Here is a 57,671-nt window from a genome sequence, read left to right as displayed (position 1 = left end):
GGCCCCGAAGCCGGACGGCGACCTCGACCCGCACGCGCTCTACGACGCCATCGAGGCCGCGAAGCTGGTGACCGACAAGCCGTCGTTCATCGCGATGCGCTCGATCATCGCCTGGCCGGCCCCGAACGCGCAGAACACCGAGGCCGCGCACGGCTCGGCGCTCGGCGACGACGAGGTCGCGGCCACGAAGCGTGTGCTGGGCTTCGACCCGGAGAAGGCTTTCGAGGTCTCCGACGAGGTCATCACCCACACGCGCGCGCTGGGCGAGCGCGGCCGTCAGGCCAAGGCGGAGTGGGAGAAGTCGTTCCAGGAGTGGCGCGACGGCAACGCCGAGCGTGCCGCCGAGTTCGACCGCATCGCCGCGACCGAGCTGCCCACCGGCTGGGAGGAGAAGCTCCCGGTCTTCGAGGCGGGCAAGGGCGTCGCCACGCGTGCGGCCTCCGGCAAGGTGCTCCAGGCGCTCGGCGCGGTCATCCCCGAGCTGTGGGGCGGCTCGGCCGACCTGGCGGGCTCGAACAACACGACGATCGACAAGACCTCGTCGTTCCTCCCGGCGGACAACCCGCTGCCGGAGGCGAACCCGTACGGGCGCACGATCCACTTCGGTATCCGCGAGCACTCCATGGCCGCGGAGATGAACGGCATCGCGCTGCACGGCAACACCCGTATCTACGGCGGCACCTTCCTGGTGTTCTCCGACTACATGCGCAACGCGGTCCGCCTGTCCGCGCTGATGCACCTGCCGGTGACGTACGTGTGGACCCACGACTCCATCGGTCTTGGAGAGGACGGCCCGACGCACCAGCCGGTCGAGCACCTCGCCTCGCTGCGCGCCATTCCGGGCCTCAACGTCGTCCGTCCGGCGGACGCCAACGAGACCGCGATCGCCTGGCGCGAGATCCTCAGGCGCTACACCAAGGTCTTCGGCAAGGGTGCCCCGCACGGCCTCGCGCTGACTCGTCAGGGCGTACCGACGTACGAGGCCAACGAGGACGCGGCGAAGGGTGGTTACGTGCTCTTCGAGGCGTCCACCGGGACCCCGGAGGTCGTTCTCATCGCGACCGGTTCCGAGGTGCACGTGGCCGTCGACGCACGTGAGCAGCTGGAGGCCGCGGGCACCCCGACCAGGGTCGTGTCCATGCCCTCCGTGGAGTGGTTCGAGGAGCAGGACCAGGGGTACCGGGACAGCGTCCTGCCGCCGAACGTGAGGGCACGGGTCGCGGTCGAGGCCGGTATCGGTCTCACCTGGCACAAGTACGTGGGGGACGCCGGCCGCATCGTTTCCCTGGAGCACTTCGGTGCTTCGGCCGACGGCAAGGTGCTCTTCCAGGAGTTCGGGTTCACTGCCGAGAACGTCGCGAACGTCGCCCGGGAATCGATCGCCGCAGCCCAGCGCTGACGCTGACATACGACACGTAGGAGATGCATTTTCCATGACAGACGCACTGAAGCGCCTCTCCGAGGAAGGCGTCGCGATCTGGCTGGACGACCTGTCGCGCAAGCGGATCACGTCCGGCAACCTCGCCGAACTGATCGACCAGCAGCACGTCGTGGGCGTCACCACCAACCCGTCGATCTTCCAGAAGGCGATCAGCAGCGGTGACGGTTACGAGCAGCAGCTCAGTGACCTCGCCGCCCGCAAGGTCACCGTCGAAGAGGCCATCCGCATGATCACGACGGCGGACGTCCGTGACGCCGCCGACATCCTGCGCCCGGTCTACGACTCCACGCAGGGCCAGGACGGCCGGGTCTCCATCGAGGTCGACCCGCGCCTGGCGCACAACACCCAGGCGACCGTCGCCGAGGCCAAGCAGCTGGCCTGGCTCGTCGACCGGCCGAACACGCTCATCAAGATCCCGGCGACCAAGGCGGGCCTGCCCGCGATCACCGAGACGATCGGCCGGGGCATCAGCGTCAACGTCACGCTGATCTTCTCGCTGGAGCGCTACCGCGAGGTCATGGACGCGTACCTCGCGGGCCTGGAGAAGGCCAAGGCCGCCGGGATCGACCTGGCCGGCATCCACTCGGTGGCGTCGTTCTTCGTGTCCCGTGTGGACACCGAGATCGACAAGCGGCTGGACGCCCTCGGCACCCCCGAGGCCAAGGCCGCCCGCGGCAAGGCGGGTCTCGCCAACGCGCGACTGGCCTACGAGGCGTACGAGGAGGTCTTCTCCTCGGACCGCTGGGCCGCCCTCGACAAGGCGCAGGCCAACAAGCAGCGTCCGCTGTGGGCCTCGACCGGCGTCAAGGACAAGGCCTACAAGGACACCCTGTACGTCGACGACCTGGTCGCGCCGAACACGGTGAACACCATGCCGGAGGCGACCCTGGTCGCCGCCGAGGACCACGGCAGGATCACCGGCAACACCATCGCCGGTACGTACGAGCAGTCCCGTGCCGAGCTCGACGCGGTCGAGAAGCTCGGGATCTCGTACGACGACGTGGTCCAGCTCCTGGAGGACGAGGGCGTCGAGAAGTTCGAGGCGTCCTGGAACGACCTGCTCAAGTCGACCGAGGCAGAGCTCGCGCGCCTCGCCCCCTCGGAGGGCTGAAATCTTGTCAAGCAGCAATCCGCTGCGTGACCCGGCGGACCGACGGCTCCCGCGTATCGCGGGGCCGTCGGGCCTCGTCATCTTCGGGGTCACGGGCGATTTGTCCCGTAAAAAGTTGATGCCTGCTGTTTATGACCTTGCCAACCGCGGTCTGCTGCCTCCGGGCTTCTCGCTCGTCGGCTTCGCCCGGCGTGAATGGCAGAACGAGGACTTCGCCCAGGAGGTCCACGACGCCGTCAAGGAGCACGCCCGTACGCCGTTCCGTGAGGAGGTCTGGCAGCAGCTCATCCAGGGGATGCGCTTCGTCCAGGGCACCTTCGACGACGACGACGCGTTCGAGCGGCTGCGCGAGACGATCGGCGAGCTGGACAAGGCGCAGGGGACGGGCGGCAACTTCGCCTTCTATCTCTCCGTACCGCCGGGCGCCTTCCCGGTGGTCATCCGGCAGCTGAAGAAGCACGGTCTGGCGGACCAGTCGAGCGGTTCCTGGCGGCGCGCGGTCATCGAGAAGCCCTTCGGCCACGACCTCAAGTCGGCCGAGGATCTCAACACGACCGTCGAGGAGGTCTTCGCCCCCGACCAGGTCTTCCGCATCGACCACTACCTGGGCAAGGAGACCGTCCAGAACATCCTGGCGCTGCGCTTCGCCAACCAGATGTTCGAGCCGATCTGGAACCGGTCCTTCGTGGACCACGTACAGATCACGATGGCCGAGGACATCGGCATCGGCGGCCGCGCCGGCTACTACGACGGCATCGGCGCCGCCCGTGACGTCATCCAGAACCACCTGCTCCAGCTGATGGCCCTCACGGCCATGGAGGAGCCCTCCTCCTTCGACGCGGACGCGCTCGCCGCCGAGAAGACCAAGGTCCTCGGCGCGGTGAAGCTGCCGCGGGACCTGGGCGAGAGCACGGTCCGCGGTCAGTACGCCGAGGGCTGGCAGGGCGGCGAGAAGGCCGTCGGCTACCTCCAGGAAGACGGTATCGACCCCAAGTCGAAGACCGACACCTACGCGGCGATCAAGGTGGAGGTGGACAACCGCCGCTGGGCGGGCGTCCCGTTCTACCTCCGTACGGGCAAGCGCCTGGGCCGCCGCGTCACCGAGATCGCGGTCGTGTTCCAGCGTGCGCCGCACTCCCCCTTCGACCACACGGCGACGGAGGAGCTGGGCCAGAACGCGATCGTCATCCGCGTCCAGCCCGACGAGGGCATCACGGTCCGCTTCGGCTCCAAGGTGCCCGGCACCTCCATGGAGATCCGGGACGTGTCGATGGACTTCGCGTACGGCGAGTCCTTCACGGAGTCGAGTCCGGAAGCGTACGAGCGCCTGATCCTGGACGTCCTCCTGGGCGACTCGAACCTCTTCCCGCGCACCGAGGAGGTCGAGCTGTCCTGGAAGATCCTCGACCCGATCGAGGAGTACTGGGACAAGCACGGCAAGCCCGCGCAGTACCCGTCCGGAACGTGGGGCCCCGTCGAGGCGGACGAAATGCTCAAGCGAGACGGACGGAGCTGGCGTCGCCCATGAAGATAGATCTCACGGACACCACTGCCAGCAAGATCAACAAGGCGCTCGTGAAGGGCCGCCGGGCCATCGGCACCCCCGCCGTCGGGATGGTCCTCACCCTCGTCATCGTCACCGACGAGGAGAACGCGTACGACGCCCTGCGCGCCGCCAACGACGCCTCGCGCGAGCATCCCTCGCGCACGCTCGTGGTGATCAAGCGCGTCTCGCGTTCGCCCCGCGACCGCACGAAGTCACGTCTGGACGCCGAGGTGCGGGTCGGCGCGGACGCGGGCACCGGCGAGACGGTCGTCCTGCGGCTGTACGGCGAGGTCTCCGACCACGCCCAGTCCGTCGTCCTGCCGCTGCTGCTGCCGGACGCGCCGGTGGTGGTCTGGTGGTCGGTGGACGCCCCGCGCGACCCTGCCAACGACCCGCTCGGCGCACTGGGCCAGCGCCGGGTCACCGACAGCTACGCGGCCGAGAAGCCCGTCGAGGAGCTGCGGTCCCGGGCCGAGAGCTACGAACCGGGCGACACCGATCTGGCCTGGGCCCGGATCACCCCGTGGCGCTCGATGCTGGCCGCCGCCCTCGACCAGATCGACTGCGAGGTCGTCTCCGTCGAGGTGGCGGGCGAGGAGTCCAACCCGAGCGTCGAACTGCTCGCCATGTGGCTCGCCGACCGCCTTCACGTGCACGTCCGGCGCGCGGTCTCCGCCGGTCCGGGCCTGACCCAGGTGCGGCTGGAGACGACCGGCGGCCCCATCACCCTGCACCGGTCGGACGGGGCGATGGCCACGCTGGCGCTGCCCGGCCAGCCGGACCGCGCGGTGGCTCTCAAGCGGCGTGAGACGTCGGAGTTGCTCGCGGAGGAGCTGCGCAGGCTCGATCCGGACGACACGTACGCGTCCGCGCTGCGTTTCGGGGTGGACCGGCTGGGCGGGATCCCGTCGGCCACGCAGCGGGCCGAGGCGTCCGTTCGCGGCCCGGAGTCGCTGCCGGTCCGGCAGAAGGTGCCGGACTCGGAGGCTGCGGCGGAGCCGGCGGCCCCGGCCCGGACGTCCGCACCGGCTCTGCCCGCCTCCCCGGTGGGCGACAGTGACACCGGCCGTCCGACTCCGGCCCAGATGCCCCCGGTCAAGAAGGCGGACTCGCCATGACTACTCCCCAGCTGGTGGTTCACCGGGACAAGGAACTGATGGCCCAGGCCGCCGCGGCCCGGCTCATCACGAAGGTCGTGGACGCGCAGGCCTCGCGCGGTTACGCCTCGGTCGTGCTGACCGGCGGCCGCAACGGCAACGGGCTCCTCGCGGCGCTCGCGACCGCGCCCGCCCGGGACGCCATCGACTGGGGCCGGCTCGAACTGTGGTGGGGCGACGAGCGGTTCCTGCCCGAGGGCGACCCCGAGCGCAATGTCACCCAGGCCCGTGAGGCGCTGCTCGACTCGGTGCCGCTTGATCCCAAGCGCGTGCATGCCATGCCCGCGTCGGACGGGCCCTTCGGCAAGGACGCGGACGCGGCGGCGGAGGCCTACGCGGCCGAACTCGCCGAGGCCGCCGGGCCGGAGAACCACGGTCCGGTGCCGTCCTTCGACGTGCTGATGCTCGGCGTCGGTCCGGACACGCATGTGGCGTCGCTCTTCCCCGAGCTGCCCGCGGTCCGCGAGACGGAGCGGACTGTGGTGGGGGTGCACGGTGCCCCCAAGCCGCCGCCGACCCGTGTCACCCTCACGCTGCCCGCGATCCGGGCGGCGCGGGAGGTGTGGCTGCTCGCGGCGGGTGAGGACAAGGCGCGGGCTGCGGCGATCGCCCTCTCGGGCGCCGGTGAGATCCAGGCCCCGGCGGCGGGTGCACGCGGCCGCCGCCGCACCCTGTGGCTTTTGGACGCCGCCGCCGCGTCCCAGCTGCCGCGCTCGCTGTATCCGCCGGCTTCACCCTGACGGGTGGTGGGGGCGGCGGGGGCGTTATTTCGCCCCCGCCGCCCTTACCCATTCCCGTCACTTACTCGGGGGCCAGCCCCCGAACCCCCGCTCCTCAAACGCCGGAGGGGCTCGTGACTCGGTACGCGATTGAGGTTGGGGCGTACGAGATGAGCGGCCAGTCGCTGGACCGACAGAACCCCTCGACAAGGTTCATCTCTCCCAGCCCAGAAGGCACTTACGTCTCCCTCCCCGCTTCAGGTCTCATCTCAATCGAAACGGCGAGATCAGTTGATGTTCACTCAGTAACAGCATCTACGGACTCCGGTCACAACTCTTGACGTGTGGTTCACGTGGATGAAGCATTCATCGGCGAGAGAGCGCTCCCAGAACCCCCCACCGTTCATTTCATGAACCAGGAGTGTCGCCCCCCATGAGCCTTTCCCCCACAGATTCCTCGTCCTCCGGCAGAACTCCCCTCGCCCGCCGGTCGGTTCTCGGCGCCGTGGCCGCGGCGGCAGCCGCGCCAGGGCTGCTCGCCCTGTCGTCGTCGGCATCCGCCGCTCCCGCCCGCGCCCGAGCCCTGCCGGGAGGTGGCGATCTCGGCCCGAACGTCATCGTCTTCGACCCGTCCACCTCCGGCATCCAGGCCAAGCTGGACCAGATATTCGCCCAGCAGGAGACGGCGCAGTTCGGCACGGGCCGCTATCAACTGCTGTTCAAGCCGGGCACGTACAGCGGGCTCAACGCCCAACTCGGCTTCTACACCTCCATCGCCGGGCTCGGCCTGTCTCCCGACGACACCTCGATCAACGGGGACGTCACCGTTGACGCGGGCTGGTTCAACGGCAACGCCACCCAGAACTTCTGGCGTTCGGCGGAGAACCTCGCCCTCACCCCGGTCAACGGCACCAACCGCTGGGCGGTCGCGCAGGCCGCCCCGTTCCGGCGCATGCACATCCGGGGCGGTCTCAACCTCTCCCCCGACGGCTACGGCTGGGCCAGCGGCGGCTACATCGCCGACAGCCGCATCGACGGCACGGTCGGTCCGTACTCGCAGCAGCAGTGGTACACCCGCGACAGCTTTGTGGGCGGCTGGCTCAACGCCGTCTGGAACATGGTGTTCTCGGGCGTCGAGGGCGCCCCGGCGCAGACCTTCCCGAACCCGCCGTACACCACGCTCAACACCACGCCGATCTCCCGCGAGAAGCCGTTCCTCTACCTCAACGGCACGGAGTACCGCGTCTTCCTGCCGGAGAAGCGCGTCAACGCGCGCGGCACCACCTGGGGAAACGGCACGCCTCGCGGTACGTCACTGGCGCTGACGCAGTTCTACGTGGCGAAGCCCGGCGTCACCGCCGCCACCCTCAACGAGGCACTCACGCAAGGCCTCCATCTGCTGCTGACGCCGGGGATCTACCACCTCGACCAGCCGATCCAGGTCAACCGTGCCAACACCGTGGTCCTCGGCCTCGGTTACGCCACTCTGATCCCGGACAACGGTGTCACCGCGCTCAAGGTGGCCGATGTCGGCGGCGTCCGCCTCGCGGGCTTCCTCATCGACGCCGGGCCCGTCAACTCCGCCACGCTCCTTGAGGTCGGCCCCACCGGCGCTTCGGCCGACCACTCCGTCAACCCGACCACGGTGCAGGACGTCTTCATCCGCATCGGCGGCGCGGGCGCCGGCAAGGCCACCACCAGCATGGTGATCAACAGCCGCCACACGATCATCGACCACACCTGGGTCTGGCGCGCCGACCACGGCGCCGGAGTCGGCTGGGAGACCAACCGGGCCGACTACGGCGTCCGCGTCAACGGCAACGACGTGCTGGCCACCGGGCTGTTCGTCGAGCACTTCAACAAGTACGACGTCCAGTGGTACGGCCAGGGCGGACGCACCATCTTCTTCCAGAACGAGAAGGCGTACGACGCCCCGAACCAGGCCGCCATCCAGAACGGCACGATGAAGGGGTACGCGGCCTACAAGGTCGCCGACTCCGTGACCACGCACGAGGCATGGGGCATGGGCAGCTACTGCTACTACAACGTCAATCCGGCGATCCTCCAGCACCACGGATTCGCGACGCCGGTCAATCCGAACGTGAAGTTCCACAACATCATGGTCATCTCACTGGGCGGTCAGGGTCAGTACGAGCGCGTCATCAACGACACGGGCTCGCCGACCTCGGGATCGAACACGGTGCCGTCCGTGGTGACCTCGTACCCGTGACCGGACCACCGTGAGGGACCGGCAGGGGGGCGGGGGCAGGAAATCCACCCCCACCCCCGCCTCCCGAGGGACCTCACTTCACCGACCCCGCCATAACCCCCTGCACAAAGTGCTTCTGGAAGGCGAAGAACACCACCACCGGCACCACGAGCGACAGAAACGCCCCAGGCGCGAGCACATCGATGTTGCTGCCGAACTGCCGGATCTGCGACTGGAGTTCAACCGTCAACGGCTGCGAGGAACTGTCGGCGAAGAGCAGCGCGACCAGCATGTCGTTCCAGACCCACAGGAACTGGAAGATGGCAAGGCTGGCGATGGCCGGACGCCCGACCGGCAGCACGAGCCGCGTGAAGATCCGCCACTCCCCACCCCCGTCCATCCGAGCCGCCTCCAGCATCTCCTTCGGCATCTCGGCGAAGTAGTTGCGCAGCAGGAAGATCGCGAACGGCAGCCCGTACGAGACGTGGAACAACACGACTCCGGGAATCGTGCCGAACAGCCCCAGCTCCCCGAAGAGTTTGGCCACCGGCAGCAGACCGATCTGCACGGGCACCACCAACAGCGCGACCACCAGGAGGAAAAGGGGGTCACGGCCGGGGAAGTCCAGCCAGGCGAAGGCGTACCCGGCGAGCGCGGCGATGACGACGACCAGGAGTGTGGTCGGCACCGAGATCAGCACCGTGTTCCAGAACGCCTGCGTCATCCCCGAATTGCCCAGCAGCGCCGAGTAGTTGTCGAAGGACAGCTGCCCGGGGGATGCCAGAGAGGTCCACCAGCCGCCCGTCGCGGTCTCCTGGGCGGACCGCAGCGAGGACAGGAACAGCCCGGCGAGCGGAGTGAGCCAGACCAGGCCGACCAGCACCAGGAACGCCTGCACGAGGCTGCTCGCGAGCCCCCGCCGTATCGCGTTCATCGCTGACTCCCTCGGAAACGGCGGACGTTGAAGACCATGGCGGGAATGACCAGAAGCAGGAGCAGCACTCCCAGCGCACTGCCCAGGCCCTGGTTGTTGCCGCCGCCGAAGGACACCAGCCACATCTGGGTGGCGAGCACGGTGGCGTCCTCCTGCACCGGGCCCGGCGCGATGATGTAGACGAGGTCGAAGACCTTCATCACGTTGATCACCAGGGTCACGAAGACCACGGTGAGGACGGGCCCGAGCAGCGGCACGGTGATCCGGCGGAAGATCTGCCACTCGTTGGCGCCGTCCATCCGGGCCGCCTCCAGCGCGTCGCGCGGCAGGGCGGCGAGCCCGGCCCCGATCAGCACCATGGCGAAGCCGGTCCAGATCCACAGGTACGCGCCGATGATGGCGGGCGTGACGAGGGCGGGGCCCAGCCAGGAGACGCCCTCGTACGGCGGGGCGAAGTTCGAGGCGGGCAGCCGCACGGTGTACGAGCCCGCATCGAGGCCCTGGAAGCGGAAGGAGCCGTCGGCCGCGGTGGTGGCGCTCGCGACCGCCGCGCCGTCGCGCACGGCCTCGACCCTCATCTCCGGCAGCCCGCTCTCGGTCCTGTCGACCTTGCCCTGCTCCCCTCCCCCGCCACGCGTGAAGTCCAGGTAGACGACCCCGCGCAGTTCGTCGGCCGACGCCTTCCCGGTCGCCGCCGGGTACGCGGGTCGCGCGCCGCCCGGCAGGTCCTCGGCGCGTACGCCCACCAGGCCGAGCCCGACGGTGTCGCCCGGGGACGCGGTGACCGTCGTACGGTACGAGCCGTCGGCGGCCCTGGTCAGGCCCTGGCCGTCGCGGGCCCGGGCGTTCGGGTACGACGACGCGTCCTTGAAGGCGTCGTGCACGGAGACGGCGGCGGCGTTCAGAACGCCCTTCTCGGGGTCCTCGTCGTACGCGAGGCGGAAGATGATGCCCGCGGCGAGGAAGGAGACGGCCATCGGCATGAACAGCAGGAGCTTGAACGCCGTCGCCCAGCGGATCTTCTCGACGAGGACGGCGAGGACGAGCCCGAGACCGGTGAGCAGCGTCGGCGCGACGACGACCCAGATGGCCGTGTTCCGGACGGCCTTGAGCGTGGCGGGGTCGCGGAACATCTCGGTGTAGTTGTCGCCGCCCACGAACCGGTCGCCGGAGGCGTCGAAGAAGCTGCGGCCCACGGAGAACAACACGGGGTAGACGACGAGCGCGCCGAGCAGGAGCAGGGCGGGGAGGACGAACGCGAGGGCGATGACCCGGGCCCGGCGCCGAGCACGCCGCTTGCGGTCGCGGTCGGCCGGGGCGACGGGCGGCGGGCTCGCCTCTTTCAGGAGTGTGGCGGTCACGGCGATCAGTCCTGGTACGCCTTGGCGGCGGCCTTCTCCAGCTCGGCCGCGGTCCCCTTCGGGTCGGACGGGTCGCGCAGGAAGTCCTGGAGGAGCTTCCACTCGCCGGCGCCCTTGGTGCCGCCGAACGCGGCCGGGGCCTGGTCCGACATGTCGAAGCGGACCGAATCCCCGGCGTCCACCAGGGACTTGGCGGTCTCGCGGGTGATGTCGTCGCCGTAGGAGGCGAGGTCGAGCTTCTTGTTCGGGGAGAGGAAGCCGCCGACCTCGGCCCACACGGCGGAGGCCTCGGGGGTCGCGAGGTACTCCAGGAACTCCATGGCGGCCTTCTGGCTCTTGCCGTCCTTGAGGACGACGGCCGCGTCGCCGCCGCTGACCACGGGCGCCTGGCCGTCGCCGACCGCCGGGAAGGGGAAGAAGTCCGCGTCCTCGCCGATCTTCCTGCCGAACTGGTCCTTGGCGACGCCGGCCACGAAGTCGCCCTCGTAGACCATGCCGGCCGTGGGCTCGGGCCCGAAGACCTTCTCGACGGAGCCGGGGAAGTCGGTGTTCAGCGCGCCCTTCTGGCCGCCGGCTATCAGCTCCTTGTCCTTGAAGAGCTTGCCGAGGGTGGTGAGGGCCTCGACCACGGTCGGGTCGGTCCACTTGATCCTGTGGGCGGCCAGGGCGTCGTACTTCTCGGGGCCTGCCTGCGAGAGGTAGACGTTCTCGAACCAGTCGGTGAGCGTCCAGCCGTCCTGTCCGGCGACGGAGAAGGCCGCGAGGCCCGACTCCGAGACGGTCTGCCCGGCCTTCAGCATCGCGTCGTACGTCGTCGGCGTCTTGACGCCCGCCTCGTCGAGGGCGTCGGGGCTGTACCAGACGGTCGACTTGTGGGCGGCCTTGAAGTAGAGGCCGTACAGCGTGCCGTCGACGCTGCCGTAGTTCTTCCACACGCTCGCGTAGTTGCTGCCGACGGACTTCTGGGCGGTCTTGGAGAGCGGCTTGAGCCAGCCCTCCTTCGCGAACTGCTGGAGCACGCCGACCTGCGGGACCATCACCACGTCGGGGGCGTTGCCGCCCTCGATCTTGCTGCCGACGACCGTCGAGACGTTGTCACCGGTGGAGGTGAACTGGGTCTTGGCGCCGGTCTTCTCGGTGAACGCGTCCAGGACCTTCTGGAAGTTCTTCTGCTCGCTGCCGGACCATACGCCGGCCACGTTGATCGTCTGGCCGCTGAGCGGCTTGTCGCCACCGCCCGCCGAGACGGGGCCGCCTCCGCAGGCCGTGGCACCGAGGGACAGGGCTATGCAGCCCGTGAGCAGGGTCGTACGTCGTCGCATCATCGTTGATGTCCTTCGAGGGCAGGGGAATTGACGGGCAGTCAGCCGAATTGGGTGATGCAGGAGTCGGCTGCTCAGGGGTTGGTGCAGTCGCTGATCCACCAGGCGGCCGTCGAGCCGGGCAGGACACCGGGCGCGCAGGGGCCGCTGGACAGCAGGGGGGTGCCGGAGACCGGCGCGGGTGTCGGCGCCGTACCGAAGTTGACGGCGCACACCAGGCCGTCGCCGCGGACGAAGGCGAGGACGCCGGGCTGGGTGTCCAGCCAGCGCAGCGCGCCCTCACCCAACTGGGGCAGTCCGGCCCGCAGTTGGAGTCCGTCCCGGTAGAGGTGCCAGAAGGAGTGGGTGTCGGCGAGGGCGCGGTCGGTGGCGTACTCGGCGAAGTAGGCGGGCTGCGGCAGCCACGGCTTGGCGCTCTCGGCGCCGGAGGTGAAGCCGAACGGCGAGGCGTGTCCCGACCACGGCAGCGGCACCCGGCAGCCGTCGCGGATCCGGGCGCGGCTGCCGGTCCGGCGGAAGATCGGGTCGGTGAGCACGTCGTCGGGCAGATCGACGACCTCGGGCAGCCCGAGTTCCTCGCCCTGGTAGATGTACGCGGCTCCGGGCAGGGCCAGCATCAGCAGGGCGGCGGCGCGGGCACGGGCGGCGCCCAGGCCGCTGCCCTCGGTGCCCAGTTCGCCGTAGCGGGTGACCGTGCGGACCTGGTCGTGGTTGTTGAGGACCCAGGTGACCGTCGAGCCGGTGCCCGCGATGTCCTGCATGGCGTCGGAGATGACCTTGCGGAAGGCGTCCGCGTTCCAGGGCGCGCTGAGCAGGTCGAAGAAGAAGGCCTGGTGCAGCTCGTCGTGGCGTACGTACAGGGCGTGTTCGCGGGCGGTCGGCACGGAGACCTCGCCGACGAGCAGCCGCTCCTGGCCGTCCCGGGCGGTGTACTCCTCGCACACCGACCGCCAGTGCCGCCAGACGTCGTGCACCTCGGGCTGGTTCCAGGCGAGCGGATTGACCGAGTCGCGGGTGCGGGCGTCGGCCTCCGGGTCGGGCGAGTCCGGCAGTTCGGGGTGCTTGTAGAGGCCGGCGGCGACGTCGATGCGGAAGCCGTCGACGCCCCGGTCGAGCCAGAAGCGCAGGGCGTGGTCGAAGTGGGCGCCGACCTCGGGGTTGCGCCAGTTCAGGTCGGGCTGCTCGGGCGTGAACATGTGCAGGTACCACTGGCCGGGGGCGCCGTCCTGCTCGGTGACCCGGCTCCAGGCGGGGCCGCCGAACATGGAGTGCCAGTTGTTGGGCGGCTGGGAGCCGTCCGTGCCCCGGCCGTCGGCGAAGTGGAAGCGGGCGCGGGCCTCGCTGCCCGGTGCCGCGACCATCGCCTCCCGGAACCACGGGTGCTCCTCCGAGCAGTGGTTCGGGACGATGTCCAGGAGCACCTTGATGCCGAGCCGCCGGGCGTCCGTCATCAGCAGGTCGAACTCGCCGAGGTCGCCGAAGACCGGGTCGACGTCGCAGTAGTCGGCCACGTCGTAGCCGTGGTCGTGCTGCGGCGAGGGGTAGAAGGGGCTCAGCCAGACGCCGTCGACGCCCAGCTTCTTCAGATACGGCAGTCCGGCCCTGACCCCGGCGAGATCGCCGATGCCGTCGCCGGTGCTGTCCAGAAAACTCCGGACGTAGACCTGGTAGATCACTGCGTCGCGCCACCAGCGGTGCATGTCGATCGTCACCCGTTGACCTGTCTGTGCGTGCCTCCGGTTATGCATGCATGTTAAGTAGCCGTGTCGCGCAGGTGTCAACGAGTCGGCGGAGAGTCCCGAGAAGTTGGGATTTTATATATGGATATTTCTATCCACTGAGGCCGAAGACGAGATGCGCGCGTTACCTAACAAGTAACTAGGATCCGTCGAGCAGTCGGAAGGAGGCTCAGCCCCGGCGGGAGATGTCCGCCAGCTCGCGCGCGAGGCGCCGCACCGCGGCCTCGGGCGTCTGGCGCCCGGTCATCGCGTCCTGCACCACGGCCTGCACGGCCAGGCTGACCTGGTCGTAGTGCGGGCTCTTGGGTCGCGGCGCCGCCGCCGCGACGCTCGCGCGGAGCGTCGGCAGATACGGGAACCGCCGGATCAGCTCCGGGTCCCGGTAGAGCGCGGCCCGCACGGGCGGCAGCGCGCCCTTGGTGAGGACCTGCCGCTGCACCCGTTCGCTCGTCAGGTACGTCAAGAGGCGCGCGGCGGAGTCGGGGTGGCGGGCGTGCGCGCTGACCGCGAGGTTGGAGCCGCCGAGCACACTCGCCCCCGGCCCGACGGGGCCGGGCAGCGGCACCGCCCCGATCTTCCCGGCGACCGCCGAGCCCTTGGCGGAGGCGCCGACATAGGCGTACGGCCAGTTGCGCAGGAAGAGGAGACGGCCGTCCTGGAAGGCCTGCTTGGACTCCTCCTCCTTGTAGGTCAGCGCCTTCCCGGGGATCCAGCCGTCACGCACGCCGCGGGCGAGGAAGCCGATGCCCTCACGGGCCGCGGCCGAGTCGACGGTGACGCGCTCGCCCTCGTCGCCGAGGATCGTGCCGCCCGCCGAGTAGACCGCCTCGGCGGCGTTCACCGTGAGGCCCTCGTAGGGCAGGAACTGGCCCGCGTAACCGTCGAGTCCGTACTTCGGCGCGATGGCCTTCGCCTGTTTCTCCAGCTCGGCCCAGGTGCGCGGAGGCGCCAGACCCTCCTTGTCGAGGATGTCCTTGCGGTAGAGGAGCAGTCCCGCGTTGGTGACGTACGGGACCGCGTACAGCCGTCCGTCGTACGTCGCCGTGTCCTCGACCTGCGGCAGGAAGCCGTCGAGCGGGAAGCGGTCCCGGGACAGCGGGGAGATCCAGCCGGCGGCGGCGAACTCCGAGGTCCAGGCGACGTCGATGTTGAGGACGTCGAAGCGGCTCGGGTCGCCGCCGCGCAGGTCGGTGGTCATCTGCGCATGGGTCTCGTCGGCGGAGTCCGGGAGCTCGACGAGGGTGACCTTCTCGCCGGGGTGGGTACGGTTCCAGCCGTCGAGCAGCGGACCCAGATAGCTGGTGAGATCCCCCGCGGTGGCCAGCGTGAGCGGACCCCGGCCGCCGCCGCGCGCTCCGTCGGCCTGCGCGCCCGAGGCGACGTAACCGGTCAGAACCACCGCCGCGACCAGGAGTCCCCTACCCGCGGCATGTATCCACCGCATAGGTTCCTCCTTGGTACTCCGGCTGCCGGGCACCTTCGCCCGGAGTCAGAGGCCATGTATACCTGTTAGGTATGGGCGATACTAGGGCCTGCGGCACATCGGCCCCTCAACACCGGCTGGAGCGCCCCGAAGGCGAACCGAGAGAAAAGGCGGAGGAGAGCACTGGTGCGGCTGCCCCTCCTGGCCCTGCTGGCGCGCGGCCCGGCCCACGGATACGAGCTCAAGCAGGACCTTGAGCAACTGCTGGGCTCCGCGTACCCTCAGCCGAACGTCGGCCAGATCTATGTGACGCTCGGCCGCCTCGAGAAGTCGGGACTGATCGAGGGCGAGGAAGTCGAGCAGTCGAGCCGGCCCAACAAGAAGATCTACCACCTCACCGAAGCCGGGCGTGAGGCGCTGCGCGCCTGGTACGAGGAGACGGCGGACGAGCCGCGCGTGCGGGACGAGTTCTTCATGAAGCTCGCGCTCGCGCCGCAGACCGGACTCGCCGACCAGATCACCCTGATCAACAAACAACGGCGCGAGTACCTGAACACCATGCGCAGTCTGTCGAAACTCGCCGCCACCGAGAGCCGGGACAACCGCATCTCCCAGCTGCTCATAGAGGGCGCCATGCTGCATCTGCAGGCCGACCTCGACTGGCTGGAACGCTGCCAGGAGGAATTGGAGGAGCTGGAGTGAGCCGCACCGCTCCTTCGTCGCGCGCCGAGGGCTCTCCCCTGCTGCGTGCCGAGGGCCTGGTCAAGACCCACTACGGCGAGGGCGCCCCCGCGCATGCCGTGCGAGGCGTGGACCTCGCCGTACGGCAGGGTGAGTTCGTCGCCGTCACGGGTCCCTCGGGCGCCGGGAAGTCGACGCTGCTGCATCTGCTCGGCGGGCTCCAGCGACCGGACTCCGGCAGCATCTGGCTGGACGGCGCGTGCACGGACGCGTACAGCGAGGCCCGCTGGGCGGTCGAGCGCCGGCGTCGCATCGGCATCGTCTTCCAGTTCTTCAACCTGGTCTCGAACCTTTCGGTCGCCGACAACGTCGAGCTGCCGGCCCTGCTCGCCGGCCTCTCCCCCAGGCAGGCCCGCGCCGAGCGCGAGCAGCTCCTCGCCGAGCTGGGCCTGGAGGGCAAGGAGCGCAGCATGCCGGGCGAGCTGTCCGGCGGCGAGCAGCAGCGTGTCGCGCTGGCCCGTGCCCTGGTCAACCACCCGCCCCTGCTGCTGGCCGACGAGCCCGCGGGCAGCCTCGACAGCAAGGGCACCCGCGAGGTGACCCGGCTGCTGTCCCGCTTCCACGAGCGCGGCCAGACCATCGTGCTGGTCACCCATGACGCACGGCTCGCGAGCGCCGCGGACCGGGTGATCAGCTTCTTCGACGGCCGCATCGCCGACGACGCGGAACTCGGCACCGCGCCCACGCGCGGCAAGGGGATATCCGGCGTGCTGGAACTGAGGGACTGAGCGCCGTGCGGGCCACCCTGCGCTGGGCGCACGCCGATCTGCGCACGCATCGCGGCGAGGCGCTGTTCATCGTGCTCGCCACCGCCGGGATCGTCGCCTCTCTCCTGCTGGCCGCGGCGCTCTTCGGGTACGCCACCAACCCCTGGCAGCGGGTCTTCACCCAGTCGCAGGGCGCGCACGTCTGGATCCACACCGGCCCGTCGGCCGACGCGCGCGAACTCGCCGAGGTGGACGGCGTCACGTCCGTCGCGGGCCCGTACCCCACCGCCGCGGCCACCGTCGAGTCGCGCGGCACCCGGGCCTCCGTCGAGCTGCGCGGCATCGTCGGCCGGCCCGCGACCGGCCGTCCGCTGCTCGCCTCCGGCCGCTGGCTCGACCCCGCCGCGCCGGACGGTGTGGTGCTGGAGAGCAGCCTCGCCCGGGCGCTGTGGGCCGAGCCCGGGGACACCCTCACCGTGCCCGGCACCGCGCGGACCCTGACCGTCCTCGGGGTCGCCGACAGCGCCGAACCCCGCTACAGCCCCGGGGAGCGGTCGGGCCTCGTGTGGGCCCTGCCCTCCGCCGTACGGCACACGGACGGGCGCGGCGGCCAGGTGACCGGCCTGCGGCTGACCGATGCCGACGACACGGAGTACGCCGTCCAGCGTGCCGTCACCCTGCTCGGTGCGGGAGCGGTCACCGACGTCTCGCACTGGCAGCAGGCACGGTCGGAGGCCCAGGGCGGCAACCGGCTGCTGGGCCAAGTTCTCGGCCTGTTCGGTCTTGGCGCCCTGGTCGCCGCCGCGCTCGCCGTGCACGGGGCGATCGGCACCCGTATCCGCGGCCATCTGCGGGACATCTCGGTCCTGAAGGCGATCGGCTTCACCCCGGGCCAGGTGGTGCGGATCTTCCTGCTGCAGCATGTGGCGTTCGCGCTCCTCGGCGCCGTGCTCGCCACCGTCCTCATCCAGGCCCTGGGCAGCCGGGTCCCGGGGCGTCTCGGCGATGCGGTCGGCGTGTGGCAGGGACTGCCGGGGCATACGGCGGCACTGCTCGCCGTGCCCGTGGCCGCGGTGCTGTTCATCGCCGCGACGACCGGGCTCGCTGCCTGGCGGGCCGGGCAGGTGCCTCCGGTTCCGGGGCTGCGGGCCGCGGCACCGCTCGGCGGCCGGCTGTCGGGCCCGGCGCGCGGGGCGCTCGGGCTGCGGCTGCCGTCCGCGCTGGTCCTGGGCTGGCACAAGGCGTTCTCGCGCCGGCCCCGCTCGCTGGCCACCCTCGCCCGGCTGGCGCTGCCGCTGCTGCTGATCGTCGTGGCCATGAGCGCCTGGACCACCATCGACCGCTTCCAGAGCAGGCCCGACGAGATCGGTCTCGCGGCCGCGCTCACCGTGCGGGCCGACGAGACCCTGACCGATCCGGACGTACGCGCCCTGCTGACCCGGAACCCGCAGGTCGAAGCCGTCCACCCGGGCGTCGAGGTGGCCGCCCTGGTCCCCGGCCAGACGGGCACGATCGCCCTGCGCGGGCTCGGCACGCACGAGGATCCGTACCCGTTCTCGCTGGCGGAGGGACGCCCCGCGCGCGGCCCCGACGAGGCGGTGGCCGGTCAGGGTCTGCTCGACCTGCTGGACGTGCGCGTCGGGGACTGGGTGCGGATGACGGTGGGCGCGCAGCCGCAGATCCTGCACATCGTCGGGCGCAGCATCGAGCCGGAGAACGGCGGCCGGGTCATCTCCACCTCGCTCGACACCCTCCGGGAGAACGACCCGGGGCTCGGTCCTGCCCTCTACCAGCTTCAGCTGCGCCCCGGCGCCGACCCGCAGCGGGTGGCCGCGGACCTGACCGAGGCCGCGCACGGAGACATCAGTGTGCACGCCGTGCCGAACCCGGCCGACGGGCTCTCGCCGCTGCGCGGAGTCGTCGTGGGGCTGATCGCCGTGCTGGCCCTGATCGGCCTCATCGAGCTGCTCACGGCGATCGGCGGCACGGTGCGCGAGGGCGAGCGGGACCTGCTGGCGCTCAAGGCGATCGGGCTGACCCCGCGGCAGATCACCGCGATCACGGTGACGGCCACGGGGTGCACGGCGCTCGGTGCGGTCCTCGTCGGTACGGCGCTGGGGGTGCCGCTCGCCCACTGGCTGATCGACGCACAGGGCAGGTCGAGCGGCATCGGCGCCGGGATCGCCCGGGGGCCCTCCCCCGGGCTCCTGCTGCTCCTCGGCACGGCGGCCGTGCTCGGTGCCGCCGCGCTCGCCGCCCTGCCCGCGGCCCGGTCGGCCCGCCGACGGCTCGCGGACACGCTGAGCGCGGTGGCCTGAGCCGCCGGGCAGATCGGGTCGGTCAGGACCGGTACGGCGGCTGCGGCTGCGGCTGCGGCGGTCCGTACGGGTTGCCCTGGACATAGGGCGGGCGCGGGACGCCGTTGCCCGGGGGATACGGCTGGCCCGGAGGCGCGTACGGCTGCCCCGGCGGCATGAACGGCTGACCGGGAGGCGCATACGGCTGGCCCGGCGGCGGGTACATGTTGCCCTGGGGCGGCACGAACCCGTTGTTCGGCGCGTACGGCCGCGGAGGCGGGAGCGTCGCCGGATGCGCGGTGAGCCGGATGCCGTGGTGGCGTCGCAGCCGGTGCAACTCCAGTGCGGCGATGCCCGTGACCGTCAGCGGGGCGCCCAGGATGAAGACGATCCCCAGCTTGAAGCTGAGCCCGTGCAGATCACCGGTGACCAGGTCCGGAAGGGCCATCAGCCAGGTCGTCACGGTGGCGAGCAGCGCCGGCAGGGCACGGTGCACGGCGGCGGAACCGAAGAAGTTCCCGGACAGCTGCACGGCCCCGTACATCAGCATGCCGGTGATCCACATCGCCGGCAGGCCGAGCACCACCGTCCAGATGGTCCCGAGCTGGATCGACAGCTGCCACAGCAGCACCGTCCCGACGACCATGACGATGAAGAGGAGCAGCAGCTTGAGCGAGTTGAACAGGGACCCGCGCAGCTCGCGGATCCTGCCGGTGCGCCGCCAGACGAAGAGCATCACGCCCACGGTCAGCGGGGTGATGAACAGCAGCACGAGGGCCGCCACCACGATGTTCTCGAGTACCTCGTTGAAGTCGAACTTGCCCTCCACGAACGTGTACACGCCGAACGCCGCCACGGCTCCGGCAATGACTCGTACACGCTTGAGGCGCTCCACCGACGGATCGACCGCCGGCGGGATCCACGCCGGGTGGAACACCGCCTGGGCCACGGCCTTGGGCTGCAGAATCGACGCCACCGACAGATTGCGGCTGAGCCATCTTCCGCGCGAACCAGCCATGTTCAGCTCCCCCGAGCCCTCGACGTCATGATCGCCCGAAATTCTAAGGGAGGCGGACGGCCGTTCTACCGTCCGCCTCCCGACCCACACGACTACTCCACGACTACTTCCGGCCCCGCAGTTCCCGGTACTTGGCGACGAGCGCAGTGGTGGACTCGTCGAGGCCAGGCACCTGAGCACCCTCCGTCAGCGCGGGCTCCACACGCTTGGCGAGGACCTTGCCGAGCTCGACGCCCCACTGGTCGAAGGAGTCGATGTTCCAGACCGCGCCCTGGACGAACACCTTGTGCTCGTAGAGGGCGATCAGCTGGCCGAGCACCGACGGGGTCAGCTCGCGCGCGAGGATGGTGGTCGTCGGGTGGTTGCCCTTGAACGTCTTGTGCGGCACCAGTTCCTCGGGCACGCCCTCCGCCCGCACCTCGTCCGGCGTCTTGCCGAAGGCCAGCGCCTGCGTCTGCGCGAAGAAGTTGGCCATCAGCAGGTCGTGCTGGGCGACAAGACCCGGCAGCAGATCGGCGACCGGCTCGGCGAAGCCGATGAAGTCCGCCGGGATCAGCTTCGTGCCCTGGTGGATGAGCTGGTAGTACGCGTGCTGTCCGTTGGTGCCCGGCGTGCCCCACACGACAGGGCCCGTCTCCCACTCCACGGGACGCCCGTCACGGTCCACGGACTTGCCGTTGGACTCCATGTCCAACTGCTGCAGGTACGCGGTGAACTTGGACAGGTAGTGCGAGTACGGCAGCACCGCGTGCGACTGCGCGTCGTGGAAGTTGCCGTACCAGACACCCAACAGGCCGAGAAGCAGCGGCACGTTGGACTCGGCGGGCGCGGTCCTGAAGTGTTCGTCGACGAGATGGAAGCCGTCGAGCATCTCCCGGAAGCGGTCCGGGCCGATCGCGATCATCAGCGACAGACCGATCGCCGAGTCGAACGAGTAGCGGCCGCCGACCCAGTCCCAGAACTCGAACATGTTGGCCGTGTCGATACCGAAGTCGGAGACCTTCTCGGCGTTCGTCGACAGCGCCACGAAGTGCTTGGCGACGGCTTCCTGACCGGCCTTCAGCTCCGTGAGCAGCCAGTTCCGGGCCGAGGTCGCGTTGGTGATCGTCTCGATGGTCGTGAAGGTCTTCGAGGCGATGACGAACAGCGTCTCGGCCGGGTCCAGATCGCGGACCGCCTCGTGCAGGTCGGCCCCGTCCACGTTCGACACGAAGCGGACCGTCAGGTCCCGGTCGGTGAAGGACCGCAGCACCTCGTACGCCATCGCCGGGCCGAGGTCGGAGCCGCCGATGCCGATGTTCACCACGTTCTTGATGCGCCGGCCGGTGTGCCCGGTCCACTCGCCCGAACGGACGCGCTCGGCGAAGCCGGCCATCTTGTCGAGGACGGCGTGCACGGCCGGTACGACGTTCTCGCCGTCGACCTCGATCACCGCGTCACGCGGGGCGCGCAGCGCGGTGTGCAGGACCGCGCGGTCCTCGGTCGTGTTGATCTTCTCGCCGCGGAACATGGCGTCCCGCAGTCCGAACACGTCCGTGGCGGCGGCCAGCGCGCGCAGCAGCCGCAGCGTCTCGTCGGTGACGAGGTGCTTGGAGTAGTCGACGTGCAGATCGCCGACCTGAAGCGTGTATCCGGTGCCGCGTCCGGGGTTCTGGGCGAACAGCTCACGGAGCTGCGCCTCGCCGAGTTCCTCCCGGTGCCCGGCCAGAGCGGTCCACTCGGGTGTCTGGTCGAGCCTGGTACGGCTGTCTGCGTTCATGTGGGACTTCCGCCTCTTTCCTGCCTGTGCCGCGTACCTTGCCCCGCTGCCGGTCCCAACCTAATTGATCAGGGCGGGACGTGAGCTGTCGTCCCGCCGTCGTCCGGCTCAACAACAGATACGTCCGGCTTGAGCAGGGGTATCAGCGCGGTGAAGAACAGAATGCGGAAGGCCGGCCGCCACGCCCGCGCAGGGCGGGGCCACCGGACCGGTGTCGTACTGCCCGGCACTCTTTCGGGGCACGGCCCCGTACGCGTCCCAAACGAGTCCGGCCGGACACCCGTGGGTGTCCGGCCGGACCTCGACTCCTAGATCTCGCCCCGCAGTTTGGCGAGCGCCTCGGCGAGGATGGCCTCGCCGTCCGCGTCGCTGCGCCGTTCCCGTACGTACGCGAGGTGCGTCTTGTACGGTTCGGTGCGCGGCGGGTCCGGCGGGTTGTCCCGGTCCTGTCCGGCGGGGAAGCCGCAGCGCGGACAGTCCCAGGTATCGGGGACCTGCGCGTCGCTGGCGAAGCTGGGCTGCGTCTCGTGCCCGTTCGAGCACCAGAAGGAGATGCGCAGCCGCGGCGCGGACTCGCCACGCTCGGCCTCGCCCATCGGCCCCGCCCCGACCCGGCTTCCTCGGATCGCGTTGCCACTTGCCACGGTCGTAACTCCCTGCGTAATGGTGCCGCAAAGCGAGTCGGCGTTTCGCTTCGCTGCGAGCGCCTCAGTCTACGTAAGGCCCAACGCGCGTCTAGTAGATGGAGTTACACCCCGCCCAAAGACGCAAGCCCCATGATAGGCCGCGCTTGCGGGCGCGTACCGTACATGGGGCCTTACGTGCGGAATGTGCTTGCGTAATGTGCGTTTGTGCTGCCGTTCCGATGCTCGGACGGTGGTCAGTTGTTGACCTTCATCAGAAGGCCCAGCACCACAATGGACGCGAACCACAGCAAACCGACCACCACGGTGATGCGGTCGAGGTTGCGCTCGGCGACGGAGGAGCCGCCGACGGAGGACTGCATGCCGCCACCGAACATGTCGGAGAGACCGCCGCCCTTCCCCTTGTGCATCAGCACCAGCATCATCAGCAACAGGCTGAAGACGATCAGGGCGATCGAGAACCCCATAACCACGGCTGGACCAACTTCCTGGGACTTGGACGGACGACGGGGGCCGGTGCTTCGGGTACGAAGCCGCCCGGCCCCCGCAAGGGTACGACGTAACGCCGCTACGGCCTACTCGCAGGTCGCCGGTTCGTTACGGAACGCGGCTCACTGGTCGCGGAAGCGGACGATCTTGACGAACTCCTCGGAGTCCAGGGAGGCACCACCGACCAGGGCACCGTCGATGTCCGGCTTCGCCATGATCTCGGCGACGTTGCCGGCCTTCACCGAGCCGCCGTACTGAATACGGACGGCGTCGGCCAGTTCCTGCGTGTACAGCTCGGCGAGCTTGCCGCGGATCGCCGCGCAGACCTCCTGGGCGTCGTCGGAGCCGCAGACCTTGCCGGTGCCGATGGCCCAGACGGGCTCGTACGCGATCACGATCGTCTCGGCCTGCTCGGCCGGGAGGTCCTTGAGACCGCCCTCGACCTGCGTGAGCGTGTGCGTGACGTGGTTGCCCGCCTCGCGGACGTCCAGCTCCTCGCCGACGCACAGGATCGGGGTGAGGCCGTGCTTGTAGGCGGCCTTGACCTTGGTGTTCACGACCTCGTCGGTCTCGTTGTGGTACTGGCGGCGCTCGGAGTGGCCGATCGCCACGTAGGTGCACTTGAGCTTGGCCAGCATCGAGCCGGAGATCTCGCCGGTGTAGGCACCGGAGTCGTGCGCCGAGATGTCCTGGGCGCCGTACTTGATCTTGAGCTTGTCCCCGTCGACCAGGGTCTGCACCGAGCGCAGGTCGGTGAAGGGCGGCAGGACCGCGACCTCACAGGCCTCGTAGTCCTTGTCGGCCAGGGCGAAGGCGAGCTTCTGGACATGGGCGATGGCCTCGAGGTGGTTGAGGTTCATCTTCCAGTTGCCCGCCATCAGCGGCGTACGAGTGGTCATACGGGGTCAGTCCTCCAGTGCGGCGAGGCCGGGGAGCGTCTTGCCCTCTAGGTATTCGAGGGAGGCGCCGCCGCCGGTCGAGATGTGGCCGAATGCCGTCTCGTCGAAGCCCAGGATGCGGACGGCCGCGGCGGAGTCGCCACCGCCGACGACCGTGAAGGCCTGGGAGTCGAGAAGGGCCTGGGCGACCGCCTTGGTGCCCTCGGCGTAGTCGGGGTGCTCGAAGACGCCCATCGGACCGTTCCAGAAGACCGTGGCGGCGTCGGTGAGCTTCGATGCGTACAGCTTGCGGGACTCCGGACCGATGTCCAGGCCCATCTGGTCGGCCGGGACGGCGTCCGCGGCGACGGTGGTGGGGTTGGCCGGAGCCTTGGTCTTCAGGTCCGGGAACTCGGGGCCGACCACGACGTCGACGGGGAGGACCAGCTCGACACCGTTCTTCTCGGCCCGCTCGATGTACTCCTGGACCGCCGGGATCTGGTCCTCCTGGAGGAGCGACTTGCCGATCTCGTAGCCCTTGGCCTTGAGGAAGGTGTACGCCATGCCGCCGCCGATCAGCAGCCGGTCGGCCTTGCCGAGCAGCTGGTCGATCACGGCGAGCTTGTCGGACACCTTGGCGCCGCCGAGCGCGACCACGTAGGGGCGCTCGACGTCCTCGGTGAGCTTCTTCAGGACACCGACCTCGGTGGCGATGAGGTAGCCCGCGTAGTGCGGCAGCCGCGCCGGAAGGTCGAAGACCGAGGCGTGCTTGCGGTGCACGGCACCGAAACCGTCGCCCACGTAGACATCGGCCAGCGCGGCGAGCCGGTCGGCGAACTCGCCGCGCTCGGTGTCGTCCTTGGACGTCTCGCCGGCGTTGAAGCGGAGGTTCTCGATGACCGCGACCTGGCCGGGCTCCAGCCCGTTCACGGCGTCGTGCGCGGCGGGCCCGACGGTGTCCTGGGCGAACGCCACGGGCGCGCCCAGCAGCTCGCCGAGGCGCTCGGCGGCGGCAAGGAGCGAGAAGGCGGGGTCCGGGGCGCCCTTGGGGCGGCCCAGGTGCGAGGCGACGACCACCTTGGCGCCCGCCTCGGCGAGGGCCTTGACGGTGGGCAGTACGGCGCGGATGCGGCCGTCGTCGGTGATGAGGCCTTCGGCCAGCGGCACGTTCAGGTCGGCGCGGACGAAGACCCGCTTACCGTCCACGCCTTCGGCGAGAAGTTCGTCGATCGTCTTCATGAGGGGGCTCCTAAAGAAGGCTCAAGTGATCCGAGAGGGCTGATCGATCAGCACGCGGCACAGGGCTCGGGCAGCGCGGCGGTGCGCTGCCCGAGCCCTGTGCTCACATCGAAGTGCCTGCTCTGGGACTTAGAGCTGGCCGCCGACGAAGACCGTGAGGTCCACGAGGCGGTTGGAGTAGCCCCACTCGTTGTCGTACCAGCCGAGGATCTTCACCGTGTTGCCCTCCTGGACCATGGTCAGGGAGGAGTCGAAGGTGCAGGAGGCCGGGTCGCCGACGATGTCCGAGGAGACGATCGGGTCCTCGGTGTAGGTCAGGAAGCCCTTGAGGTCGCCGTCGTCGGAGGCCTTCTTGAACGCGGCGTTGACCTCGTCCTTGGTGACCTCGCGCTGCAGCGTCACGACCAGGTCGGTGGCCGAGCCGGTCGGGACCGGGACGCGCATCGCGATGCCGTCCAGCTTGCCCTTGAGCTGCGGGAGGACCAGGGCGGTGGCCTTCGCGGCACCCGTGGTGGTCGGGATGATGTTCTCGGCGGCGGCGCGGGCGCGGCGCAGGTCCGAGTGCGGGAAGTCCAGGATGCGCTGGTCGTTCGTGTACGCGTGGACCGTCGTCATCAGACCCTTGACGATGCCGAAGTTCTCGTCGAGGACCTTGGCCATCGGCGCCACACAGTTGGTGGTGCAGGAGGCGTTGGAGATGACGTGGTGGTTGGCCGCGTCGTACTTGTCCTGGTTGACGCCCATCACGATGGTGATGTCCTCGTCCTTGGCCGGAGCCGAGATGAGGACCTTCTTCGCGCCACCGGTGATGTGCTTGGCGGCGTCGGCCTTCTTGGTGAAGATGCCGGTCGACTCGATGACGATGTCGACGCCCAGCTCGCCCCACGGGATGTCGGCGGGGTTGCGCTCGGAGAGCACCTTGATCGTCTTGCCGTCGACGGTGATCGTGTCGGCGGTGTGCGACACCTCGGCCTTGAGTCGGCCCAGGATGGTGTCGTACTTCAGCAGGTGAGCGGTGGTCGCGGTGTCACCCAGGTCGTTGACAGCCACGATCTCGATGTCTGCACCCTGCTCCAGCAGCGCGCGGAAGTAGTTACGACCGATGCGGCCAAAGCCGTTGATGCCTACGCGGATCGTCACGAACCGATCTCCTCGTTAGGAACGCCGGCTTTGGACGCCGGCGAGTTTGTATGGGATGTCCCCGACCGCCTACGACCCTACCTCCCTGACGCTCCCGGAGTGACATCGAGTGCCCCATACACGGCAGGGCGGCCCGTACCCACCAGTAGGGGTACGGACCGCCCGGGCTTGACGCCCTTGTTCGCCCTTGTCAGCTGCGCAGAGCCGCCAGGGCCTTGCCCAGCAGGGCCGTTCGGTCGGCGGCCGCGGTGACGTGTTCGAGGCCGAAGCCGAGCAGCACGGTGTCACGCGTGGTGACCGCTCCGTACGTCTTGAAGAGTTCCCCGGACAGGCCCCAGTCGTTCACGACCGCGGGGCTGCCCGCGGGCGGCCCGGGGACGTTCCAGGCGCCGAGCGACGTCTCGAAGCCGTCGGTCTGGCCGGCCGTGCCGCCGATGACGACGGAGGCGTTGTCGGCGAGTACACCGTGGCCGCCCGTGCCCGGGTCGGTGATGTAGCTCAGCGACACCTCCACCGTCTTTCCGGCGTACGCGGAGAGATCGAAGTCGACCTCCTGCCAGCCGTCGGAGGCCCCGGTGAAGCTGTTCCAGGAGCCGCTCGTGCCGGTTGCGGTGCAGCCGGCTGAGCCCGGGGTCAGATAGCGCTTGAGGGCGGGGTGCGCCTGGATGAAGTACCCGGCCTCGCACTCCGCGGGAACCGCGGTGCTGGTGGCGCCGCCCTTCTCGGGGAGGGTCGTCCAGTCGTCGGCCCCGGCCGTGTGCGCTTCGAGCGCCGCGTGGTCGTAGCCGGCCTCGGTGTCCCACAGGAGCTTCGTGCGCAGAGTGGGCGCGTCGGCCGCGCTGACCCCGGTGAGGTCGATGGTGCGGGTGAGACGGTTCCAGGCGTAGTCGGAGTGCGTGACGGCCGCCATGGAGGCGCCCTCGAAGGGACCGTAGGGATTGACGGTCCCCGGGTACGCCCCCGCTCCCGCGCTCGCGAACTGCGGGAACGTCTCGACGGGCAGCGTGTCCGAGGTGACGCTGTACGCGCCTGCCGCGTTCAGCGGGTTGCCGGGCGCGTCACCGAGCGGTCCGGTGGCTCCGGAGAGCTTGCCCGAGCCGGTGAAGGACGTGACGCCCGGCGTCGTCGTACGGGAGTAGGCGCCGAGGTAGTACTGGCTGAAGTCGTTCGTCAGGGCGCCCGGCAGTGCGACGTTGCCGCCCGCCTGCTCGCCCGCCTCGATCAGCTTGCCGCCTTCGTTGAGGTAGGCGCGCAGCTGCAGCTGGGTGGCGTAGCCGGGGCGGTCGGCGCCGGTGTAGTGGACGACCGTCTTGAAGTGACCGAGGACGCCGAGCGCGTCCGGCACGCCCTGGGTGGCGACGTCCCAGACGAGGGGCTTGCGGCCGTTGGCCTTCAGGGCGTCGACGTAGGTCCGTGCCTGCGTCGCGGCGGCGGCACCCTCTTCGGCGACCACCAGCGTGTCGGCGCGCGGCCGCTCGGCCACGGTGTAGGTGAAGCGCTGACTGGAGGTGGGCTTCCCGCTCTTCGTCTCGCCGGTGAACCAGACCTCGACCTTGTCGCCGGGGTCGCCGTCCGCCACGAAGGCGCGGTACTCGTCGAAGTAGAGGTTGTCCTCGCCTCCGAAGGTCTCGCCGCCCTTCCAGGGCTTGAGCGCCATGTCCTCCGTACGGCCGCCGTTGACGCGGTACCTCAGCTCCTTGTCGCGTACGGACTTACGGGCGACGACCGTGATCTCCTGGTCGGCGCCGCGGGAGTACGACGTGGTGAAGGGGGCCGGGGTGAAGTCGGGGGCGTCGATGCCGACCGAGGACTTCGGCTGGTCGGGCTTGGCGGCGCTCTCGGCGACGGAGAGCGCGAACGGGACGTTCTTGGCGAACTCCTGCTGGATCAGCTTCTCGTCGTCCGGGAAGGTGAAGATCGACTCGCAGTCCACCGCGTTCCAGGCGTCGTTGGGGTCGACGTTCGACGCGGTCTGGCAGGTCGACATCTCGGGGGTGAACATCGCCGTGCCGTTGACGTTGGACGCGTGTCCGTCGGCCTCGCCGTTGGTCGTGTACAGCTCGGAGGAGACCTGCGGGCGGTAGCCGGGGACCGCCGGGTTCTCGGGGGTTCCGGCGAGCGACTTGTAGAGCACGTCGTCCGGGCTCGGCGTCGCCACCTGCCAGCCGACCCCGTAGAGGATCAGTTCGGCGGCCGAGTGGTAGTTGATGCCGTACTCGAAGCCGATGCGCTTCTCGAAGGCGTCCAGCGCCTTGGTCTCGGGCTCGGAGCCGGGACTCGCGCCACGGTAGGTCTGGCTCGTCGGGAACGGGGACGAACCCTCGTCGTCGTAGCCCCACTTGTAGGAGAAGTTGCGGTTGAGGTCGACGCCGTCACCGGTGGTCCAGGCACCGTCGCCGTTGATGTCGCGCATGTTCTTGCGCCACTGGCGGTCGCCCTCGGCCTCGAACGTCCAGTCGTAGCCGTCCGGGTTGGCGGACAGGACGAACCACAGCTCGGTGGAGTTCACGAGCTTGGTGACCCGCTGGTCCTTGCCGTAGTTGTCGAGGTAGTAGTGCATCAGGCGCCGGGTCATCTCCGGCGTGATCCACTCACGGGCGTGCTGGTTGGACATGTACAGCATGGAGGGCTTGGCGCCGTCCTTGGTCTTCTTGGCGCCCTTGGTGAGCTTGAGGGCGAGGATGTCCTGCCCCTGGAGGGTCTTGCCGATGGAGACGACCTTCGTCAGGGACGGGTTCTGCTGCCCGGTCCTGAGGATCTCCTCCTGGAGGTTGCCCTTGCCGCTGTAGGGCCGGTAGACGCCGTCCCCCGCGGCGGCCACGCGCGCGCGTGCCTTGGCCGAGAGCTTGTGCTCGGCGAGGTCGACGCCCTTCTTCTCCAGCTGGTCGGCCTGCTTGTCGGTGAGGTAGACCTCGACCGTGGCCGTGCCCTTGTCCGGGACCTGTTCGCCCAGTTCGTGACTGTCCTGGCCCGCCGCGAGGAGCAGGGGTACCTGTTCCTTCGTGACGTCCGCGCGGAACACCTTGACCTCGTCCGCGCCCGGGGCGGTCGCGGCGCCGGGTTCTGCCTGTGCCATGGGTGCGATGGCCACTCCGCCGAGCAGGAGCGCGCCGGCAGCGAGGATCGATCTCGCTCTTCGTCTCATGAGCCCCCCTTGCAGTTGTCCGCCACAGCAGCGAACAGATGCCAGGCTCATGACACTTCATGGTCAAGTCAAGAGCGCATCGAGGACGGCAAAACGCCGGTGCGGTTACCCCAAACGGGCGCACGCACCGGCGTGTTGAGGATCGGAGCCGACTTCCCCGGCATCGGCGGAGAGCCACCGACGGGTCCCCGGACCGGCCCGGGAGCTGCGGCGCGCCACGGCCGCGGCGATTTCCGTGGCCCGGCCCGCGGCGATCCGCGTGGTTCAGCCCACGAGGTTGTCGGCCATCTCCTCGGTGAGCGTGGACTCCGTCCCCGGGATGCCGAGGTCCTGGGCCCGCTTGTCGGCCATGGCGAGCAGCCGGCGGATCCGGCCCGCGACGGCGTCCTTGGTCAGCGGCGGGTCGGCGAGCGCGCCCAGCTCCTCCAGGGAGGCCTGCTTGTGCTCCATCCGCAGCCGTCCGGCGGCCGCGAGGTGCTCCGGGACCTCCTCGCCGAGGATCTCCAGGGCGCGCCCGACGCGGGCCCCGGCGGCGACGGCCGCGCGGGCCGAGCGGCGCAGGTTGGCGTCGTCGAAGTTGGCGAGCCGGTTGGCGGTGGCGCGGACCTCGCGGCGCATCCGCCGCTCCTCCCAGGCCAGCACGGACTCGTGGGCGCCGAGGCGGGTGAGGAGGGCGCCGATGGCGTCCCCGTCCCGGACGACGACCCGGTCCACGCCCCGTACCTCGCGGGCCTTCGCGGCGATCGACAGGCGGCGGGCGGCGCCGACCAGCGCGAGCGCGGCCTCCGGGCCCGGGCAGGTCACCTCCAGGGAGGACGAGCGGCCGGGCTCGGTGAGCGAGCCGTGGGCCAGGAAGGCCCCGCGCCAGGCGGCCTCGGCGTCGCAGGTGGCCCCCGAGACCACCTGCGGCGGCAGACCCCGGATCGGGCGCCCACGGCCGTCCACGAGCCCCGTCTGGCGGGCCAGCTGGTCACCGCCCGCGACCACCCGTACGACGTAACGGGAGCCGCGGCGCAGACCGCCCGGAGCCATCACGATCAGCTCGGAGCTGTGGCCGAAGATCTCCAGGATGTCCCGCTTCAGCCGGCGCGCCGCCATCGCCGTGTCCAGCTCCGCCTCGATCACGATGCGGCCGCTCACCAGGTGAAGGCCGCCCGCGAACCGCAGCATGGCGGAGACCTCCGCCTTTCTGCAGCAGGTCCGGGTGACGGGAAGCCGGGAGATCTCGTCCTTCACCGCTGCCGTCATCGCCATGGGCCGATCCTTCCATGCATCCGAAAAATACGGTCGTACGCGGCGGCCAACAGCTCCGGATCATGCCTCGGAGACCCATCGGTCCGGGCCACGGGCGCCAGCTCGACCGCGGCGCCGAACCGCTTGGCGGCATCGGTCAGTAAATCGCGGTCGGGCACGGCGGCCTCGTCGGCCAGCACCACGTCCAGGGCGAGTTTAGGGGCGTGTCGTCCCAAAACCTCCAAATGACGCTGCGGTGAGAAGCCATCGGTTTCTCCGGGTTGCGGAGCGAGATTCAGGGAGAGGACCCGGCGGGCCTTCGTCTCGGTGAGCGCGTCGAGCAGCTCGGGCACGAGCAGGTGCGGGATCACCGAGGAGAACCAGGAGCCGGGACCGAGGACCACCCAGTCCGCGTCGAGGACCGCCGCGACGGCCTCGGGGACGGCGGGCGGGTCGTGCGGCACGACGTGCACGGACTGCACCTCACCGGGCGTGAGCGCCACGGTCGCCTGTCCGCGGACGGTGTCGACGTCCTCGGGCCGCTCCGGGTCGTGCCCCTTGACGAGCGCCTGGAGCTCCAGGGGCACCGCGGACATGGGCAGCACCCGGCCGTGCGCGCCCAGCAGCCTGCCGACCAGGTCGAGGGCCTGGACGTGGTCGCCGAGCTGCTCCCAGAGGGCGACGATCAGCAGATTGCCGACCGCGTGCTCGTGCAGCTCGCCCTTGGACTGGAAGCGGTGCTGGATGACGCGCGCCCAGGTCTGGCCCCAGTCGTCGTCACCGCACAGCGCGGCCAGGGCCTTGCGCAGGTCGCCGGGCGGGAGCACGCCCAGCTCGTCGCGCAGACGGCCGCTGGAGCCGCCGTCGTCGGCGACCGTGACGACCGCGGTGAGGTCGCCGGTGATGCGGCGCAGCGCGGCGAGCGAGGCGGACAGGCCCATGCCGCCGCCGAGCGCGACGACCTTGGGCTGGGCGCCGCGGCGGCGCGGCTTGGCGCCACGGCCCTCGACGGGCTTGCCCCCGCGCGCCTCGGGGGCCATCCGCCGCAGTCTGCTCAGCCGCGGACTACGTCCCGTCATTCGCGGCCCATGTCCCGGTGGACGACGACCGTCTCCACTCCCTCGGACACCAGACGGGCGGCGAGCTTCTCCGACATGGCGACGGAGCGGTGCTTGCCGCCGGTGCAGCCGACCGCGATGGTCACATAGCGCTTGCCCTCGCGGCGGTAGCCGGTCTGGATGAGGCGCAGCAGCTCGGCGTACCGGTCGAGGAACTCCTTGGCGCCGGGCTGGTTGAAGACGTACGCGGCCACCTCCTCGTTCAGGCCGGTGTACTGGCGCAGCTCCGGGACCCAGTGCGGGTTGGGCAGGAACCGCATGTCCACGACCAGGTCGGCGTCGACCGGCAGGCCGTACTTGAAGCCGAAGGACATGACGGTGGCCCGCAGCTCGGGCTCCTCCTCGCCCGCGAACTGGGCGTCCATCTTGGCGCGCAGCTCGTGCACGTTCAGGCTGGAGGTGTCGATCACCAGGTCGGCGTCGCCGCGCAGCTCGCGCAGCAGTTCCCGCTCGGCGGCGATGCCGTCGACGATGCGGCCGTCGCCCTGGAGGGGGTGGGGACGGCGCACTCCCTCGAAGCGGCGCACCAGGGCGTCGTCCGAGGACTCCAGGAAGACGATCCGCCGGGTGACGTGCTTGGTCTCCAGGTCCGCGAGGGACTCGCGCAGGTTGTCGAAGAATCGACGTCCGCGGACGTCGACGACGACCGCGATCCGCGCCACGTTCCCCTGCGAGCGGGCGCCGAGCTCCACCATGGTGGGGATCAGCGCGGGCGGCAGGTTGTCGACGACGAACCAGCCGAGGTCCTCCAGACACTTGGCGGCGGTGGACCGGCCGGCGCCCGACATCCCGGAGATGATCACCAGCTCCGGAATGGCCGCCTCGGGGACGCCTGCCGACTCGATGGTCGTGCCCGTGTTCACTTCCGCTCCGTCTTTCTGTGCCGCTTCGTCAGCTTCTTGGCCGGCTGTCCCGCCGGCCGCTTCTCGTTGCGTTCGATCCTCGCGCGCTTCGCTGTGCGATGCCTCTGTTTCAGCCGTGTGCGGTTCCCCGGTTCCGGCCGCATGCGCCTCTTCCGTTCCCGGCGTGCGCCCTGTCGAGGGTTCTTCCTGCTCGTGCTCGGTCATCTCTCCTGCCCCCGTCGTTCGTCCGAGGTGCCCGCGGACACGGGCTCCCCCGCGGAACCCGCCGTCGTTTCGGATTCCGCGTCTGTCGCGTATCCCTCTGTCGCGAATTCCTCGTCTTCCATGATCTCTCCAGTCGCGGTGTTCACGGCGGGTGCCGCCGGGGCCGCCTGGGCGAGGGCCACGGCGATCGACTCGGCCGTCTTGCGGCCTATGCCGGGAACTTCGCAGATCTGGTCGATCGTCGCGGACCGCAGCTTCTTCACCGAGCCGAAATGCTTGATCAACGCCTGTTTGCGAGTCTCACCGAGGCCCGGCACGTCGTCCAGCGGGCTCGCCCTGAAACGCCGGGCCCGCTTGGTGCGCTGGTAGGTGATCGCGAAGCGGTGCGCCTCGTCGCGCACACGCTGAAGAAGATAGAGCCCTTCACTGGTACGTGGCAGCACCACCGGGTCGTCCTCGCCGGGCACCCAGACCTCTTCGAGGCGCTTGGCCAGGCCGCACACGGCGATGTCGTCGATGCCGAGCTCGTCCAGCGCCCTCTGGGCCGCGGCGACCTGCGGCTGTCCGCCGTCGACGACGACCAGCTGCGGAGGATACGCGAACCGCTTGGGCCGCCCGTCCTCCTCGGTGAGCCCGGTCTCGCCGTCGGCCCACTCGCCGGTCTTCTCCTTCTCGGCGAGGTACCGCCTGAAACGGCGGGTGATCACCTCGTGCATGGACCGGACGTCGTCCTGGCCCTCGAAGCTCTTGATCTGGAAGCGCCGGTACTCGCTCTTGCGTGCCAGCCCGTCCTCGAAGACGACCATCGACGCCACGACGTCGTCGCCCTGGAGGTGCGAGATGTCGTAGCACTCGATCCGCAGGGGCGCGCTGTCCAGGTCGAGGGCCTCGGCGATCTCCTCCAGGGCCCGGGAGCGGGTGGTGAGGTCGGAGGCCCGCTTGGTCTTGTGCAGGCCGAGCGCTTGGAGCGCGTTGCGCTGGACCGTCTCCATGAGGGCCTTCTTGTCGCCGCGCTGCGGGATCCGCAGCGACACGTTCGACCCACGGCGCTCGGCGAGCCACTCCTGGACGGGCTCCACGAGCTCCGGCAGCGCCGGGACGAGCACCTCCTTCGGTACGGAGTCGCCGGTCTCCTCGCCGTAGAGCTGCTGGAGCGCGTGCTCGACGAGGTCACCCGTGGTGACGGCCTCGACCTTGTCGGTGACCCAGCCGCGCTGGCCGCGGACCCGGCCGCCACGGACGTGGAAGATCTGCACGGCCGCTTCCAGCTCGTCCTCGGCGAGCGCGATCAGGTCGGCGTCCGTCGCGTCGGCGAGCACGACGGCGCTCTTCTCCATGGCCTTCTTGAGGGCCTCGATGTCGTCGCGCAGGCGGGCGGCGCGCTCGTACTCCATCTCGTCCGCCGCGTCCGTCATCTTCCGCTCCTGGCGGCGGATGTACGTCCCCGTGCGGCCGGCCATGAAGTCGCAGAACTCCTCGGCGAGTTCGCGGTGCTCCTCGGGGGAGACCCGCTCGACGCAGGGGGCGGAGCACTTGCCGATGTAGCCGAGCAGACAGGGGCGGCCGGTGCGCGCGGCGTTCTTGAACACGCCCGCGGAGCACGTCCGTACGGGGAAGACGCGCAGGAGGAGGTCCACGGTGTCGCGGATCGCCCACGCGTGTCCGTAGGGACCGAAGTAGCGCACGCCCTTCTTCTTCTGGCCGCGCATCACCTGCACGCGCGGGAACTGTTCGTTCATGGTGACCGCGAGATACGGATAGCTCTTGTCGTCGCGGTACTTGACGTTGAACCGGGGGTCGAACTCCTTGATCCAGGAGTACTCCAGCTGCAGCGCCTCGACCTCCGTGGACACCACCGTCCACTCCACCGACGCGGCCGTGGTGACCATCGTGCGCGTACGCGGGTGGAGGCCGGAGAGGTCCTGGAAGTAACTCGCCAGGCGCTGGCGCAGGCTCTTCGCCTTCCCGACGTAGATCACCCGGCGGTGCTCGTCGCGGAATTTGTAGACCCCCGGCGAGTCGGGGATCTGTCCCGGCTTGGGGCGGTAGCTGGAGGGGTCGGCCATGTCTCACACCCTACTGGCGGGGTGTGACAGCGCGACGGCCCGTCGGCCCTCGCGGGCCACCGGCTAACGCGACTCCAGGAACGTGAGAACCGCCAGCACCCGCCGGTGATCGTCCGCGGCCTCCGGCAGACGGAGCTTGCCGAGGATGCTGCGGACGTGCTTCTCGACGGTGCCCTCGGTCACCCACAGACGCCGGCCGATGCCGGCGTTCGAGCGGCCCTCGGCCATGAGCTCCAGGACCTCCCGCTCCCGCGTGCTGAGGAAGGACAGCGGGTCGTCGCGGCGCTGGGCCGTGACCAGCTCCCGCACGAGAGAGGGGTCGACGACCGAGCCGCCCTTGCGGATACGGTCCAGCGCCTCGATGAACTCGTCCACGACCGTGACCCGGCTCTTCAGCAGATAACCGATCCGCCGCCCGCTCGCGAGCAGCTCCAGGGCGTCCTCGACCTCCACGAAGGCGGACAGGACGAGGATGCCGAGGTCGGGATACCGCTCCCGGATGCCGCGGGCCGCCTTCAGCCCCTCCGTGGAGTGGGTGGGCGGCATCCTGATGTCCACGATCACCAGGTCCGGCAGGTGCTCGGCGACCAGTTCCAGGAGCGCGTTCGCGTCGCCGGCCTGACCCGCCACCTCGTAGCCGAGCCGCTCGCAGAGGCTGGCCAGACCCTCTCTGAGCAGGACGTCGTCGTCGGCCAGGACGACCCTCCCGCGCGCGGGCCGCTGTGCTGCGTCCATGGTGCTCCCCGTCCGCTCGGCCGACCGGTGCGGTGCGCGTCTGCGGTACGCCTCCAACAGCCTGCCGGACATGGCCGGTTACGGCTAGCCGCAGGTGGGCAATGGTGGAGAACCGGAAGCCGTTTCGGGGGCTGCCCGTGACGACACGAAGACAGTTCGAGGGAATGCTCGTAGCAGTGCAGATGCAGGTGGGCCGCCGCCCCGGGCAAGGGGCAGCGGGCCGATGACCGAAAGGCTGCGGAAGATGCGACAGACACGGATCGAAAAGCGACGGCGGTCGGTCCGTGTGCGGCCGTACGAGGACGAGTTCTCCCCGTACGGGGACGAGGAGCGGTACGCCGACGGACTGCGCTCCGGCCTCGACCCCCGCGACCCCGACATCGTGCGCGCCAAGCGCCTGCGGCCTGCACCGAACGGCGGGACGCCCCGCCCCTGAGGCCGGACGGCCGCTCCACCGTCCGTGCAGACCGCCCGGAGCGTACGCGTGTCACCGAGTCCAGGACTCCCCCTCGTTGGACCTCCGACACTGCGTGCGTTCCGGGCAGTCACGTGTCCGGGGCCGGCCGCCGGTCGGTCCAGGAAGGACCCCTGATCAGTCCGGAGAGGACCGCGGCAGGGGCAGCCGTGCGATCAGTGTGGTCCCTCTGCCCGGCGGGCTTCTCACGGTCAGCCTGCCGCCGATCGCCTCTACCCGGTCGGTCAGCCCGATCAGCCCTGAGCCGCCGCCCGGTTCGGCTCCCCCGACCCCGTCGTCGCCGATGACGACCTCCAGGACGTCCTCGTACACCCTCGCCCGGACCTCGACCACCGTCGCGCGCGCGTGCTTGGCGGCGTTGGTGAGGCACTCGGAGGTCACGTAGTAGACGGCCACCTCGGTCTGTTCCGGGAGGCGGGTCCCCGGCAGCTCCAGATCCAGCTCCACGGGCACGGCGGAGCGCCTGGCCAGGGCGCGCAGGGCGGGGCCGAGGCCGCCCTTGGAGAGGATCGCCGGATGGATGCCCCGGGAGATCTGCAGCAGGTCCTCGAAGGCGTCGTCCAGGCCCTTGCCGATGTGCGCGAGCTGCTCGACGAGCTCGGCCGGCTGGTCCGCCGTCATGGACTCGGCCATGCGCAGGTCCAGCTGGAGAGAGACGAGGCGCTGCTGGACGCCGTCGTGCAGATCGCGTTCGATGCGCCGCCGGGACGCGTCGCCGGCGGCCACCACGCGCGCGCGTGAAGCGGCCAGCTGGGCGCGGCTGTCCGCGTTGGCGATGGCGGTGGCGATGAGTTCCGTGAAGTCGGCGAGGCGCGGCTCGGTTCCCCTGGGCAGCGGTTCGGAGTGCGGGGCGGACACGACGACGGCGCCCCACAGGCGGTCGTCGACGACGATCGGCGCCCCCACGGAACCGCCGACGCGGGCCGCGCGCCCGGTCGCGGCCACCGCCCGCGCCGCCTGCTGGCCCTCCGTCGCGGCCGTACGGGCGGCCGTACGGGCGGAGCCGAGGACGGTGGCGGCGCCGTCTGCCTCGTACCGCAGGACGGCGGCGGAACTCGTGCTCAGCAGCAGTCCCACCTCGTGCGCGACGGCCGTGAACACCTCGTGCGGCGGGACGCCGCGGGCCACCAGGGTGGCGACGCTGCGCAGCGCTGCCTGTTCGCGGGCGGCGCGGCGGCTCTCGGTCACGTCGCGCGCGGCGGCGTAGATGAGGCCCTCCTCTATGACGGAACGGCAGCTCCACTGGAGCCAGCACTCGGTGCCGTCGCCGCGTACGTAGCGGTTCTCGAACTCGACGACCTCGGCGCCGGTCGCCAGCCGGTCGAGGATGGCCTGGACACGGTCCCGGTCCTCCTCGTGCACGAAGTCGAGGTACGGCCGGGACAGCAGGGTGCTGCCGGGGTAGCCGAGTGTTCTCTCGAAGGCCGGGTTCACGCGCTTGAAGTAGCCGTCGACACCGCTGATGCACAGCAGGTCCAGGGAGAGGTTGAAGATGCTCTCCAGCTCCTGTTCGGCCTTGTCGCGCCGTCCGTGGGCGGCGGCGAACGACGCCATGGTGGCGTTCATGCCGCGCAGCAGCTGCGCCCAGGTCCCGCGGAAGGCCGCGACGTCGGCCCGGTGTCCGAGCCGGTTGTCGTCGATCGCCGTGTTCATGGTGCGGATCTCGGCGGCGAACCGCTCACTGGTCACGTGGAGTTCGCGGAAGGTGTCTGCCACGTCGCCGATCTCGTCGCGTCCCGCGTAGCGCATGTCGTACGACAGATCGCCGTCGGCGAGGGCCCTGGCGCCCTCGGACACCTCGGTGAGGGGGCGGTTGATCGAGCGGCGCAGGGCCAGCGCGAGGACGGTGACGGCGAGAAGGACCACTACGGAGAGGCCCAGTTCGCGTTCGCCGCGGTCCTTCACGGCCCGCAGGTCACGGTCTGCGGCGGTCGCCAGCTCGTCCTCGGCGGCGTCCGCGATCGTGCGCAGGGCGGTGAGGCGGCCGGTGGACGCGGCCAGCCAGCGGTCAAGGGAGGGCAGTTGCGCGGTGTCGCCGGCGGCGAGGGCCTCGCGCGTGGCCCGGACCGTGCGGCCCGCGGGCTGGAGCAGCACGCCCGACAGCCGCACCTTGAGCCGCCCCGAGACGTTCTGCCGGAAGGTGTCGAGCTGGGCGGCCTCCAGTGCCTGCCAGGGGTCGCCCGTGGCGCCGGGGGCGTCCCCGGCGCCCGTCGCGAACAGGGCGGCCAGGTCGGCGCGTTCGCGCTCGGCGGCCTCGATGGCCTCCAGTGCGGCGAGATAGCCGTCCGCGGCCCTGCCGGAGGCCCGTGAGGGGCGGCCCGAGTCGAGGTGGTGGACGGTGTTGAGCAGGTCGTTCGTGAGGCTCGCGTACCTCTGCTCGGTCTCCGTCGCGGTGAACGAGCCGCTGCCCGCCTCCAGTCTGGTCGCGAAGAGCTGCCGGCCCTTCGCGTCGAGCTGTCCGAGGACGTCCGGCTGTCCGGTGCCGTCCGCGGCGCCGGCGCGCGCGGCGGTCAGCGCGGCGGTCAGCGCCCGGTCCGTGGCGCGCCGGGCCGCGTCCCGTTCGGCCGTCACGCCCTGCCGGTCCGGGTCCGCCTCCACGAGGACCTCGGCGAGGCGCTCGCGGGCCAGGGCCTCGGTGAGCGCGGTCAGGGCGAAGGAGACGCGCGTGGCGGTCCTGAAGTCCCGCAGGGTGCGCGCCTCGCCCCAGTCGGTCACGGCCGAGAAGACGGTGAAGGCGAGGAGTCCGGAGACCGGCAGCAGCACCAGCAGCATGAGCTTGGTGCCGACGCGCAGCCGGGCGAGCAGCGGGGTCCCGGCGCGCGGGCGGCTGGTTCGTCCGGGCCGTCCGGACTGTCCAGGCCGTCCGGACTGTCCAGGCCGTCCGGGTCTCCGCAGGCGGAGAGGGCCGCCGCGTGCGCCGACCAATCTCCGTACGATGCCCGGCTGCCTTCGTTCGCCGTCCGCGGGCCCGCGTATACCGCCCGGGGTACGTCGTCTGCCGGGTCTCACGGCCCGGCCGACGGGTAACCCTGGTGGTCGGCCAGGTCCTTGTCGATCCGGCGGACCGCCTTGTCCAGGGCGGCCTTCACCGGGGCGCGGTCGAGCATGATCTCCGCGAAGGCCCGCGAGAAGGCACCGCTGACCGCCGGATAGGCCGGGGTCTGCGACCGCGGCCGCGCGACACCGCTCCTCAACTGCTCGATGAACAGTCGCTCGGCACCGCCCTCGGCGAACCTCGGCGAGAGCTCGACGGCGCTGTCCGTCGCCGGGATCGCCCCGTTGGCCCGGCTCATGCGCAGGACCTCCCGGGGCTTCAGGAGGTGCGCGAGGAACCGCCAGACCGCGTCCCCGTCGACGGCGCCCGCCGTGACGCCCCACTGCCAGGAGCCCATCCCGGTGACGGTTCCCCTGCCGAAGTCGGGCAGAGGAACGATCTTCACGTCGTCCGGGAACGCCTTGCTGAACTCGGGGTACGTCCAGTGCCCCACCCAGGAGATGGGGCTGCGCCCCCTGGTGAAGGCCTTGTCGTCCTTGTTCGGGTCGACCAGCCCCTCCTTGACCCACTTCTGGAGGGTGGTCATGGCCCGGACCGCCTCGGGCCCGTTGAGGAAACCCTCCGCCGTCCGCAGATCTCCGGGGTCGATGAGGTCGCCGCCGGCCGACCAGACGGCGGGCGCGAAACCGTACGTGTTCCACTCCTGGCCCGAGAGCGTGTAGTTGAGACGCAGGTCGAGGGGTTTTCCGTAGCCCTCCTTGCGCAGCTTCCGCAGGATGCCGGTCAGTTCGGTGGCCGTCCAGGCGTCGTCCGGACCGCTGGGGACGCGGATGCCGGCCTTCTTCAGGACGGAGGGGCGTACGTAGAGGCCCAGCCCGGAGTCGAACGTGCCGACGCCCCACAACCGGCCCTCATAGGTGCCCTGTTTGCGGATCGAGGGCAGGAGATCGGCCTTCAGCGCCTCGGGCACACAGGAGTCGATCGGCTTGAGCTTGCCCGACCACGCGTAGTTGTAGAGGTTCGGTCCGTCGAAGTCGAGCAGGTCGGGCAGTTCGCCGCTGGCGGCCGCGGAGACGACCAGTTCGTCGTACGGGCGCTCTTCGGGGAGCGTGATCAGCTCGACCCGTACGTCCTCCTGTGCGGCGTTGAAGTCCTTGGCCTGGCGGCGAAGTGTGTCGAGCTCTCCGCTCGGCCCCGCGTGGAACCACACGGTGATGTCGGTGGTGCCTTCGAGCCTGCCGTCGCACGTGGTGTCGCCGCGCTTCTCGGAGCGCTCGCCGTCGTCACCGCCCCCGCCGCAACCGGCGACGACCAGGGCTGCGGACAGCACCCCCGCGAGGACCACGCGGCGCGTTCGGTGCGTCCCGGCTCTCCTGTTGTGCTTCCTCATCGCGCACCCCCACCAGACCGACAGGACACGGTCACCCCAGGGCAGCGACATGCTACCGCGCGTCACCCGTCACTGCGCTCCGTGAGCTCGAACGAAGTTTTCCGGCATGGGACTTCAGCACTTTCCGGCTAGCCGGAAAGCCAACCCGGCAGCCGGTTGGGAAGCTGTCGACATGTCCATGCGCTGTCTCATCGTCGATGACAGCGCCCGGTTCCTGGAGGCCGCGCGCGCCCTGCTGGAGCGTGGCGGGGTCCGGGTCGTCGGCGTCGCCTCGACGGGCGCGGAGGCGCTCACGCGCGCGCGTGAACTCGCCCCGGACGTCGCCCTCGTCGATCTCGACCTGGACGGCGAGAGCGGCCTCGACGTGGCGGGCCTGCTCGCGGACGTCGTACCCGCGGTGATCCTCATCTCGACGCACTCCCTGGTGGACTTCCAGGAGTTGGTGGCGGACAGCCCCGCCCGCGGCTTCCTGCCCAAGTCGGCGCTGTCGGCACGGACGATCCGGGACCTGCTGGACCCATGAGGCGGACACCCTGACCGGGACGTCGGGAAACGCGTACGGACAGCGAGGTTGCGCACCAGGTGTTGTCCGGGCCTGATCAACACGCTTCAATGCGGGGTGACTTGGGGCGGGCACCACCACGCAGGGACGCGAACGTCCCCCGCACGCCGACCGTGTGGCCCCTCCGACCAGCGCTGACGGCCCGACCAGCCGTTGCGAGCACTCACAGAAAGGCCCCTGAATGCGGGACGGCACACAGCACGCGGATGCCGCCACGGCGGAGTTGGAGACGGTCCTGCGGGGCGGCCCCTTCCATGTCGCCCTGCGCGCCGCGATCGCCGCCCGTGGACTGCCTCTGCAGCGCGTACAGCACCATCTGACGCGGTACGGGGTCAAGGTCGGGGTGACGAGCCTGAGTTACTGGCAGCAGGGCGCCCGGCGCCCACAGCGTCCCGAGTCGCTGCGGGCCGTGCGTGCCCTGGAGGAGATACTCCAGCTGCCGGACGAGTCGCTGATCCGACTGCTCGCGAAGGCCGAGGAGCGCCCCGACGCGGAACGCGCCACGGCCCGCTCGTACCGCTCCCTGGTGGAGGCCTCCGGCGCCCTGGAGAAGCTGCTGGCCGAACTGGACTCACCGCTCGACGGCGGGCTGCTCACCATCGGCCACCACGAGCGCGTACGGATCGGCACCCGGCGCGAGCTGCTGGGGCGCGACTCCCAGCACATCGTGCGCGCCCACAAGGAGGGCATCGACCGCTTCGTCGCCATCCACCACGGTGACCCGGGATGCGCCCCGGAGGACATGGCGGTGCACGCCCTGGAGAACTGCCGCACGGGACGCGTCCTGTGGCACCACGACACCGGTGTCCTGGTCGCCGAGCTGCTCTTCGACACGCGGCTGCGCGCGGGCGACACCTTCCTGTTCCGCTACGGCGTCGAGGACGGCACGGCCGGCGCGTGCGGTGAGTACGTCCGCGGGTTCGGCTTCTCCGGCGGGCAGTACGCGCTCCAGGTGCGCTTCGCCGAGGACGCGCTGCCCGTGCGCTGCCACCGGTTCACCCAGCACTCGGCCGCGGCACCACGGAGCGGCCGCCAGGAGCTGGCACTGAGCGACCGGCACCGGTCGGTCCACGTGGTGGAGCAGCGGGTGCGGTCGGGGATCGTGGGGATCGGGTGGGACTGGGAGTGAGGGGCCGGGGCGGCCGCGGTGAAGGGCCGGCCGGGGCGGCCGTGGTGAAGGGATGGGGCGGGCCGCGGTGACGGCCTGCCTCCGGGTGCCCGAGACGTAAACGTTTACGCAAGCGTTTACGTCTGTCTCGGCATCGGGTACGGTCCGATCCGGGACGACGCCCGACGAGGGCCTCGGCGAGGGCGAGGGAGGGGCTCACCCATGGCGACCATGGTCGACGTGGCCCGGAGCGCGGGCGTGTCCGTCGCGACGGTCTCGCACGTACTCAACGACACCCGCCCGGTGCGGCCGGCCACCCGCCAGGCCGTGCTCGACGCCATCGACGAACTCGGCTACACGCCCAACACCCTGGCCAGATCGCTCGTCACCTCGCGCACCCGGTCGATCGGGCTCGCGGTGTCGGCGATCAGCAACCCGTACTTCACGGAGATCCTGCAGGGCGTGGAGGCCGGCGCCCTGGAGCGTGGCTACAGCCTGCTGATTGCGGATCCGCACGACGATCCGGTGCATGAGCGCAAGGTGGTCCAGCTGCTGCACGAGCGGCGCGTGGACGGCATGCTCGTCGCACCGTCCGCGCACCCGGAGGAACTGCTCGGCTATCTCGGGCGGCACGACGTACCGACGGTGTTCCTGGACCGGCTGGTCGACGACGGCCGGACGCCGCCAGGTTTCACCTTCGACCAGGTCTGCGCGGAGAACGCCGAGCCCGTCACGCTCCTGGTCAGGCATCTCGCCGAGCTGGGTCACAAGAGGATCGGCCTGGTCGCGGGCCTGCCGGGGCTCAGCACGACGAGTGAGCGGATCTCCGGCTACCGGCACGGCCTGGCGTACGCGGGACTCCCGTACGACGAGCGGCTCGTGGTCCCCGGCAACTCCGAGGCGGCGGGCGCCGAGCGCGCGACCGAGGCCCTGCTGTCCCTCCCGGCACCGCCCACGGCACTGGTCACCGCCAACAACGCGATGACCATCGGCGCCCTGCGGGCCGTGCGCGAGAGGGGCCTGTCCGTGCCCGGTGACCTGGCTCTGTGCTGCTTCGACGACTTCTCCTGGGCGGACCTCTTCTCGCCCCGGCTCACCGCGATCTCCCAGCCCAGCAAGGAGATCGGCGCCCGGGCCGTACAGCTGCTGCTCGACCGGCTGGACTCCCCCGGCCGCGAGGCCCGTACGGTCCGGCTGCCCTCCGCCTTCATGCACCGCACCTCGTGCGGCTGCCCCGAGAAAGGATCCGACTCGTGATCGTCGTCGCCGGTGAGGCCCTGATCGATCTGGTGCCGCGTGAGGCGGGCGCGCTCGCGGGGCTCGACCCGCGGCGCGGCGGCGGCCCGTACAACACGGCGGTGGCGCTGGGCCGTCTCGGCTCCCCCGCGGCCTTCTGCTCGCGGATCTCGCGGGACGCCTTCGGCGAGGCCCTGGTCGGCGGACTGCGCGAGGCGGGCGTCGACGTGTCGTCCGTGGAGCGGGGCGCCGAGCCGACGACCCTCGCGGTCGCGTCGATCGGCGCGGACGGTTCGGCCCGTTACTCCTTCTACGTCGAGGGCACCGCGGACCGGCTGTTCTCGGCGCCCTCCCAACTCCAGGACGGGACAAGGGCGGTGTCGTTCGGCACCTGTTCGCTCGTACTGGAGCCGGGCGCGACCGCGTACGAGGAACTGATGCGGATCGCGTCCGCGCAGGGTGTGTTCACCGCGCTCGACCCCAACATCCGCTCGGTGCTGATCCCGGACGCGGACGCCTACCGGGCCCGGTTCAAGAGCTGGCTGCCGTCGGTGTCGCTGCTCAAGCTGTCCGAGGAGGACGCGGAGTGGCTCGGCGGCACTCCGCGCGAGTGGCTGGCCTCGGGCCCATCGGCCGTGGTCGTCACGCGGGGCGGAGACGGGCTGACCGCCTTCACCCGTGACGGCGCGGAGTACTCCGTGCCGGGCGAACCCGTCGACGTGGTGGACACGATCGGTGCGGGCGACACGGTGAACGCCGCGCTGCTGCACGGCCTCGCAGCCCGCGACGCGCTCTCCGGGCCCGCGCTCGCGGGTCTGGGCGCCGACGGATGGGCCGAGTTGCTGGGGTTCGCCGCACGAGCCGCGGCGATCACCTGCTCACGGGCGGGCGCGGAACCGCCGTACGCGCATGAGTTGGGCGTTTTCTGACGGGCCCGAGTTGAGCAGCTGATTGTGCAACGCGCCGCGTCCCACGAGAACTTGAGTTCTCGTGGGACGCGGCGCGTTGTGCGTGGCGTATGTACGCGGCCGAACGAACCGCCTCAGGCCTTGCGGGCCCTCGTCGTCTTCTTCGCCGGGGCCGCCTTCTTCGTGACCGCGGCGGCCTTCTTGGTGGCCGTGTTGTTGGTGGCCTTTTCGGTGGCGGTCTTGGCCGTCGCCGTCTTCTTTGTCGTCGACCTGGCGGCCACCGCCTTCTTGGCGACCGTCCTGCGCGGGGCGTTCACCTGCGAGGCGTCGCTGACGCGCTCGGCTCCCAGGACCTCTCGGAGGAACTTGCCCGTGTGGCTGGCCGGAACCCCGGCGACCTCCTCGGGTGTGCCCTCCGCGATGACGAGGCCACCGCCGCCACCACCCTCGGGGCCCATGTCGACGACCCAGTCGGCGGTCTTGATGACGTCGAGGTTGTGCTCGATGACGATGACCGTGTTGCCCTTGTCGACCAGGCCGGACAGCACGGTGAGCAGCTTGCTGATGTCCTCGAAGTGCAGACCGGTGGTCGGCTCGTCGAGGACGTACACCGTGCGTCCGGTGGAACGCTTCTGGAGCTCGCTGGCGAGCTTCACCCGCTGGGCCTCACCGCCGGACAGGGTGGTCGCGGACTGGCCGAGGCGGACGTAGCCGAGGCCGACGTCGTTCAGCGTCTTGAGGTGGCGGGAGATCGCCGGAACCGCCTCGAAGAAGTGCATGCCTTCCTCGATCGGCATGTTCAGAATGTCGGCGATGGACTTGCCCTTGTAGTGGACGTCCAGGGTCTCCCGGTTGTAGCGGGCGCCGTGGCAGACCTCGCACGGGACGTACACGTCCGGGAGGAAGTTCATCTCGATCTTGATCGTGCCGTCGCCCGAGCAGTTCTCGCAGCGGCCGCCCTTGACGTTGAAGGAGAAGCGGCCGGGCATGTAGCCGCGGACCTTCGCCTCGGTCGTCTCGGCGAACAGCTTGCGGACGTGGTCGAAGACTCCGGTGTACGTCGCCGGGTTCGACCGGGGGGTGCGGCCGATCGGCGACTGGTCGACGTGCACGACCTTGTCGACCAGGTCGTCGCCGTCCACGCGCGTGTGCCGCCCGGGAACGCTTCTGGCGCCGTTCAGCTCGCGGGCCAGGTGCGTGTACAGGATGTCGTTGACCAGCGTGGACTTGCCGGATCCCGAGACTCCCGTGACGGCCGTGAGGACGCCCAGCGGGAACGACACGTCGATGTCCTGCAGGTTGTTCTCGCGGGCGCCGTGCACCGTGAGCTGCCGGGACGGGTCTTGGGGGCGCCGGATGTCGGGCAGCGGGATGGCCTTCTTGCCGGACAGGTACTGACCGGTCATCGACTCGTCGTTGGCGAGCAGCTCCTTCAGGGAGCCGCTGTGGACGACCTTGCCGCCGTGCTCGCCCGCGCCGGGGCCGATGTCGACGATCCAGTCGGCGACCTTGATGGTGTCCTCGTCGTGCTCGACGACGATGAGCGTGTTGCCCATGTCGCGCAGCCGGACCAGGGTCTCGATGAGCCGGTGGTTGTCGCGCTGGTGCAGGCCGATGGAAGGCTCGTCCAGCACGTACAGCACGCCCACGAGGCCCGAGCCGATCTGGGTCGCCAGGCGGATGCGCTGGGCCTCGCCGCCGGAGAGGGTGCCCGCGGCGCGGTTCAGCGAGAGGTAGTCGAGGCCTACGTCGACCAGGAACCGCAGTCGTTCGTTGACCTCCTTCAGGACGCGCTCGGCGATCTTCTTGTCGCGGGCGTCGAGCCTCAGCTCGCCCAGGAAGTCCGCGCAGTCGCTGATGGACATCGCGGAGACCTCGGCGATCGACTTCTCCATGACCGTGACCGCGAGGACGACCGGCTTGAGGCGCGTGCCCTGACAGGTGGGGCAGGGCACCTCGCGCATGTAGCCCTCGAAGCGCTCGCGGCTCGCGTCGCTCTCGGCCTCGCTGTGCCGCCGCTTCACGAAGGGGACAGCCCCTTCGAAGGGCGTGGTGTACACGCGCTCTCTGCCGTACCTGTTGCGGTAGCGGACCTCGATCTGCGTCTTGTGTCCGTGGATCAGCGCCTTCTTGGCGCGCTGCGGAAGACCGGCGAAGGGGATGTCGGTCCGGAATCCCAACGCGTCCGCGAGGGCTCCGACGAGACGCCCGAAGTAGTCCTTGGTGTGGCCGTGCGACCAGGGGTGGATGGCGCCCTCGTCGAGGGACTTGTCCTCGTCCGGGACGATCAGCTCGGGGTCGACCTCCATGCGCGTGCCGATGCCGGTGCAGTCCGGGCAGGCGCCGAAGGGCGAGTTGAAGGAGAACGAGCGGGGCTCCAGCTCCTCGAAGGACAGGTCGTCGTACGCGCAGTACAGGTGCTCCGAGTACATGCGCTCGCGCTCGGGGTCGTCGGCGGGGAGGTCGACGAAGTCGAGCACCACCATGCCGCCGGAGAGACCGAGGGCGGTCTCCACGGAGTCGGTCAGCCGGCGCTTGGCGCCCTCCTTGACCGTGAGGCGGTCGATGACCACCTCGATGGTGTGCTTCTCCTGCTTCTTCAGCGTGGGCGGCTCGGTGAGCTGGATCGTCTCGCCGTCGACCCGGGCTCGGCTGTACCCCTTGGTCTGGAGATCGGAGAAGAGGTCGACGAACTCGCCCTTGCGCTCGCGCACCAGCGGCGACAGGACCTGGAAGCGGCTCCCCTCCGGCAGCTCCAGGACCTTGTCGACGATGGCCTGCGGCGACTGGCGCGTGATGGGGCGGCCGCACTCGGGGCAGTGCGGCTTGCCGATGCGCGCGAAGAGCAGACGCAGATAGTCGTAGACCTCGGTGATGGTGCCGACCGTCGAGCGCGGGTTGCGCGAGGTCGACTTCTGGTCGATGGAGACCGCCGGGGAGAGGCCTTCGATGAAGTCGACGTCCGGCTTGTCCATCTGGCCGAGGAACTGCCGGGCGTACGAGGAGAGCGACTCCACATAGCGCCGCTGGCCCTCGGCGAAGATCGTGTCGAAGGCCAGCGAGGACTTGCCCGACCCCGACAGGCCCGTGAAGACGATGAGCGAGTCGCGCGGGAGGTCGAGCGAGACATTCTTGAGATTGTGCTCGCGCGCTCCACGGACGATGAGACGGTCGGCCACGCCGGTCCGCACCTTTCTTGAGAAGAAGTGACAGGGGCGAGGCCCCCGGCTTTTCAGACGACGGGGCCCCCGTCTTTTTCAGACTAGAGGGAGCCACTGACAGCGCCGGTCTGGTTTCCCTGCTTCACAACAATCCCGGGCCCTCCAGCATGCCCGACGCCGCACCCGACCATATAGCACGCGCATTCGATTTACGGTGGCCGCCCGCAACCTTCACCCAAACGTGTGGCGGGACTATCGTCGGGCCCATGAACGATCATGTGCGCGACCTGGCGTCTGTACGTGACGCGACCGAGCGGCTCCTCACCGCAGTCGGCAAACTGGACAACGCTTCCGTGGCCGAGCCGTCACCGCTGCCCGGCTGGAGCCGCGGCCACGTCCTGGCCCACCTGGCCCGCAACGCGGACGCCCTCGTGAACGTCCTCGAAGGCCGGCCCATGTACGTCTCCGGGGAGGCCCGGGACGCCGACATCGGGCGGGACGCCCCGCGCCCCCTGGAGACACAGCTCACCGACCTCCGCGAGAGCGCGGCCCGCTTCCAGGAGGCGGGGGCCGCGCCGGCGGACTGGTCCCGCACGGTGGAGCTGCGCAACGGCGTCACCGACTCGGCGTCCGGGGTGCCGTTCCGGCGGTGGATCGAGGTCGAGCTGCACCACGTCGATCTGGGGATCGGCTACGACCTGGAGGACCTCCCGGAGGAGTTCGTGGAGCGCGAGATCGTCTTCCTCACGGACCGCTTCGCCGGGCACCCCGAGGTGCCGCACACGCGCGTCACCGACGGCACGCGCGCGTGGAGCACGGGACGCGTCTCCGGAGACGGCGACACAGAGGGAGCCGAGGGCTCCGGGGGTGGTCCGGAGGTGACCGTGACCGGCCCCGCGCCCGCCCTCCTCGGCTGGCTCGCGGGCCGCCGCGACGGGTCGGCGCTGAGCGTCGACGGCGGTCCGCTGCCCGCACTCCCCCCGCTATAGGCTGAGCGTCATGACGTACAGCGGAGCGGTGACGGTCGGCGGCCCTGCGGATGTGCACGAGCTTCGGGATCTGATGATCTCCAAGGTCGCGGTCGGCCCGATGAACAACAACGCCTATCTGCTGCGCTGCCGGGCCACGGACGAGCAGTTGCTGATCGACGCGGCCAACGACGCCGGGACGCTGCTCACGCTGATCGGTGACGACGGCATCGCGTCCGTGGTCACCACGCATCAGCACGGCGACCACTGGCAGGCGCTCGCGGAGGTCGTGACGGCCACGGGCGCGCGCACGTACGCGGGGCGGGACGACGCCGACGGCATCCCCGTGCCCACGGACGTGCCCGTCCAGGACGGTGACACGATCCGGGTGGGGCACGTGGAACTGACCGCACGCCATCTGGTGGGGCACACGCCCGGCTCGATCGCCCTGGTCTACGACGACCCGCACGGGCACCCGCATGTGTTCACAGGTGACTGTCTCTTCCCGGGTGGTGTGGGCAACACACGTAAGGACGCGAAGGCGTTCGCCAGTCTGATCCACGACGTCGAGACGAAGATCTTCGATGCGTTGCCGGACGAGACCTGGGTCTACCCGGGGCACGGCGACGACACGACGCTGGGCGCCGAACGTCCGCATCTGCCGGAGTGGCACGCGCGGGGTTGGTGAACATCGCCGGGCGGGCGTCGGTGAGCCGCCCGGTCCCGACCCCGGGCTCGCGTTGGCCTACCGCCGCACACCGGACCGTCCCGGCGAACCGTCGGACACCGGGCGGGAGTTGGTGAGGCGTCCGATGTCGGGTGTGCTGTCCCCGGCCGTGCACGCCGGTGCGCGCCCCGTGTGAACGGAGCGCACACTCCGGTGCCCCGCACGCGCTCCCGGCGCACGGGGCGCGCGCGGTCCACTGGTAGTTGGTCCCGCACAGGATGACGGCTCCTGCGCGGACGGGTCGCCGGCCTGTCGATCCCCGCCCTCGGCCGGCGGCCCCGCCCTGGCAGCGGTGGCCGACGTCCGGCGGCCACCGCCCAGGACGGCGTGACGCCCTGGCGCCCCACGAGTTCACAGCATTGCAACACCGGTTCCCATCATGCGGACAGTTGCCCCTGTGACCTCGACAGACGGGCCTGCCCACTGCCACTCTCCCGCCATGTATCTTGCCCAACGCGCCTTGCGCCGTGCCGCGTCCACCGCCACCGTCGCTCTGCTCGCCGTCGCCGTCGGCTGCGCCCCGCAGCCCGAAGAGAAGGCCTCCGACAAGCCCTCCGGTTCCGGCGCCGAGTCGTGCGCCAAGGGCGAACTGGGCACCGAGGTCTCCGGGAAGCTGACCATCGCGACCGACGAACCCGCGTACGAGCCGTGGTTCAAGGACGACAAGCCGGCCAACGGCGAGGGCTTCGAGTCGGCCGTCGCGTACGCCGTGGCGAAGCAGCTCGGCTACGACAAGGGCGACGTCGTCTGGCAGAGCGTGCCCTTCAACAAGGCCTTCGCGCCCGGCGAGAAGACCTTCGACTTCGACATCAACCAGGTGTCGATCAGCGACGAGCGCAAGAAGGCCGTCGACTTCTCGTCCGGCTACTACGACGTGCGCCAGGCCGTCGTCGCGCTGAAGGACTCCAAGGCCGCGAAGGCGAAGAGCATCGCCGACCTCAAGGGCGTGAAGCTGGGCGCCCAGGTCGGTACCACCAGCCTGAACTACATCGACGACGTGGTGAAGCCGACCGAGGAGCCGGCCGCGTACGCGAAGAACGACCAGGCCAAGTCCGCCCTGAAGAACGGTCAGGTGGACGCCATCGTGGTCGACCTGCCGACCGCGTTCTACATCACCGCGGCCGAGGTGACGGACGCGAGGATCGTCGGGCAGTTCGAGAACCAGGGCGGTACGCCCGAGCAGTTCGGGCTCGTCCTGGACAAGGGCAGCGCGCTCACGTCGTGCGTGACGGACGCCGTGGACGCCCTGCGCGAGGACGGCACCCTCGCCGCCGTCGAGAAGCAGTGGCTGTCCGACGCCGTCGACGCACCGGTCCTCAAGTGACGGTCGTGAAGGAGGAGTCGGGCGGGGAACCGGAAGGAGACTCCGGCGAGGGAGACGCGCACGAGGCGTACGTCCCGTCGCGGCGGCGGATCGAGCGGGAGCGGTACAAGCGCTCCCGTGCCCGCCGCGCGACGGCGATCGCCGCGTTGTCCACCCTCGTGACCGGCATCGTCCTCTACCTGGTCGTCGTCAACGCGCCCGGCTGGCCGCGCACCAAGGAGACGTTCTTCAGCGCGCAGTACGCGCGCGAGGCGTTCCCCAAGGTCCTCGAAGGGCTGTGGCTGAACGTCCGGCTCCTGCTGGTGTGCGGGGCCGCGGTCCTCGTCCTCGGCATGCTGATCGCCGTCGCCCGCACCCTGCGCGGGCCGGTGTTCTTCCCGGTGAGGGCGCTGGCCGCCGCGTACACCGACTTCTTCCGCGGGCTGCCGCTGATCATCAACCTGATGATCGTGGTCCTGGGCGTGCCGGCGCTGCGGCTGCAGGGCATCACGGTCGACCCGGTGCTGCTCGGCGGGACGGCGCTCACCCTGACGTACTCGGCGTACGTCGCCGAGGTGTTCCGCGCCGGCATCGAGTCGGTCCACCCCTCGCAGCGCGCCGCGGCCCGCTCGCTGGGCCTGAGCAACCGTCAGGCTCTGCGGTACGTGGTGCTCCCCCAGGCCGTACGCCGTCAGGTGCCGCCGCTGCTCAACGACCTGGTGTCTCTGCAGAAGGACACCGGGCTCGTCTCGATCGGCGGCGCGGTCGACGCCGTACGCGCCGCGGACATCATCGTGGGCCGCAGCCTCAACTACACGCCGTACATCGTCGCGGGGCTGGTCTTCGTCGCGCTGACCATCCCGATGACCCGCTTCACCGACTGGGTCACGGCACGCATGGACCGGCGGCAGGCGCAGGGAGGGAGCATATGAGCGAGACGCCCAAGGAGTCCGGCGTGCCCGTGCTGCGGATGGAGGCCGTTCGCAAGACCTTCGGCGACTCGCTCGTCCTGCGGGACGTCGATCTGGAGGTCGCCCCGCACACGGTGACGGCTCTGATCGGGGCCTCCGGCTCGGGCAAGTCGACACTGCTGCGCTGCGCGAACCTCCTGGAGGAGATCGACGACGGCGCCATCTGGCTGGACGACGAGGAGATCACCGACCCCCGGGCCGACCAGGACGCGGTGCGCCGCCGGATCGGCGTGGTCTTCCAGGCGTACAACCTCTTTCCGCACATGACCGTCCTGGAGAACATCACGCTGGCCCCGCGCCGCGTGCACGGCGTGGACCGCGCGGAGGCGGAGGCGCACGCCCGTGAGCTGCTCGACCGGCTCGGGCTCGGCGCCAAGGCGGGCGAGTACCCGGACCGGCTGAGCGGCGGCCAGCAGCAGCGGGCCGCGATCGTCCGCGCCCTGGCCGTACGTCCCAGGCTGCTGCTCCTCGACGAGATCACCGCAGCCCTCGACCCGGAACTGGTGGGTGAAGTCCTCGCTGTCGTGCGGGACTTGAAGGGCGACGGCATGACCATGGTGCTGGCCACGCACGAGATGGGCTTCGCCCGGGACGTCGCGGACCAGGTCTGCTTCCTCGACGGCGGCGTCGTACTGGAACGCGGCACGGCCGAGGAGGTGTTCGGCGACCCGCGGGAGGAACGCACGAAGCAGTTTCTGCGACGGATCGTGGAGGCGGGACGGCTGTAGCCGACGGCCCGGCACCTCCCGTCAGGCCCTCCCGTCAGGCCCTTCCGTCAGGTGTCCGTCGTCCGCCCCGCTCCCGCCAGCGCCGCGACCCGCTCGACCCCGAACACGTACCCCTGCACTCCGCAGCCCGCGATCACGCCGTCGGCGCGCAGCGAGACGTACGAGTGGTGGCGGAACTCCTCGCGCTTGTGGATGTTGGAGATGTGGACCTCCAGCACGGGCAGCCCGTCGCAGGTGTTGAGGGCGTCCAGGATCGCGACGGAGGTGTGCGAGTAGGCGCCCGGGTTGATCACGATCCCGGAGTGATCGAGGCGTGCCTCGTGGATCCAGTCGACCAGCTCGCCCTCGTGGTTGGACTGGCGGAAGTCCACCGTGCCGCCGTGTGCGGCCGCCGCCTTGGCGCACATCGCCTCGACGTCGGCGAGGGTGTCGGAGCCGTAGATCTCCGGCTGGCGCTGCCCGAGGAGGTTCAGGTTGGGGCCGTTGAGAATCATGATCGGGGCGTTGGCGAGGGTGCGGGGCACGGTTCCTCCGGTCCGGTCGGGTGGCTCGGCCCGTTCGGGACCGCTGCTCAGACCCGGTTTATCACGGTGCGCCGACACCGGGACGGCCCCTACCCTCCCTCGCATGACGACTCCCGCGTACCCGCCCAAGCCCGTGCCCGGCGACCGGGTGGCCGTGCTCTCGCCGTCCGCCGCGCTGCCGGGGATCCTTCCGCTCCCGTACGAGTTGGGCCTGGAGCGGCTGCGCAAGGAGTACGGCCTCGAACCGGTCGAGTATTCGGCGACCCGGAGGATGGGTTCGACGCCCCAGGAGCGGGCCGACGACATCCACGCGGCGTTCGCCGACCCGGGCATCAAGGCGGTCATGGCGTCGATCGGCGGTGACGACCAGATCACCGTGCTGCCCCTGCTGGACCGGGAGTTGATCCGCGCCAACCCGAAGCCGTTCTTCGGGTACAGCGACAACACGAACCTGCTCGCCTACCTGTGGAACACGGGAATCGTCGGCTACCACGGCGCGAGCGTGATGTGTGAGCTGGGCCGGCCCGGTGCCATGGATCCGCTGACCGCCGAGTCCGTGCGGGCGGCGCTCCTCACCTCGGGCGAGTACGAACTGCGTCCGGCCGAGCGGTGGCGCGACGTCGACCGCGACTGGGCGGACCCGGCGACCTTCGCGTCGGAACCGGAGACCCGGCCCGGCACCGGGTGGACCTGGGTCAACGCCGACCGGGTGGTGGAGGGCCGCAGTTGGGGCGGCTGTGTGGAGATCCTGGCCTGGCTGCTGATGGCCGACCGGGAGATCCCGCGCGACCTCTCCGTCCACGACGGCGGCGTGCTCTTCCTGGAGACCACGGAGGAACTGCCGAGCGGTGAGGAGGTCTTCCGCGTCCTGCGGAGCATGGGCGAGCGCGGACTGCTCCGACGTTTCTCCGCACTCCTGATGGGCCGGGCGAAGACGTGGTCCTTCGAAAGCCCCAACAGCCCGGAGGAGGGCGCCCGTTACGCGGCGGAGCAGCGCGCGGCCGTGCTGCGCGCCATGGAGGCGTACGCCCCGGACACCACGATCGTCTTCGATGTGGACCTCGGGCACACCGACCCACAGATCGTCATCCCCTACGGGGGAGTGATTCGCGTGGACGGTCCCGCCCGGCGCATCACGGTGACCTACTGAGGCCCCTGGGCCCCCACGCGCCCCCGTAACCCATGGTGACCGTGGGTAGTTGACGCGGCATGCACCGTGCACGCACAGTAAAGCCCCCTTCCATGCCGCGGCTCGCGGCCGCCTCGCTCGCCGGGACGGCCATCGAGTTCTACGACTTCTTCGTCTACGGGACGGCTGCCGCGCTCGTCCTGGGCCCGCTGTTCTTCCCCACGTTCTCGCCGGTGGCGGGGACGCTGGCGGCCTTCGGAACGTTCGGGGTCGGCTTCGTGGCGCGGCCGTTGGGCTCGGTGCTGTTCGGGCACATCGGGGACCGGCACGGACGACGGCCCGTTCTCGTCATCTCTTTGTTGCTGACCGGCGCGGCGACCGTCGCGGTCGGTTGCGTACCGACGTACGAGTCCATCGGTACGGCCGCTCCCGTGCTGCTCCTCGTGTTGCGTTTTCTGCAGGGGCTGGGGCTCGGCGGGGAGTGGGGCGGGGCGGTGCTGCTGACCGCGGAGCACGCTCCGGCCGACCGGCGCGGGCTGTGGTCGAGCTTCCCGCAGATCGGGCCGGCGGTGGGGTTCGTCCTCGCCAACGGGGTGATGCTGGTGCTGTCGGCGACGCTCTCCGACGCACAGTTCGCGAGCTGGGGTTGGCGGGTGCCGTTCTGGGCGGCGGGCGTACTCGCGGCGGCGGGGCTGTGGCTGCGTTCCTCCCTGGCGGAGAGCCCTCAGTTCCTCGAACTGCGCGAGCACGCGCGCGTGCCGCTCGTCGAGGTCGTACGCGAACACTGGCGGCTCGTCCTGCTGACGGCGGGGGCGCTCGCGATCGGATACGCGGTGTTCTACGCGGTGACGACCTGGTCCCTCGCCTACGCGACCGAGCGGCTCGGGGTGAGCCGTACGGTCATGCTGGCCTGCATCATGGCGGCCGTCGTGGTGAAGGGTGCGCTGACTCCGGTGGTGGCGATTCTCGGCGACCGCTACGGACGGCGGCCGCTGTGCCTGGCGGGGTGTGCGGGTACCGCCCTGTGGATGTTCCCGATGATCGCGCTGCTGTCGACGGGCGAGCCGCTGCTGATGTTCCTCGGTTTCCTCGTCGCGCTGATCGCGTTCGTGACGATGTTCGGCGTGATCGCCGCGTATCTGCCGGAGCTGTACGAGCCGCGGGTGCGGTGCACGGGTGCGGCCGTGGGCTACAACCTGGGCGGCGTGCTCGGGGGCGCGCTCACGCCGATCGTGGCTACGGCGGTCGCCGAGCAGAGCGGGCGGGTTCCCTGGGGTGTGGCCGCCTATCTGACGGGCATCGCGCTGCTCAGTCTGGGGTGCTTCGCGTTGCTGCCGGAGACCCGGCCGGTGGCTGTCGTGGCGGCGGAGCCGGCCACGGGGTGAGGCGGGCTCGGGCCCGCGTAATCGCTGGCGTAAGCGTTTACGCGGCCCCGCGGAGCACGCTTGGCTCCACTGATACGCCCAAGAGCTCGCAGAACAGGTTCAAAGGCGACTGCGGACCGTCTGTGGCTGATCGCGCAGTTCCCCGCGCCCCCACGGGGCCCGGGCCCGGCCCTTACGGGTTGATCGCGAGTTCCAGGTACGCCGCGAACAGGACCAGGTGGACGCCGCCCTGGAGTGGCGTGGCCCGGCCGGGGACCACTGTGAGGGAGCTGACCACCACGGTCAGGGCGAGCAGGACCATGTGGGTGGCGCCGAGGCCGAGGACGAGCGGGCCGGATAGCCAGATGGACGCGACGGCCACGGCGGGGATGGTGAGGCCGATGCTGGCCATCGCCGAGCCCAGGGCGAGGTTCAGGCTGGTCTGCACCCGGTCGCGGCGGGCGGAGCGCAGTGCGGCGATCGTCTCGGGGAGCAGGACGAGCAGGGCGATGATCACGCCGACCACGGAGTGCGGCATCCCGGCCGCCTCCACCCCGGACTCGATGGTGGGCGACACGCCCTTCGCGAGACCGACCACGCCGACGAGGGCCAGGCCCAGGAGTCCCAGGCTGATGCCCGCGCTTCTGGAGGACGGGGCGTCGGCGTGATCGTCCGCGTCGATCACCTCGCCCTGCCGGGTGATGGGCAGGAAGTAGTCGCGGTGCCGCACGGTCTGGGTCGCCACGAACAGGCCGTAGAGGACGAGCGAGGAGAGAGCGGCGAAGGTGAGCTGGGCGGTGGAGAACTCGGGGCCCGGCTTGCTGGTGGTGAACGTCGGCAGCACCAGGCTGAGCGTGGCCAGTGTCGCGACGGTCGCGAGGGCGGCGCCGGTGCCCTCCGCGTTGAAGACGGCGAGCCCGTGCCGCAGTGAGGCGACGAGCAGGCTCAGGCCGACGATGCCGTTGCAGGTGATCATCACGGCCGCGAAGACGGTGTCGCGTGCGAGTGTGGAGCTCTTGTCGCCTCCGTCCGCCATCAGGGTGACGATCAGCGCGACCTCGATGATCGTGACGGCGACGGCGAGGACCAGTGAGCCGAAGGGTTCGCCGACCCGGTGCGCGACCACCTCGGCATGGTGGACGGCGGCCAGCACGGCCCCGGCCAGTACCAGCGTCACCACGGCGACGACGGCGCCGGGCAGATCGCGGCCCCAGGTGAAGGCCAGCAGGACGACCGCCAGCGCGGGCACGACGGCCGTCCACTGCGTCACTAGTGACCGGAGCCGAACGATCATGCAGCGATCGTCGCAGACGTGAACGGGGCCCGCACTCCGGTCGTGCGGGCCCCGTTCACGGGGCGCATGGGCTACTTGAGCGGGCCCATCTCCCGTACGTCGCAGTTGGTGTAGGTGCGCTCGCCGATGCACAGCGCGCCCAGTCGCTCCGCCAGCTCGGCCGTCTCGGGGGCGTCGCTGTTGCTCATGGCCTCCTCGTACGAATCGAATTCGATCAGGGCCAGATAGCGACGGGGGTTGTCGCGGTCCTGCAGGAGCATGCGGTGCGTGGGACCACCCGGCCTGCCGGCGTTGCGCTCCCCGGTTTCCTGGAGCAGCTGCTGCATCTCGTCCAGGCGCTCGGTCTCGAAGTCGATGATCTGCACGAACTTCATCGGTGTCTCCATCCGGCCACGGCGTCCCCGGGCCGGGAAACGCGCTCAGGAAACAAGCAAGCACCGGGAGCGGTGGTCGGCAATTCGCCGCGGGCCGCTCCCGGTACTGGTTGTTTCTACGTCCGACGTGGTCAGGCCTCGATGCTGTCCTTCGGAGCGCCTTCGTCGTCGCTCTGCGCCGCCTCGGCCGCCGCCTGCTTCTTGGAGGCCATCAGGCTGGTGATCGTGGTGACCACCAGGACCGCGCAGATCACGCCGAGGGAGACCGGGATCGAGATCTCCGGGACGTGGACGCCGGACTCGTGCAGCGCGTGCAGCACGAGCTTGACGCCGATGAAGCCGAGGATCACCGACAGGCCGTAGCTGAGGTGGACCAGCTTCCTGAGGAGTCCGCCGATCAGGAAGTACAGCTGCCGCAGACCCATCAGCGCGAACGCGTTGGCCGTGAAGACGATGTACGGGTCCTGCGTCAGGCCGAAGATCGCCGGGATCGAGTCGAGCGCGAAGAGCACGTCGGTGGTGCCGATCGCGAGCATGACGACCAGCATCGGCGTCATGACCCGCTTGCCGTTCTGCTGGATCCACAGCTTGGTGCCGTGGTAGCGGTCGGCGACACCGAAGCGCTTCTCGGCGGCCTTGAGGAGCTTGTTCTCCTCCCAGTCCTCGTCGGACTCGTCCGCCCGGGCCTCCTGGATCAGCTTCCAGGCGGTGTAGATGAGGAACGCGCCGAAGATGTAGAACACCCACGCGAAGCTCGCGAGGATCGCGGCGCCCGCGGCGATGAATATCGCGCGCAGGACGAGCGCTATGAGCACACCGACCAGCAGCACCCGCTGCTGGTACTGCGTGGGCACGGAGAACTTCGCCATGATCAGGACGAAGACGAAGAGGTTGTCGACGCTCAGCGACTTCTCGGTGATGAAGCCGGCGAAGAACTCTCCGGAGGGCTGGCCCCCGGAGAAGACCAGAAGTCCGAGGCCGAACAGCGCGGCCAGCACGATCCAGACGATCGTCCAGATTCCGGCTTCCTTGATTGATACGTCGTGCGGCTTGCGGCCGATGAAGAAATCGACCGCGATGAGGGCCGCGAGGCCCACGATCGTCAGGACCCAAAGGGTCACGGAAACATCCACTGCGCCTCCGGCAGTACGTAACGGCAAATGTCAGCGTCGTCGCTGCCGGAGGTCTCTTCCACCCGATGCAGGTGGGGCGCGTG

The 57,671-nt window shown here is 70.2% G+C and carries 46 protein-coding genes (1 of these 46 running past the window's edge); 21 read left to right on the top strand and 25 right to left on the bottom strand.

Annotation, left to right across the window (positions count from 1 at the left end; all coding sequences use genetic code 11):
• From tkt to OG718_RS39835, 6 genes are all read left to right on the top strand, one after another.
• Positions 1 to 1,399 carry the 3' portion of a transketolase gene (gene tkt / locus OG718_RS39860; protein ID WP_143637404.1) on the top strand. Its footprint begins 689 nt before the window's first position, so only the last 1,399 of its 2,088 coding nucleotides appear in the window; the start codon falls outside the window, past its left edge; it ends in the stop codon at positions 1,397 to 1,399.
• Between the two features lie 34 nt (positions 1,400 to 1,433).
• Entirely contained in the window at positions 1,434 to 2,552 is a 1,119-nt protein-coding gene (gene tal / locus OG718_RS39855; protein ID WP_328846494.1) for a transaldolase, read from the top strand.
• A gap of 4 nt (positions 2,553 to 2,556) precedes the next feature.
• Complete coding sequence (gene zwf, locus OG718_RS39850; RefSeq protein WP_143637411.1) at positions 2,557 to 4,080, top strand: glucose-6-phosphate dehydrogenase; 1,524 nt, start codon at positions 2,557 to 2,559, stop codon at positions 4,078 to 4,080.
• Positions 4,077 to 5,216, top strand: a complete 1,140-nt coding sequence (gene opcA, locus OG718_RS39845; protein ID WP_328846493.1) for a glucose-6-phosphate dehydrogenase assembly protein OpcA — start codon at positions 4,077 to 4,079, stop codon at positions 5,214 to 5,216. The genes zwf and opcA overlap by 4 nt, the downstream gene beginning before the upstream one ends.
• Positions 5,213 to 5,995, top strand: coding sequence for a 6-phosphogluconolactonase (pgl, locus tag OG718_RS39840; protein ID WP_306940608.1), 783 nt, complete (start codon positions 5,213 to 5,215; stop codon positions 5,993 to 5,995). Before opcA ends, pgl begins: the two co-directional genes overlap by 4 nt.
• A 412-nt stretch (positions 5,996 to 6,407) precedes the next feature.
• On the top strand, positions 6,408 to 8,204 hold the full coding sequence (locus OG718_RS39835; RefSeq protein ID WP_328846492.1) for a coagulation factor 5/8 type domain-containing protein: 1,797 nt from the start codon (positions 6,408 to 6,410) through the stop codon (positions 8,202 to 8,204).
• A gap of 73 nt (positions 8,205 to 8,277) precedes the next feature.
• On the opposite strand, the gene OG718_RS39830 is transcribed toward OG718_RS39835, so the two are convergent.
• From OG718_RS39830 to OG718_RS39810, 5 genes are all read right to left on the bottom strand, one after another.
• Complete coding sequence (locus OG718_RS39830; protein WP_328846491.1) at positions 8,278 to 9,117, bottom strand: carbohydrate ABC transporter permease; 840 nt, start codon at positions 9,115 to 9,117, stop codon at positions 8,278 to 8,280.
• Positions 9,114 to 10,478 (bottom strand): carbohydrate ABC transporter permease, encoded by a 1,365-nt coding sequence (locus OG718_RS39825; protein WP_328846490.1) that lies wholly within the window; start codon positions 10,476 to 10,478, stop codon positions 9,114 to 9,116. The genes OG718_RS39830 and OG718_RS39825 overlap by 4 nt, the downstream gene beginning before the upstream one ends.
• Before the next feature lie 5 nt (positions 10,479 to 10,483).
• Positions 10,484 to 11,803 carry an ABC transporter substrate-binding protein gene (locus OG718_RS39820; protein WP_328846489.1) on the bottom strand — a complete coding sequence of 440 codons (1,320 nt, stop codon included), beginning with the start codon at positions 11,801 to 11,803 and terminating at the stop codon, positions 10,484 to 10,486.
• Positions 11,804 to 11,874: 71 nt separating this feature from the next.
• The gene (locus OG718_RS39815; protein WP_328846488.1) at positions 11,875 to 13,548 is read right to left on the bottom strand and encodes a glycoside hydrolase family 13 protein; all 1,674 of its coding nucleotides are present in this window, start codon (positions 13,546 to 13,548) and stop codon (positions 11,875 to 11,877) included.
• Between the two features lie 160 nt (positions 13,549 to 13,708).
• Positions 13,709 to 14,983 (bottom strand): ABC transporter substrate-binding protein, encoded by a 1,275-nt coding sequence (locus OG718_RS39810; RefSeq protein ID WP_143637433.1) that lies wholly within the window; start codon positions 14,981 to 14,983, stop codon positions 13,709 to 13,711.
• Between the two features lie 165 nt (positions 14,984 to 15,148).
• Here OG718_RS39810 and OG718_RS39805 point away from each other — a divergent pair, with 165 nt between their 5' ends.
• From OG718_RS39805 to OG718_RS39795, 3 genes are read left to right on the top strand one after another with little or no spacing between them, the layout of a single operon-like run.
• The gene (locus tag OG718_RS39805) at positions 15,149 to 15,664 is read left to right on the top strand and encodes a PadR family transcriptional regulator (RefSeq protein ID WP_055615073.1); all 516 of its coding nucleotides are present in this window, start codon (positions 15,149 to 15,151) and stop codon (positions 15,662 to 15,664) included.
• The gene (locus tag OG718_RS39800; protein ID WP_328846487.1) at positions 15,661 to 16,431 is read left to right on the top strand and encodes an ABC transporter ATP-binding protein; all 771 of its coding nucleotides are present in this window, start codon (positions 15,661 to 15,663) and stop codon (positions 16,429 to 16,431) included. Before OG718_RS39805 ends, OG718_RS39800 begins: the two co-directional genes overlap by 4 nt.
• Before the next feature lie 5 nt (positions 16,432 to 16,436).
• Positions 16,437 to 18,728, top strand: a complete 2,292-nt coding sequence (locus tag OG718_RS39795) for an ABC transporter permease (RefSeq protein ID WP_328846486.1) — start codon at positions 16,437 to 16,439, stop codon at positions 18,726 to 18,728.
• Between the two features lie 22 nt (positions 18,729 to 18,750).
• Here the strand turns inward: OG718_RS39795 and OG718_RS39790 are convergent, their stop codons facing one another.
• From OG718_RS39790 to OG718_RS39730, 13 genes are all read right to left on the bottom strand, one after another.
• Complete coding sequence (locus tag OG718_RS39790) at positions 18,751 to 19,725, bottom strand: DUF3824 domain-containing protein (protein ID WP_328846485.1); 975 nt, start codon at positions 19,723 to 19,725, stop codon at positions 18,751 to 18,753.
• A 103-nt stretch (positions 19,726 to 19,828) separates the two neighbouring features.
• Positions 19,829 to 21,484 (bottom strand): glucose-6-phosphate isomerase, encoded by a 1,656-nt coding sequence (gene pgi, locus OG718_RS39785; protein WP_328846484.1) that lies wholly within the window; start codon positions 21,482 to 21,484, stop codon positions 19,829 to 19,831.
• Positions 21,485 to 21,792: 308 nt separating this feature from the next.
• Positions 21,793 to 22,128 carry an RNA polymerase-binding protein RbpA gene (locus OG718_RS39780; RefSeq protein WP_003957010.1) on the bottom strand — a complete coding sequence of 112 codons (336 nt, stop codon included), beginning with the start codon at positions 22,126 to 22,128 and terminating at the stop codon, positions 21,793 to 21,795.
• 236 nt (positions 22,129 to 22,364) lie between these two features.
• Entirely contained in the window at positions 22,365 to 22,595 is a 231-nt protein-coding gene (secG, locus tag OG718_RS39775; RefSeq protein ID WP_055615078.1) for a preprotein translocase subunit SecG, read from the bottom strand.
• Positions 22,596 to 22,739: 144 nt separating this feature from the next.
• Positions 22,740 to 23,516 (bottom strand): triose-phosphate isomerase, encoded by a 777-nt coding sequence (gene tpiA, locus OG718_RS39770; protein WP_143637443.1) that lies wholly within the window; start codon positions 23,514 to 23,516, stop codon positions 22,740 to 22,742.
• Between the two features lie 6 nt (positions 23,517 to 23,522).
• Entirely contained in the window at positions 23,523 to 24,734 is a 1,212-nt protein-coding gene (locus OG718_RS39765) for a phosphoglycerate kinase (RefSeq protein WP_143637445.1), read from the bottom strand.
• Between the two features lie 129 nt (positions 24,735 to 24,863).
• A complete protein-coding gene (gene gap / locus OG718_RS39760; RefSeq protein WP_143637448.1) occupies positions 24,864 to 25,874 on the bottom strand; it encodes a type I glyceraldehyde-3-phosphate dehydrogenase in 1,011 nt (336 codons plus the stop codon).
• A gap of 190 nt (positions 25,875 to 26,064) precedes the next feature.
• A complete protein-coding gene (locus tag OG718_RS39755) occupies positions 26,065 to 29,019 on the bottom strand; it encodes a M14 family metallopeptidase (RefSeq protein WP_143637451.1) in 2,955 nt (984 codons plus the stop codon).
• 264 nt (positions 29,020 to 29,283) lie between these two features.
• On the bottom strand, positions 29,284 to 30,273 hold the full coding sequence (gene whiA / locus OG718_RS39750; RefSeq protein WP_143637453.1) for a DNA-binding protein WhiA: 990 nt from the start codon (positions 30,271 to 30,273) through the stop codon (positions 29,284 to 29,286).
• Positions 30,264 to 31,331: a gluconeogenesis factor YvcK family protein gene (locus OG718_RS39745; protein WP_143637456.1), complete on the bottom strand. Its 1,068-nt coding sequence runs from the start codon at positions 31,329 to 31,331 to the stop codon at positions 30,264 to 30,266. Before OG718_RS39745 ends, whiA begins: the two co-directional genes overlap by 10 nt.
• A complete protein-coding gene (gene rapZ / locus OG718_RS39740) occupies positions 31,328 to 32,437 on the bottom strand; it encodes an RNase adapter RapZ (protein WP_143637458.1) in 1,110 nt (369 codons plus the stop codon). The genes OG718_RS39745 and rapZ overlap by 4 nt, the downstream gene beginning before the upstream one ends.
• On the bottom strand, positions 32,434 to 34,503 hold the full coding sequence (gene uvrC / locus OG718_RS39735; protein WP_143637461.1) for an excinuclease ABC subunit UvrC: 2,070 nt from the start codon (positions 34,501 to 34,503) through the stop codon (positions 32,434 to 32,436). The genes rapZ and uvrC overlap by 4 nt, the downstream gene beginning before the upstream one ends.
• Before the next feature lie 63 nt (positions 34,504 to 34,566).
• Positions 34,567 to 35,238 carry a response regulator gene (locus tag OG718_RS39730; RefSeq protein ID WP_143637464.1) on the bottom strand — a complete coding sequence of 224 codons (672 nt, stop codon included), beginning with the start codon at positions 35,236 to 35,238 and terminating at the stop codon, positions 34,567 to 34,569.
• Between the two features lie 244 nt (positions 35,239 to 35,482).
• Between OG718_RS39730 and OG718_RS39725 the strand changes: the two genes are divergently transcribed.
• On the top strand, positions 35,483 to 35,674 hold the full coding sequence (locus tag OG718_RS39725) for a hypothetical protein (protein WP_143637467.1): 192 nt from the start codon (positions 35,483 to 35,485) through the stop codon (positions 35,672 to 35,674).
• A 156-nt stretch (positions 35,675 to 35,830) separates the two neighbouring features.
• On the opposite strand, the gene OG718_RS39720 is transcribed toward OG718_RS39725, so the two are convergent.
• Together OG718_RS39720 and OG718_RS39715 are read right to left on the bottom strand one after the other, a co-directional pair.
• Complete coding sequence (locus OG718_RS39720; protein WP_328846483.1) at positions 35,831 to 38,638, bottom strand: PAS domain S-box protein; 2,808 nt, start codon at positions 38,636 to 38,638, stop codon at positions 35,831 to 35,833.
• Positions 38,639 to 38,718: 80 nt separating this feature from the next.
• Positions 38,719 to 40,098, bottom strand: a complete 1,380-nt coding sequence (locus tag OG718_RS39715) for an ABC transporter substrate-binding protein (protein WP_328846482.1) — start codon at positions 40,096 to 40,098, stop codon at positions 38,719 to 38,721.
• 172 nt (positions 40,099 to 40,270) lie between these two features.
• Here OG718_RS39715 and OG718_RS39710 point away from each other — a divergent pair, with 172 nt between their 5' ends.
• From OG718_RS39710 to OG718_RS39695, 4 genes are all read left to right on the top strand, one after another.
• Positions 40,271 to 40,621: a response regulator gene (locus OG718_RS39710; protein WP_328846481.1), complete on the top strand. Its 351-nt coding sequence runs from the start codon at positions 40,271 to 40,273 to the stop codon at positions 40,619 to 40,621.
• A gap of 220 nt (positions 40,622 to 40,841) precedes the next feature.
• The gene (locus OG718_RS39705; protein ID WP_306940593.1) at positions 40,842 to 41,789 is read left to right on the top strand and encodes a hypothetical protein; all 948 of its coding nucleotides are present in this window, start codon (positions 40,842 to 40,844) and stop codon (positions 41,787 to 41,789) included.
• A gap of 201 nt (positions 41,790 to 41,990) precedes the next feature.
• The gene (locus OG718_RS39700) at positions 41,991 to 43,025 is read left to right on the top strand and encodes a LacI family DNA-binding transcriptional regulator (RefSeq protein ID WP_306940592.1); all 1,035 of its coding nucleotides are present in this window, start codon (positions 41,991 to 41,993) and stop codon (positions 43,023 to 43,025) included.
• Complete coding sequence (locus OG718_RS39695; protein ID WP_143637478.1) at positions 43,022 to 43,933, top strand: carbohydrate kinase family protein; 912 nt, start codon at positions 43,022 to 43,024, stop codon at positions 43,931 to 43,933. The genes OG718_RS39700 and OG718_RS39695 overlap by 4 nt, the downstream gene beginning before the upstream one ends.
• A gap of 113 nt (positions 43,934 to 44,046) precedes the next feature.
• On the opposite strand, the gene uvrA is transcribed toward OG718_RS39695, so the two are convergent.
• Positions 44,047 to 47,091: an excinuclease ABC subunit UvrA gene (gene uvrA, locus OG718_RS39690; protein WP_328846479.1), complete on the bottom strand. Its 3,045-nt coding sequence runs from the start codon at positions 47,089 to 47,091 to the stop codon at positions 44,047 to 44,049.
• Positions 47,092 to 47,339: 248 nt separating this feature from the next.
• Here uvrA and OG718_RS39685 point away from each other — a divergent pair, with 248 nt between their 5' ends.
• The 5 genes from OG718_RS39685 to OG718_RS39665 all read left to right on the top strand — a co-directional run bounded on the left by OG718_RS39685 (position 47,340) and on the right by OG718_RS39665 (position 51,770).
• Positions 47,340 to 48,062: a maleylpyruvate isomerase family mycothiol-dependent enzyme gene (locus OG718_RS39685; protein ID WP_328846478.1), complete on the top strand. Its 723-nt coding sequence runs from the start codon at positions 47,340 to 47,342 to the stop codon at positions 48,060 to 48,062.
• Between the two features lie 10 nt (positions 48,063 to 48,072).
• Complete coding sequence (locus OG718_RS39680) at positions 48,073 to 48,729, top strand: MBL fold metallo-hydrolase (protein ID WP_143637485.1); 657 nt, start codon at positions 48,073 to 48,075, stop codon at positions 48,727 to 48,729.
• 478 nt (positions 48,730 to 49,207) lie between these two features.
• On the top strand, positions 49,208 to 50,092 hold the full coding sequence (locus OG718_RS39675) for an ABC transporter substrate-binding protein (RefSeq protein WP_328846476.1): 885 nt from the start codon (positions 49,208 to 49,210) through the stop codon (positions 50,090 to 50,092).
• On the top strand, positions 50,089 to 51,003 hold the full coding sequence (locus OG718_RS39670; RefSeq protein ID WP_143637491.1) for an amino acid ABC transporter permease: 915 nt from the start codon (positions 50,089 to 50,091) through the stop codon (positions 51,001 to 51,003). The genes OG718_RS39675 and OG718_RS39670 overlap by 4 nt, the downstream gene beginning before the upstream one ends.
• Positions 51,000 to 51,770 (top strand): amino acid ABC transporter ATP-binding protein, encoded by a 771-nt coding sequence (locus tag OG718_RS39665; RefSeq protein ID WP_328846475.1) that lies wholly within the window; start codon positions 51,000 to 51,002, stop codon positions 51,768 to 51,770. Before OG718_RS39670 ends, OG718_RS39665 begins: the two co-directional genes overlap by 4 nt.
• A 47-nt stretch (positions 51,771 to 51,817) precedes the next feature.
• Here OG718_RS39665 and aroQ read toward each other — a convergent pair whose 3' ends face one another.
• Positions 51,818 to 52,294, bottom strand: coding sequence for a type II 3-dehydroquinate dehydratase (gene aroQ, locus OG718_RS39660; protein ID WP_328846474.1), 477 nt, complete (start codon positions 52,292 to 52,294; stop codon positions 51,818 to 51,820).
• A 103-nt stretch (positions 52,295 to 52,397) separates the two neighbouring features.
• Between aroQ and OG718_RS39655 the strand changes: the two genes are divergently transcribed.
• Both OG718_RS39655 and OG718_RS39650 read left to right on the top strand, forming a co-directional pair.
• Entirely contained in the window at positions 52,398 to 53,444 is a 1,047-nt protein-coding gene (locus tag OG718_RS39655) for a S66 family peptidase (protein WP_328846473.1), read from the top strand.
• A 92-nt stretch (positions 53,445 to 53,536) separates the two neighbouring features.
• Positions 53,537 to 54,808 carry an MFS transporter gene (locus tag OG718_RS39650; protein ID WP_306940584.1) on the top strand — a complete coding sequence of 424 codons (1,272 nt, stop codon included), beginning with the start codon at positions 53,537 to 53,539 and terminating at the stop codon, positions 54,806 to 54,808.
• A gap of 172 nt (positions 54,809 to 54,980) precedes the next feature.
• Here the strand turns inward: OG718_RS39650 and OG718_RS39645 are convergent, their stop codons facing one another.
• From OG718_RS39645 to OG718_RS39635, 3 genes are all read right to left on the bottom strand, one after another.
• Positions 54,981 to 56,081 (bottom strand): calcium:proton antiporter, encoded by a 1,101-nt coding sequence (locus OG718_RS39645; RefSeq protein ID WP_306940583.1) that lies wholly within the window; start codon positions 56,079 to 56,081, stop codon positions 54,981 to 54,983.
• Positions 56,082 to 56,152: 71 nt separating this feature from the next.
• Positions 56,153 to 56,455 carry a hypothetical protein gene (locus OG718_RS39640; RefSeq protein WP_143637511.1) on the bottom strand — a complete coding sequence of 101 codons (303 nt, stop codon included), beginning with the start codon at positions 56,453 to 56,455 and terminating at the stop codon, positions 56,153 to 56,155.
• Positions 56,456 to 56,586: 131 nt separating this feature from the next.
• Positions 56,587 to 57,588, bottom strand: coding sequence for a TerC family protein (locus OG718_RS39635; RefSeq protein WP_143637515.1), 1,002 nt, complete (start codon positions 57,586 to 57,588; stop codon positions 56,587 to 56,589).
• Positions 57,589 to 57,671: the final 83 nt, after the last annotated feature.

The sequence above is a fragment of the Streptomyces sp. NBC_00258 genome (genome assembly GCF_036182465.1).
GTDB lineage: Bacteria > Actinomycetota > Actinomycetes > Streptomycetales > Streptomycetaceae > Streptomyces.
Note: the sequence above shows the minus strand (reverse complement) of the source record. Positions and strands in the feature narration are given on the sequence as shown.

What these genes read in the sequence shown, in the direction of transcription:
- tal (WP_328846494.1), top strand. Translation starts at nt 1,434, where the DNA reads ATGACAGACGCACTGAAGCGCCTCTCCGAGGAAGGCGTCGCGATCTGG.
- opcA (WP_328846493.1), top strand. Translation starts at nt 4,077, where the DNA reads ATGAAGATAGATCTCACGGACACCACTGCCAGCAAGATCAACAAGGCG.
- pgl (WP_306940608.1), top strand. Translation starts at nt 5,213, where the DNA reads ATGACTACTCCCCAGCTGGTGGTTCACCGGGACAAGGAACTGATGGCC.
- OG718_RS39835 (WP_328846492.1), top strand. Translation starts at nt 6,408, where the DNA reads ATGAGCCTTTCCCCCACAGATTCCTCGTCCTCCGGCAGAACTCCCCTC.
- OG718_RS39830 (WP_328846491.1), bottom strand. Translation starts at nt 9,117, where the DNA reads ATGAACGCGATACGGCGGGGGCTCGCGAGCAGCCTCGTGCAGGCGTTC.
- OG718_RS39820 (WP_328846489.1), bottom strand. Translation starts at nt 11,803, where the DNA reads ATGATGCGACGACGTACGACCCTGCTCACGGGCTGCATAGCCCTGTCC.
- OG718_RS39815 (WP_328846488.1), bottom strand. Translation starts at nt 13,548, where the DNA reads ATGCATAACCGGAGGCACGCACAGACAGGTCAACGGGTGACGATCGAC.
- OG718_RS39810 (WP_143637433.1), bottom strand. Translation starts at nt 14,983, where the DNA reads ATGCGGTGGATACATGCCGCGGGTAGGGGACTCCTGGTCGCGGCGGTG.
- OG718_RS39790 (WP_328846485.1), bottom strand. Translation starts at nt 19,725, where the DNA reads ATGGCTGGTTCGCGCGGAAGATGGCTCAGCCGCAATCTGTCGGTGGCG.
- pgi (WP_328846484.1), bottom strand. Translation starts at nt 21,484, where the DNA reads ATGAACGCAGACAGCCGTACCAGGCTCGACCAGACACCCGAGTGGACC.
- secG (WP_055615078.1), bottom strand. Translation starts at nt 22,595, where the DNA reads ATGGGGTTCTCGATCGCCCTGATCGTCTTCAGCCTGTTGCTGATGATG.
- tpiA (WP_143637443.1), bottom strand. Translation starts at nt 23,516, where the DNA reads ATGACCACTCGTACGCCGCTGATGGCGGGCAACTGGAAGATGAACCTC.
- OG718_RS39765 (WP_143637445.1), bottom strand. Translation starts at nt 24,734, where the DNA reads ATGAAGACGATCGACGAACTTCTCGCCGAAGGCGTGGACGGTAAGCGG.
- OG718_RS39755 (WP_143637451.1), bottom strand. Translation starts at nt 29,019, where the DNA reads ATGAGACGAAGAGCGAGATCGATCCTCGCTGCCGGCGCGCTCCTGCTC.
- whiA (WP_143637453.1), bottom strand. Translation starts at nt 30,273, where the DNA reads ATGGCGATGACGGCAGCGGTGAAGGACGAGATCTCCCGGCTTCCCGTC.
- OG718_RS39745 (WP_143637456.1), bottom strand. Translation starts at nt 31,331, where the DNA reads ATGACGGGACGTAGTCCGCGGCTGAGCAGACTGCGGCGGATGGCCCCC.
- rapZ (WP_143637458.1), bottom strand. Translation starts at nt 32,437, where the DNA reads ATGACCGAGCACGAGCAGGAAGAACCCTCGACAGGGCGCACGCCGGGA.
- uvrC (WP_143637461.1), bottom strand. Translation starts at nt 34,503, where the DNA reads ATGGCCGACCCCTCCAGCTACCGCCCCAAGCCGGGACAGATCCCCGAC.
- OG718_RS39730 (WP_143637464.1), bottom strand. Translation starts at nt 35,238, where the DNA reads ATGGACGCAGCACAGCGGCCCGCGCGCGGGAGGGTCGTCCTGGCCGAC.
- OG718_RS39725 (WP_143637467.1), top strand. Translation starts at nt 35,483, where the DNA reads ATGCGACAGACACGGATCGAAAAGCGACGGCGGTCGGTCCGTGTGCGG.
- OG718_RS39715 (WP_328846482.1), bottom strand. Translation starts at nt 40,098, where the DNA reads ATGAGGAAGCACAACAGGAGAGCCGGGACGCACCGAACGCGCCGCGTG.
- OG718_RS39710 (WP_328846481.1), top strand. Translation starts at nt 40,271, where the DNA reads ATGTCCATGCGCTGTCTCATCGTCGATGACAGCGCCCGGTTCCTGGAG.
- OG718_RS39705 (WP_306940593.1), top strand. Translation starts at nt 40,842, where the DNA reads ATGCGGGACGGCACACAGCACGCGGATGCCGCCACGGCGGAGTTGGAG.
- OG718_RS39700 (WP_306940592.1), top strand. Translation starts at nt 41,991, where the DNA reads ATGGCGACCATGGTCGACGTGGCCCGGAGCGCGGGCGTGTCCGTCGCG.
- OG718_RS39685 (WP_328846478.1), top strand. Translation starts at nt 47,340, where the DNA reads ATGAACGATCATGTGCGCGACCTGGCGTCTGTACGTGACGCGACCGAG.
- OG718_RS39680 (WP_143637485.1), top strand. Translation starts at nt 48,073, where the DNA reads ATGACGTACAGCGGAGCGGTGACGGTCGGCGGCCCTGCGGATGTGCAC.
- OG718_RS39675 (WP_328846476.1), top strand. Translation starts at nt 49,208, where the DNA reads ATGTATCTTGCCCAACGCGCCTTGCGCCGTGCCGCGTCCACCGCCACC.
- OG718_RS39665 (WP_328846475.1), top strand. Translation starts at nt 51,000, where the DNA reads ATGAGCGAGACGCCCAAGGAGTCCGGCGTGCCCGTGCTGCGGATGGAG.
- OG718_RS39655 (WP_328846473.1), top strand. Translation starts at nt 52,398, where the DNA reads ATGACGACTCCCGCGTACCCGCCCAAGCCCGTGCCCGGCGACCGGGTG.
- OG718_RS39650 (WP_306940584.1), top strand. Translation starts at nt 53,537, where the DNA reads ATGCCGCGGCTCGCGGCCGCCTCGCTCGCCGGGACGGCCATCGAGTTC.
- OG718_RS39645 (WP_306940583.1), bottom strand. Translation starts at nt 56,081, where the DNA reads ATGATCGTTCGGCTCCGGTCACTAGTGACGCAGTGGACGGCCGTCGTG.
- OG718_RS39640 (WP_143637511.1), bottom strand. Translation starts at nt 56,455, where the DNA reads ATGAAGTTCGTGCAGATCATCGACTTCGAGACCGAGCGCCTGGACGAG.